The organism is Pseudomonas sp. CFBP 13710, from assembly GCF_014842235.1.
Taxonomy (GTDB): Bacteria; Pseudomonadota; Gammaproteobacteria; order Pseudomonadales; family Pseudomonadaceae; genus Aquipseudomonas; species Aquipseudomonas baltica.
In genome coordinates, this window is sequence record NZ_JACYVJ010000001.1 from 169,856 (window position 1) to 227,526 (window position 57,671).

General features: G+C 60.8%; 43 protein-coding genes and 1 other RNA gene (2 of these 44 running past the window's edge). 24 read left to right on the plus strand and 20 right to left on the minus strand.

Translation table 11 applies throughout. The features are described from left to right. Window positions 1-52, minus strand: the start of a protein-coding gene (locus tag IFT44_RS00780) for a peptidylprolyl isomerase (protein WP_043189034.1). It extends 224 nt beyond the left edge of the window; only the first 52 of its 276 coding nucleotides appear in the window; its start codon is at window positions 50-52; its stop codon lies off the left edge, out of view. Window positions 53-94: 42 nt separating this feature from the next. Continuing rightward, window positions 95-2,236, minus strand: a complete 2,142-nt coding sequence (locus IFT44_RS00785; RefSeq protein WP_192054444.1) for an ATP-binding protein — start codon at window positions 2,234-2,236, stop codon at window positions 95-97. A gap of 87 nt (window positions 2,237-2,323) precedes the next feature. Between IFT44_RS00785 and IFT44_RS00790 the strand changes: the two genes are divergently transcribed. Continuing rightward, window positions 2,324-3,487 carry a PilT/PilU family type 4a pilus ATPase gene (locus IFT44_RS00790; protein WP_122478440.1) on the plus strand — a complete coding sequence of 388 codons (1,164 nt, stop codon included), beginning with the start codon at window positions 2,324-2,326 and terminating at the stop codon, window positions 3,485-3,487. A 114-nt stretch (window positions 3,488-3,601) separates the two neighbouring features. Here the strand turns inward: IFT44_RS00790 and IFT44_RS00795 are convergent, their stop codons facing one another. From IFT44_RS00795 to xdhA, 11 genes are all read right to left on the minus strand, one after another. Then, a complete protein-coding gene (locus IFT44_RS00795) occupies window positions 3,602-4,396 on the minus strand; it encodes an endonuclease/exonuclease/phosphatase family protein (protein WP_122714227.1) in 795 nt (264 codons plus the stop codon). A gap of 70 nt (window positions 4,397-4,466) precedes the next feature. Further along, window positions 4,467-5,237 (minus strand): 3-hydroxybutyrate dehydrogenase, encoded by a 771-nt coding sequence (hbdH, locus tag IFT44_RS00800; RefSeq protein WP_192175497.1) that lies wholly within the window; start codon window positions 5,235-5,237, stop codon window positions 4,467-4,469. Between the two features lie 39 nt (window positions 5,238-5,276). Beyond that, entirely contained in the window at window positions 5,277-6,854 is a 1,578-nt protein-coding gene (locus IFT44_RS00805) for an ABC transporter ATP-binding protein (protein WP_192175498.1), read from the minus strand. Window positions 6,855-6,985: 131 nt separating this feature from the next. Next, window positions 6,986-8,008 carry an ABC transporter permease gene (locus IFT44_RS00810; protein ID WP_192175499.1) on the minus strand — a complete coding sequence of 341 codons (1,023 nt, stop codon included), beginning with the start codon at window positions 8,006-8,008 and terminating at the stop codon, window positions 6,986-6,988. Next, window positions 8,005-9,066, minus strand: a complete 1,062-nt coding sequence (locus tag IFT44_RS00815) for a microcin C ABC transporter permease YejB (RefSeq protein ID WP_122714193.1) — start codon at window positions 9,064-9,066, stop codon at window positions 8,005-8,007. The genes IFT44_RS00810 and IFT44_RS00815 overlap by 4 nt, the downstream gene beginning before the upstream one ends. Next, complete coding sequence (locus IFT44_RS00820) at window positions 9,066-10,913, minus strand: extracellular solute-binding protein (RefSeq protein ID WP_192175237.1); 1,848 nt, start codon at window positions 10,911-10,913, stop codon at window positions 9,066-9,068. The genes IFT44_RS00815 and IFT44_RS00820 overlap by 1 nt, the downstream gene beginning before the upstream one ends. 118 nt (window positions 10,914-11,031) lie before the next feature. After that, window positions 11,032-11,313, minus strand: coding sequence for a peptidylprolyl isomerase (locus IFT44_RS00825; RefSeq protein WP_043189047.1), 282 nt, complete (start codon window positions 11,311-11,313; stop codon window positions 11,032-11,034). A gap of 88 nt (window positions 11,314-11,401) precedes the next feature. Further along, window positions 11,402-12,709 carry a guanine deaminase gene (guaD, locus tag IFT44_RS00830; protein WP_192175238.1) on the minus strand — a complete coding sequence of 436 codons (1,308 nt, stop codon included), beginning with the start codon at window positions 12,707-12,709 and terminating at the stop codon, window positions 11,402-11,404. Continuing rightward, window positions 12,706-13,572: a xanthine dehydrogenase accessory protein XdhC gene (gene xdhC, locus IFT44_RS00835; RefSeq protein ID WP_192175239.1), complete on the minus strand. Its 867-nt coding sequence runs from the start codon at window positions 13,570-13,572 to the stop codon at window positions 12,706-12,708. The genes guaD and xdhC overlap by 4 nt, the downstream gene beginning before the upstream one ends. Then, a complete protein-coding gene (gene xdhB, locus IFT44_RS00840; protein ID WP_192175240.1) occupies window positions 13,565-15,940 on the minus strand; it encodes a xanthine dehydrogenase molybdopterin binding subunit in 2,376 nt (791 codons plus the stop codon). Before xdhB ends, xdhC begins: the two co-directional genes overlap by 8 nt. Further along, the gene (gene xdhA / locus IFT44_RS00845; protein WP_192175241.1) at window positions 15,933-17,387 is read right to left on the minus strand and encodes a xanthine dehydrogenase small subunit; all 1,455 of its coding nucleotides are present in this window, start codon (window positions 17,385-17,387) and stop codon (window positions 15,933-15,935) included. Before xdhA ends, xdhB begins: the two co-directional genes overlap by 8 nt. Before the next feature lie 246 nt (window positions 17,388-17,633). Between xdhA and IFT44_RS00850 the strand changes: the two genes are divergently transcribed. The 5 genes from IFT44_RS00850 (at window position 17,634) to IFT44_RS00870 (ending at window position 26,812) form a co-directional block, all read left to right on the plus strand. Next, window positions 17,634-18,293, plus strand: coding sequence for a GntR family transcriptional regulator (locus IFT44_RS00850; RefSeq protein WP_192057224.1), 660 nt, complete (start codon window positions 17,634-17,636; stop codon window positions 18,291-18,293). Between the two features lie 2 nt (window positions 18,294-18,295). Then, window positions 18,296-21,784 carry a chromosome segregation protein SMC gene (gene smc, locus IFT44_RS00855; protein ID WP_192175242.1) on the plus strand — a complete coding sequence of 1,163 codons (3,489 nt, stop codon included), beginning with the start codon at window positions 18,296-18,298 and terminating at the stop codon, window positions 21,782-21,784. A gap of 192 nt (window positions 21,785-21,976) precedes the next feature. After that, a complete protein-coding gene (zipA, locus tag IFT44_RS00860) occupies window positions 21,977-22,900 on the plus strand; it encodes a cell division protein ZipA (protein WP_192057222.1) in 924 nt (307 codons plus the stop codon). Window positions 22,901-23,027: 127 nt separating this feature from the next. Continuing rightward, window positions 23,028-25,370 carry an NAD-dependent DNA ligase LigA gene (gene ligA / locus IFT44_RS00865; RefSeq protein ID WP_192057221.1) on the plus strand — a complete coding sequence of 781 codons (2,343 nt, stop codon included), beginning with the start codon at window positions 23,028-23,030 and terminating at the stop codon, window positions 25,368-25,370. A 275-nt stretch (window positions 25,371-25,645) separates the two neighbouring features. Beyond that, on the plus strand, window positions 25,646-26,812 hold the full coding sequence (locus IFT44_RS00870; RefSeq protein WP_192057220.1) for a zinc-binding metallopeptidase family protein: 1,167 nt from the start codon (window positions 25,646-25,648) through the stop codon (window positions 26,810-26,812). A 168-nt stretch (window positions 26,813-26,980) separates the two neighbouring features. On the opposite strand, the gene IFT44_RS00875 is transcribed toward IFT44_RS00870, so the two are convergent. Continuing rightward, entirely contained in the window at window positions 26,981-27,463 is a 483-nt protein-coding gene (locus IFT44_RS00875) for a GNAT family N-acetyltransferase (protein ID WP_192102126.1), read from the minus strand. Between the two features lie 225 nt (window positions 27,464-27,688). Between IFT44_RS00875 and ffs the strand changes: the two genes are divergently transcribed. The 6 genes from ffs (at window position 27,689) to IFT44_RS00905 (ending at window position 34,339) form a co-directional block, all read left to right on the plus strand. Next, window positions 27,689-27,785, plus strand: an RNA gene (gene ffs / locus IFT44_RS00880) — signal recognition particle sRNA small type. A 203-nt stretch (window positions 27,786-27,988) separates the two neighbouring features. Next, entirely contained in the window at window positions 27,989-30,559 is a 2,571-nt protein-coding gene (gene dnaX, locus IFT44_RS00885; protein ID WP_192175243.1) for a DNA polymerase III subunit gamma/tau, read from the plus strand. 75 nt (window positions 30,560-30,634) lie between these two features. Next, the gene (locus IFT44_RS00890; protein ID WP_122478410.1) at window positions 30,635-30,961 is read left to right on the plus strand and encodes a YbaB/EbfC family nucleoid-associated protein; all 327 of its coding nucleotides are present in this window, start codon (window positions 30,635-30,637) and stop codon (window positions 30,959-30,961) included. 640 nt (window positions 30,962-31,601) lie between these two features. After that, entirely contained in the window at window positions 31,602-32,636 is a 1,035-nt protein-coding gene (locus IFT44_RS00895; protein WP_122800126.1) for an NADP-dependent oxidoreductase, read from the plus strand. A gap of 65 nt (window positions 32,637-32,701) precedes the next feature. Next, on the plus strand, window positions 32,702-33,304 hold the full coding sequence (recR, locus tag IFT44_RS00900) for a recombination mediator RecR (RefSeq protein WP_185793511.1): 603 nt from the start codon (window positions 32,702-32,704) through the stop codon (window positions 33,302-33,304). Between the two features lie 156 nt (window positions 33,305-33,460). Then, window positions 33,461-34,339, plus strand: a complete 879-nt coding sequence (locus IFT44_RS00905; RefSeq protein ID WP_192057218.1) for a PhzF family phenazine biosynthesis protein — start codon at window positions 33,461-33,463, stop codon at window positions 34,337-34,339. An 18-nt stretch (window positions 34,340-34,357) separates the two neighbouring features. On the opposite strand, the gene IFT44_RS00910 is transcribed toward IFT44_RS00905, so the two are convergent. Next, complete coding sequence (locus tag IFT44_RS00910; protein ID WP_122478402.1) at window positions 34,358-34,687, minus strand: YceK/YidQ family lipoprotein; 330 nt, start codon at window positions 34,685-34,687, stop codon at window positions 34,358-34,360. 372 nt (window positions 34,688-35,059) lie between these two features. On the opposite strand from IFT44_RS00910, the gene rfbB reads away from it, so the two are divergent. From rfbB to IFT44_RS00965, 11 genes are all read left to right on the plus strand, one after another. Beyond that, complete coding sequence (gene rfbB / locus IFT44_RS00915) at window positions 35,060-36,130, plus strand: dTDP-glucose 4,6-dehydratase (protein WP_192056179.1); 1,071 nt, start codon at window positions 35,060-35,062, stop codon at window positions 36,128-36,130. Then, entirely contained in the window at window positions 36,127-37,026 is a 900-nt protein-coding gene (rfbD, locus tag IFT44_RS00920; RefSeq protein WP_192175244.1) for a dTDP-4-dehydrorhamnose reductase, read from the plus strand. The genes rfbB and rfbD overlap by 4 nt, the downstream gene beginning before the upstream one ends. Window positions 37,027-37,282: 256 nt before the next feature. After that, the gene (locus IFT44_RS00925) at window positions 37,283-38,728 is read left to right on the plus strand and encodes a mannose-1-phosphate guanylyltransferase/mannose-6-phosphate isomerase (RefSeq protein WP_122478398.1); all 1,446 of its coding nucleotides are present in this window, start codon (window positions 37,283-37,285) and stop codon (window positions 38,726-38,728) included. A 141-nt stretch (window positions 38,729-38,869) separates the two neighbouring features. Continuing rightward, entirely contained in the window at window positions 38,870-40,231 is a 1,362-nt protein-coding gene (locus tag IFT44_RS00930; protein ID WP_192175245.1) for a phosphomannomutase, read from the plus strand. 2 nt (window positions 40,232-40,233) lie between these two features. Further along, a complete protein-coding gene (locus IFT44_RS00935; protein ID WP_122478394.1) occupies window positions 40,234-41,028 on the plus strand; it encodes an ABC transporter permease in 795 nt (264 codons plus the stop codon). Then, a complete protein-coding gene (locus IFT44_RS00940; protein WP_192175246.1) occupies window positions 41,025-42,239 on the plus strand; it encodes an ABC transporter ATP-binding protein in 1,215 nt (404 codons plus the stop codon). The genes IFT44_RS00935 and IFT44_RS00940 overlap by 4 nt, the downstream gene beginning before the upstream one ends. Continuing rightward, window positions 42,239-43,702 carry a class I SAM-dependent methyltransferase gene (locus tag IFT44_RS00945; protein ID WP_192175247.1) on the plus strand — a complete coding sequence of 488 codons (1,464 nt, stop codon included), beginning with the start codon at window positions 42,239-42,241 and terminating at the stop codon, window positions 43,700-43,702. The genes IFT44_RS00940 and IFT44_RS00945 overlap by 1 nt, the downstream gene beginning before the upstream one ends. Continuing rightward, window positions 43,703-46,234 (plus strand): glycosyltransferase family 4 protein, encoded by a 2,532-nt coding sequence (locus tag IFT44_RS00950; RefSeq protein WP_192175248.1) that lies wholly within the window; start codon window positions 43,703-43,705, stop codon window positions 46,232-46,234. A 285-nt stretch (window positions 46,235-46,519) separates the two neighbouring features. Further along, window positions 46,520-47,518, plus strand: a complete 999-nt coding sequence (locus IFT44_RS00955; protein WP_122478386.1) for a glycosyltransferase family 2 protein — start codon at window positions 46,520-46,522, stop codon at window positions 47,516-47,518. Further along, window positions 47,515-47,850, plus strand: coding sequence for a 4-amino-4-deoxy-L-arabinose-phospho-UDP flippase (locus IFT44_RS00960; protein ID WP_192152894.1), 336 nt, complete (start codon window positions 47,515-47,517; stop codon window positions 47,848-47,850). The genes IFT44_RS00955 and IFT44_RS00960 overlap by 4 nt, the downstream gene beginning before the upstream one ends. Before the next feature lie 53 nt (window positions 47,851-47,903). Continuing rightward, window positions 47,904-49,568 carry a hypothetical protein gene (locus tag IFT44_RS00965; protein ID WP_192175249.1) on the plus strand — a complete coding sequence of 555 codons (1,665 nt, stop codon included), beginning with the start codon at window positions 47,904-47,906 and terminating at the stop codon, window positions 49,566-49,568. Between the two features lie 85 nt (window positions 49,569-49,653). Here the strand turns inward: IFT44_RS00965 and IFT44_RS00970 are convergent, their stop codons facing one another. Continuing rightward, window positions 49,654-50,742, minus strand: coding sequence for an acyltransferase family protein (locus IFT44_RS00970; protein ID WP_192175250.1), 1,089 nt, complete (start codon window positions 50,740-50,742; stop codon window positions 49,654-49,656). 521 nt (window positions 50,743-51,263) lie between these two features. Between IFT44_RS00970 and IFT44_RS00975 the strand changes: the two genes are divergently transcribed. Continuing rightward, entirely contained in the window at window positions 51,264-51,806 is a 543-nt protein-coding gene (locus IFT44_RS00975; protein WP_192175251.1) for a hypothetical protein, read from the plus strand. A gap of 178 nt (window positions 51,807-51,984) precedes the next feature. Here the strand turns inward: IFT44_RS00975 and IFT44_RS00980 are convergent, their stop codons facing one another. From IFT44_RS00980 to IFT44_RS00995, 4 genes are all read right to left on the minus strand, one after another. After that, window positions 51,985-53,079, minus strand: coding sequence for an FkbM family methyltransferase (locus IFT44_RS00980; protein WP_192175252.1), 1,095 nt, complete (start codon window positions 53,077-53,079; stop codon window positions 51,985-51,987). 1,382 nt (window positions 53,080-54,461) lie between these two features. Next, complete coding sequence (locus IFT44_RS00985; RefSeq protein ID WP_192175253.1) at window positions 54,462-55,112, minus strand: hypothetical protein; 651 nt, start codon at window positions 55,110-55,112, stop codon at window positions 54,462-54,464. A 134-nt stretch (window positions 55,113-55,246) separates the two neighbouring features. Then, a complete protein-coding gene (locus IFT44_RS00990; protein WP_192175254.1) occupies window positions 55,247-56,440 on the minus strand; it encodes a polysaccharide pyruvyl transferase family protein in 1,194 nt (397 codons plus the stop codon). A 343-nt stretch (window positions 56,441-56,783) separates the two neighbouring features. Further along, window positions 56,784-57,671: the final stretch of a glycosyltransferase gene (locus IFT44_RS00995; RefSeq protein ID WP_192175255.1), read on the minus strand. It continues 1,761 nt past the right edge of the window; the window shows 888 of its 2,649 coding nt (coding positions 1,762-2,649); its start codon lies beyond the right edge, outside the window; the stop codon is at window positions 56,784-56,786.

The following is a 57,671-nucleotide window of genomic DNA, read 5'->3' on the forward strand; positions in this document are numbered from 1 at the left end:
CCTCCGCCTCCTCGGCGGTTTTGACCAGAATGTGCCTAGCTTGTGCCTTCATTGCCCGATGCTCGCTGGAAAAAGCCGCTGATTATGCCGCAAATCACGCCAGGTTGATCATGTCGCGGATCTTGCTGCCCAGGCGCTCGATGGAAAACGGCTTGGTGATCATGTCCATGCCCTCGGCAAGAAAGCCATAGCGTTCCGCTGCTTTCTCGGCATACCCGGTGATGAACAGCACCTTCAGGCCTGGCCGCTGCTGCCGCGCGATCTCCGCCAACTGCCGGCCGTTGAGCCCGGGCAGGCCTACGTCAGTCACCAGCAGATCGATGTCCAATCCCGCGTCGAGCAAGGCCAGCGCCGCCGTGGCCTCGCCGGCGGAATGCGCGGCGTAGCCCAGTTCGTCGAGCACATCGAGCACCAGCATCCGCACCGCTGGATCGTCCTCGACCACCAGCACGCTTTCACCGTCCCGGGCCATGGGCAACACGGCCGGAGCGCGCTGCTCGGCCAGCGCATCGGACGGTTCGCTGTGCCGCGGCAGGTACAGGCGCACGCAGGTGCCCTCGCCGGGACGGCTCTGCAGCGTTACTTGTCCGCCCGACTGCTGGGCGAAGCCGTAGATCATCGACAGGCCCAGGCCGGTGCCCTGACCGATGGGCTTGGTGGTGAAGAACGGATCGAATGCCTTGGCCAGCACCGGGGCACTCATGCCGCTGCCGTTGTCGCTGACCCGGAACATCACGTAGGCACCCGGCTTGACCGGCTCCAGCGTAGCGCCTTCAGGGGTGGCGTCGAGCTCGCAGTTGGCGGTTTCGATGGTCAGCACACCACTGTCGGGCATAGCGTCGCGGGCATTGATCACCAGATTGAGCAGGGCGTTCTCCAGCTGGCTGGCATCGGTGTTCACCGGCCAGACGTCGGGCGCCAGTTGCAGCTGCAACTGCAGATGTTCGCCGAGCGTGCGGCTGAACAGCTCTTCGAGCGAATGCACCAGCGCGTTGGGGGCCAGCCGCTTGCGGTCCAGCGACTGCCGTCGCGAAAACGCCAGCAAGCGATGGGTAAGACCGGCGGCGCGATGGGCCGAGCTGACCGCGGCCTCGCTGAAGCGCTTGATTTCGCTGCTGCGCCCGGCGTCGATGTAGCGCTGCATCAGGTCGAGGCTGCCGATGATGCCGGTGAGCATGTTGTTGAAGTCGTGGGCGATGCCACCGGTCAACTGGCCCAGCGCTTCCATCTTCTGCGCGTGGCGCAAAGCCTCTTCGGCGCGTTCGCGCTCCTGCATTTCGTTCTGCAGGCGCAGGTTGACCTCGGCCAGGGCCTGGGTCCGTTCGCTGACGCGGGTTTCCAGATGCTCGTTGAGCTCGCGCAGCGCCTGCTCCACCTGACGCCGATTCTGCACGTCTTCGGTCATGCCGAACCATTGCCGGATCACGCCGTCGGCATCCAGCTGAGGCAGCGCCCTAGCGTGCATCCAGTGGTAGCTGCCATCGGCCATGCGCAAACGGTACTCGGCATCGTAGGGGCGGCCAGTGCTCACCGCCAGATGCCAGGCGTCGAGGGTCGGCAGGTGGTCATCCGGATGCACCAGCTGCGCCCAGTCGTCGTCCGGTCGCAGGCTGCGCATGCCGGTCAGCTGGCGCCAGCGCTCGGTCTGGCTTTCGCCGTCGGTGCGGCCGTTGGCGTCGGCGGTCCAGTGCACCGCCGGGGACAGCTCGATGGCCATGCGGAAATGCGCCTCGCTGTCGCGCAACTCCTGCTCGGTGCGTTTGCCCACCGCGCTCACTTCACGGCGCTCGTTGGCCTCGATGGCCGTGACCAGAATGCCGGCGACGCGCTCGTTTTCGTCGCGAATCGGGCTGTAGGTGAGGTCCAGCCAGACCCGCGCCGAATGCCCTTCGCGCGGCAGATTGAAGCCCTTCTCGGTGAAGGCACGCACTTCGCCGCGCATCACCGCGGCGTAGATGGGATCGGAAAACGGCTTGAGCTCGGGCCAGATGCGGTCCACCGGCTGGCCCAGGGCGCGGGGGTGGTTGCTGCCCACCAGCAAGGCAAAGGCGTCGTTGTACAGCTGGCACAGTTGCGTGCCCCACAGCAGCAGCATCGGCATGGGCGAGTGGGTGACGATGTCCACGGCCGTGCGCAGGCTCTGTGGCCAGGCATCGGGGCCGGGCAGGGGGCTGTCGGTCCAGTCCATGCTGGCGATCAATGTCGCGACCTTGCCGCCCACAGGTGAGGCATTCATTGCGTTATCCTTTGATTTACCGCGGCTGCTTATCCAGCCAAGCTATAGCGTACTTTCTATCGACCGCCTTTACAGGACCCCAAGCCTATGGAAATCCAGGCATTGCTCAAGCTCCTGGCCAGTCAGGACGGCTCCGACCTCTACCTGTCCACTGGCGCGCCACCCTGCGCCAAGTTCAACGGCGTGCTCAAGCCGCTCAGCGCCGAAGCCTTGAAACCAGGCGACATTGCCGCGATCGCGGCCAGCATCATGGACGCCGAGCAGCGTATCGACTTCGAGCGTGAGCTGGAAATGAATCTGGCGTTGTCGATCCACGGGGTAGGGCGCTTTCGCGTCAATATCTTCAAGCAGCGCAACGAAGTGTCCATTGTCGCACGCAACATCAAGCTCGACATTCCCAGCTTCGAAGACCTCAAGCTGCCGCGCAAGCTGCTCGACGTGATCATGGAAAAGCGCGGCCTGGTGCTGTTCGTCGGCGCGACCGGTTCCGGCAAGTCGACGTCGCTGGCCGCATTGATCGACTACCGCAACCGCAACAGCAGCGGGCACATCATCACCATCGAGGACCCGGTGGAGTTCATCCACCGGCACAAGAAGTCGATCATCAATCAGCGTGAAGTGGGGGTCGACACGCGCAGCTTCCAGGCCGCCCTGAAGAACACCCTGCGCCAGGCGCCGGACGTGATCCTGATCGGCGAGATCCGCGACCGCGAAACCATGGAACACGCACTGGCATTCGCCGACACCGGCCACCTGGCGATTTCCACCTTGCACGCCAACAACGCCAACCAGGCGCTGGACCGTATCATCAATTTCTTCCCCGAAGACCGCCGCCCGCAGTTGCTCAACGATCTGGGCAACAACCTGCAGGCGTTCGTCTCGCAGCGGCTGGTACGCACCACCGACGGCAAGCGCCGCGCCGCGGTCGAGGTGATGCTGGGCACGCCGACGATTCGCGACTTCATTCACCGCAACGAGTTTTCCGAGCTCAAGGGCATCATGGAGAAATCCGTGAACCTGGGTATGCAGACGTTCGACCATGCTTTGTACGAGCTGGCCATCGAGGGGGCGATCAGCGAGGAAGAAGCGTTGAAGAATGCCGATTCGGTGAACAACCTGCGACTGCGCTTGAAGCTGCATGGCGAGGAGGGCGTGCAGCACACCTCGGCGCCCGCCCCGCCCACGCCTGCATCCGACCGCAAAAGCGCAGATTGGGGCCTGGTGAGCGACGACCCCGAAAGCCAGCAGTGACCCGCCAATGATCCTTGTAGCAGCGGCGCGAGCCGCGTCCGGCCTCATCGCTGTTTTACAGATACACCGCAGCGCACCCGGACGCGGCTCGCGCCGCTGCTACAAGGGTCTGCGCTACAGATGAATCTCAACCGCCAACGGCAAATGGTCCGACAGGTGCGTCCACGGCTTGTTGCCCAGAATGATCGGCCCGTGGCTGGTCGCGTTCCTGACATAGATCCGGTCCAGGCGCAGCAGCGGAAAGCGCGCCGGGTAGGTCTTGGCCAACTGCCCGTTGTGCCGTTCGAACGCCTCGTGCAGATCCTTGCGCTTGGCCAGCGTAGCGTTGCCGCGCAACTGCCAGTCGTTGAAATCGCCGGCAATGATCACCGGCGCATCCTCGGGCAACGAATCGAGCAGCTGGCTCAACAGCGCCAATTGCTGTTGGCGGTGGCTTTCCAGCAGCGACAAGTGCACACAGATCGCATGCACCTCGTCGTGCCCCGGTACCTGCAACACGCAATGCAGCAAGCCGCGGCGCTCGGGCCCGGTGATCGAGATGTCGAGGTTGCTGTAGCGCAGAATCGGGTACTTGGACAGCACCGCGTTGCCATGGTGGCCGTCCGGGTACACCGCATTGCGCCCGTAGGCGAAATCGCTCCACATGCTGTCGGCGAGAAACTCGTACTGTGACATCTGCGGCCAGTTGGAGAACTTCGACGCATGGCCGTCGTGGCCGCCCAGCACTTCCTGCAGGAACACCAGGTCGGCGCTGGTGCTGCGCACCGCCTCACGCAATTCGGGCAGGATGAAACGGCGGTTGAATGCGGTAAAACCCTTGTGTGTATTCACCGTCAGCACCCGCAGGCGATGCACTTCACGGGTCTGGTCCGGCGCTTGCGGGCCGAGCGGTTCGCTGGGGGGAGCGATGGTCACAGAAGCTCCTTGCACATGGTAATGTCCTTACTCCGACTTTGCCGGCACGGGGCGGTTCCCCGCGTCATTGCGCCAGCCAGCCACCGTCGATGTTCCACGCCGCACCGCGCACCTGGCTGCCGGCCTCGCTGCACAGAAACATCACCAGTTCGCCCAGATGCTCGGGCGTGACGAATTCCAGCGAGGGCTGTTTTTCCGCAAGCAGTTCGCGCTGGGCGTCGGCCGGGTCACCACCCTTGGCTGCACGATCATCGATCTGCTTCTGCACCAGCGGAGTCAGCACGAAGCCGGGGCAGATGGCGTTGCAGGTGATCTGCGTGGTCGCGGTTTCCAGGCCGACCACCTTGGTCAGGCCGATCACGCCATGCTTGGCGGCGACGTAGGCGGCCTTGCCGACCGAGCCGACCTGGCCGTGCACCGAAGCGATATTGACGATCCGCCCCCAGCCTTTCTCACGCATGCCCGGCAGCGCCAGGCGAGTGCCGTGAAACACCGATGAAAGGTTGATCGCGATGATCGCATCCCAGCGCTCCACGGGAAATGCCTCGACCGCCGCCACGTGCTGGATGCCGGCGTTGTTGACCAGGATATCGACACCGCCGAACGTCGCTTGCACGTACTCGAACAGCTCGGCCAGCTGCGTCGGGTCGCTCACGTCGGCACCGTGGTGGGCGACCTGGGTGCCGTGCCGGCGCACTTCCGCGAGGGCCGCCTCCGGATCGCCGAAACCGTTGAGCACCACGTTGGCGCCGTGGCGGGCCAGCACCGAGGCAATGCCCAGGCCGATGCCGCTGGTGGAGCCGGTAACCAAAGCCGTCTTGCCGTCGAGTGCCATATGCATTGCCTCTGGGGTTGTCCTGCAATCTATACCACGCTACACCAGCGCCGCCTGCAGTAATTCCTGGGTGTAGGGATGCCGAGGGTCGGTGAACAGTCGGTCGGTAGGGCCGTGCTCCACCACCTGGCCGTCCTTGACCACGATCACATCATGGGCCAGCGCCCGCACCACCGCCAGGTCATGGCTGATGAACAGGTAGGTCAGGCCGTGGCGCTCCTGCAACTGACGCAGCAGTTGCACCACCTGCTTCTGCACCGTGCGGTCGAGGGCCGAGGTCGGCTCGTCCAGCAGAATCAGCGCCGGGCGCAGCACCAGTGCCCGCGCGATGGCGATACGCTGACGCTGGCCACCGGAAAATTCATGGGGGTAGCGGTGCCGCGCCGCGGGGTCCAGGCCGACTTCGCGCAGCACCTGGACGACCTGCTCGTCGCACGCCCGGGCGTTGGCGCCGCTGTGCACTTCCAGACCTTCGCTGATGATCTGCGCCACCGACATGCGCGGGCTGAGGCTGCCGAAGGGGTCCTGGAAGACCACCTGCATCTGCTTGCGCCACGGCCGCATCTGCTTCTGATCCAGACCATCGAGTGCCTGGCCCTGGAAGCGAATGCCGCCCTGGGAGTCGAGCAGGCGCAGGATCGCCTGGCCGAGGGTCGACTTGCCCGAACCGGACTCGCCGACGATGCCCAGGGTCTTGCCCTGCTGCACGCTCAGGCTGATGCCGTCCACTGCCTTGACGAACTCGCGCGGCTTGCGAAACAGACCGCCGTCCAGGGGGTACCAGACCTTCAGTCCGTCGACCTGCAACAGTTCCGGCCGATTCTCCTGGCACAGCACCGCGCCGGCCGGTTCAGCGTCCAGCAACAGTTGGCTGTAGGGGTGCTGCGGTGCACTGAACAGCTGCTCGCAAGCGGCCTGCTCGACGATTTCGCCGGCACGCATCACGCAGACATGCTGGGCAATGCTGCGCACCAGGTTGAGGTCGTGGCTGATCAGCAGCAGCGACATGCCCAGGCGCTTCTGCAATGACTGCAGCAACAGCAGGATGCGCCGTTGCACCGTCACGTCGAGGGCGGTGGTGGGTTCGTCGGCGATCAACAGCTGTGGCTCGCAGGCCAATGCCATGGCGATCATCACGCGCTGGCGCTGGCCACCGGACAACTGGTGCGGGTAGGCCTTGAGGCGTTTGCGCGGGTTCTGGATGCCGACCATCTCGAGCAATTCCAGGATGCGTGCCTCGGCCTGCTTGCCACCCATGCCCTTGTGCACCAGCAGGGTTTCACCGATCTGCTTGTGCACGGTGTGCAAGGGATTGAGCGAGGTCATGGGCTCCTGGAAAATCATGGCGATGCGGTCACCGCGCATGCGACGTAGGGTCGCTGCATCGGCGCCCATCAGTTCCTGCCCCTGGTAGCGCACGCTGCCGCTGCTGGTGCAAGCGGTGCCGGGCAACAGTTGCAGGATGGAATGGGCCGTCACCGACTTGCCCGAACCCGACTCCCCGACCAGGGCCACGCACTGGCCGACGGGAATGTCGAAGCTCACGTCCTTGACCACCGCCTGGCCATTGAACGCCACGCTGAGGTGACGGATTTCGATGAGGTTTTCAGCGGTCATGGGCAGGGCCTTCTGCGGGTACTGGGATACCGCGTTCGCGGCCACTGGCCGCTCCTACAGGGATTGGTGAAGTGCCTGCATCCACTGTAGGAGCGGTCAGCGGCCGCGAATGAACCCCCACAAATCCCCAGTCAAGCACGCGGATCGAACGCATCGCGCAGCCCCTCTCCAATGAACACCAGCAGCGACAGTATCAGCGCCAGCGTGAAAAACGCGGTAAACCCCAACCAGGGTGCCTGCAGGTTCTGCTTGCCCTGGGCAATCAATTCCCCCAGCGAAGCGCTGCCGGCCGGCATGCCGAAACCGAGGAAATCCAACGCCGTCAGCGTGGAAATCGCCCCGGTCAGAATGAACGGCAGAAAGCTCAGGGTCGCGTTCATGGCGTTGGGCAGAATGTGCCGCAGAATGATCTTGCGGTCCGACAACCCCAGCGCTCGCGCTGCCTTGACGTATTCCAGATTGCGCCCGCGCAGGAACTCGGCGCGCACCACGTCCACCAGCGCCAACCAGGAAAACAGCGCCATGATCCCCAGCAACCACCAGAAATTGGGTTCGACGAAGCCCGACAGGATGATCAGCAGGTAAAGCACCGGCAGCCCCGACCAGACCTCCAGCAGACGCTGGCCGAACAGGTCCACCCAACCGCCGTAGTAGCCCTGCAGAGCACCGGCGCCGATGCCGATCAGTGAGCTGATCAAGGTCAGCGCCAGGGCGAACAGGATCGACACTCGCGCACCGAAGATGACCCGCGCCAGCACATCGCGCGACTGGTCGTCGGTGCCCAGCCAGTTGGTGGTCGACGGCGGGCTGGGCGCCGGTTGGCTCAGGTCGTAGTTGGGCGTGTCGGCGCTGAACGGAATCGGCGGAAACAGCATCCAGCCGCCGCGCCCCTCGATCAGCTGCCGCACATAGTCGCTGCGGTAGTCGGCCTGGAACGGCAGCTGGCCGCCGAACTCCTGCTCGGTATGGCGTTTGAACACCGGGAAATACAGCTCGCCGTCGTACTTGAGCACCAGCGGTTTGTCATTGGCGACCAGCTCGCCGCCCAGCGTCAGGGCGAACAGGGCCAGGAACAGCCACAGCGACCACCAGCCGCGACGGTTCTGCTTGAAGCGGTCCAGGCGACGACGGGCCAGGGGCGACAGGCGCATCAGGCATTCCTCGCGCTGAAGTCGATGCGGGGATCGACCAGGGTGTAGCACAGGTCGCCGATCAGTTTGATCAGCAGCCCCAGCAGGGTAAAGATGAACAGCGAGCCGAACACCACCGGATAATCCCGCGCCACGGCGGCCTCATAGCTCAGGCGACCGAGCCCGTCGAGGGAGAAGATCACCTCGATCAGCAACGAACCGGCGAAGAACACGCTGATGAACGCCTGTGGCAGGCCGGCCACCACCAGCAGCATGGCGTTGCGGAACACGTGACCGTACAGCACTCGTCGCTCGCTCAGGCCCTTGGCCCGCGCCGTCACCACGTATTGCCGGGTGACCTCGTTGAGGAAGGAATTCTTGGTAAGAATGGTCAAGGTAGCGAAACCACCGATCACCAGCGAGGTGACCGGCAGCACCAGGTGCCAGAAGTAGTCGGCGACCTTGCCCAGCAGGCTGAGCTCGGCGAAATTGTCCGAGACCAGCCCGCGCACCGGAAACCAGTTCAACGAGGTGCCGCCGGCGAACACCACGATCAGCAGCATGGCGAACAGGAACGCCGGCATGGCATAGCCGATGATGATCAGGCTGCTGCTCCAGATGTCGAAGCGGCTGCCATGGTGCACCGCCTTGCGGATGCCCAGCGGGATCGACACCAGGTAGGTGATCAAGGTGGCCCAGAAGCCCAGCGAGAGGGTCACCGGCATCTTGTCCAGGATCAGGTCGGTGACCTTGGCGCCGCGAAAGAAGCTGCTGCCGAAATCCAGCACCGCGTAGCTCTTGATCATCAGCCACAGGCGCTCGTGGGCCGGTTTGTCGAAACCGTACTGGCGCTCGATGTCCTTGATCAGTTTCGGGTCCAGGCCACGGCTGGCCCGCGAGCCGCCCTGCAGCGTGTCGCCGCCGCCACCGGTGACGCTGGCGCCGCCTACGCCCTGCAGGCGCGCGATGGCTTGCTCGACCGGGCCGCCCGGCGCGGCCTGGACGATGGCGAAATTGACCAGCAGGATCGCCAGCAAGGTCGGCACGATCAGCAGCAGGCGACGTAGCGTGTAACCCAGCATCAGTGAGTCTTCCCTGTCAGGCGGTCACGCATCTGTTCGGTGGTCAGCGCCGTCGCGCTGACCTCCCACCAGGTTTCGATGGCCGGGTCATTGGGCGCTGGCGAGGCGGGCATGCCGAAGCGGTTCCACCACACCGTGGAGGTGCCCGGCGGGTAATAGTTGGGCACCCAGTAGTAGTTCCACTGCAGCACTCGGTCGAGGGCGTGCGCGTAGTCGCGCATCTGCGGTTGCGTGCTGGCCGCGCCGAGGCCATTGATCAACTGGTCCACGGCCGGGTCCTTGAGCACCATCAGGTTGTTCGAGCCGGGGTCGGTGGCCACGCTCGAGCCGAAGAAGTTGTACAGCTCGATGCCCGGCGTCGGGGTCACCGGGTAGCCGCTGATGATCATGTCGTAGTCGCGCGCCATCAAGCGGTTGACGTACTGCGAGGAATCGATGCGACGAATCTCCATGGTGATGCCGATCTGCGCCAGGTTGCGTTTCCAAGGCAGCAGCAAGCGCTCCAGACCGTTCTGGGTATTGAGAAAGGTGAAGCTCAGCGGCTGGCCTTCGGCGTTCACCAGACGGTCGCCGTCGGCGTGCCAGCCGGCCAGCTGCAGCAGGCGCAAGGCTTGCAACTGCTTGTCGCGGATCAAGCCCGAGCCGTCGCTGACGGGCGCATGAAAGACTTTGCTGAACACTTCATCCGGCACCTGGCCACGCAGTTTTTCCAGAATCTGCAATTCGCCGTCGCTGGGCAATTCACGGGCGGCCAGCGGGCTGTTGGAGAAGAAGCTCTGCTGCCGGATGTACATGCCGCGCATCATCTGCCGGTTGCTCCATTCGAAGTCCCAGAGCATGGCCAGCGCCTGGCGCACGCGGCGGTCCTGGAACACCGGTCGCTGCAGATTGAAAATGAAGCCCTGGGCCGATTGCAGGCCCTGCTTGGCCAGGTGAGCGCGTTGCAGGCGACCATCGTCGAGCGCCGGGCCGTTGTAGCCGATGGTATAGGCGGTGGCGGAGAACTCGCGGTTGTAGTCGTAACCGCCGCCGCGCAGCACCTGGCGAGCCACATCGGTGTCGCCGAAGTACTCGATGCTGAAGCGGTCGAAGTTGTACATGCCGCGTGCTTCGGGCAGGTCCTTGCCCCACCAGTCGGGGTTGCGCTGGAAGGTGATGCTACGGCCGTTGTCGATCTTGTCGATACGGTACGGGCCGCTGCCCAGCGGCGCCTCGAAGCCGCCGCCGTTGGCGAAGTCGCGGGTTTTCCACCAGTGTTCGGGCAGCACCGGCAGTGTCGCCAGGTCCAGCGGCAGGGTGCGGCTTTCGGCGTTCTTGAAGTTGAAGCGCATCTGGCGTGGGCCCTCGACCTGCACGTCCGCGACATTGGCGAACTGCGTGCGGTAGCCTAGGCTGCCTTCGCGCATCAACAGCTCGAAGGTGTAGCGCACGTCCTGCGCGGTGATCGGCTGGCCGTCGGCGAACACCGCCTTGGGGTTGAGGTAGAAGCGCAGCCACAGGCCGTCTTCACTGCGCTCCATGCGCTCGGCCACCAGCCCGTACACGGTGTACGGCTCGTCCAGCGAGCGCACCGCCAGAGGGGCGTAGAGCAGGCCGTCCACCTGGCTGACGCCGATGCCCTTGTCGATGTACGGCAGAATGTGGTCGTACTGGCCGATCTCCACCGCCGAGCGACGCAGGCTGCCGCCCTTGGGCGCATCGGGATTCACATAGTCGAAATGCTGGAAGTCGGCAGGGTAGCGGGGCGCTTCGCCGTAGACGGTCAATGCGTGCTGCGGCGCAGCCTGGGCATTGCTCGCGGTGGTGAACAGGGCACAAAGAACGAATGAGAGGAAAGCTGCGCGCATTGTCTGCCTGAGTCGAAGAGCGAAGGGTGCAGCCTAACATCATGGCCCGGTGGCATTGCAAATGCAGAACGGCCCGCGATAGACGGGCCGTTCGGGTGTAACGCAGACCGCGGACTGATCAGTCCTGGCGGCTGGTGACTTCCAGCAGGTGGTAACCGAACTGGGTCTTCACCGGGCCCTGCACGACGTTGATCGGCGCGCTGAACACGACGGTGTCGAATTCCTTGACCATCTGGCCTGGGCCGAACGAACCCAGATCGCCACCTTGGCGGCTGGACGGGCAGGTGGAGTTGGCCTTGGCGATCTCCGCGAAATCGGCGCCGCCTTCGATCTGGGCCTTGAGGTCGTTGCACTTGGCTTCGTCGGCAACCAGGATGTGGCGGGCAGTGGCTTTAGCCATGGTGATTCTCCTTTCTGAAAAAGTGGGCAGGGTACCCGATTGAGGGGGCATTTTCCTGCAAAAGTTCCATACGAATGTGTAGGGACGCTCAGTCGCGGCAATGCACCTGGCGCCCTGCGGCGTAGGTTTGCAGCACCGCGCGGTCGTCGCCCAGGGTCATCAGCACGAACAGCACTTCCTCGAAGGTCTTGGCCTGGCCGATGCGATAGCTCAGCAGCGGCGTGGCATGGTAGTCGAGCACCACGAAGTCGGCGTCGGTGCCTGGTTGCAGCGTACCGATACGGTCTTCCAGGCGCAGTGCGCGAGCGCCGCCCAGGGTCGCCAGGTACAGCGACTTGAACGGGTTGAGCTTTTCGCCCTGCAACTGCATGACCTTGTACGCCTCGTTCAGGGTCTGCAACAGCGAGAAGCTGGTGCCACCACCGACATCGGTGCCCAGGCCGACATTGACCTTGAAGCGCTCGGCCTGGGGCAGGTTGAACAGGCCGCTGCCTAGGAACAGGTTCGAGGTGGGGCAGAAGGCGATGGCCGAGCCGGTTTCGGCCAGCCGCTGGCATTCCTCGTCGCACAGGTGCACGCCGTGGGCCAGCACCGAGCGCTCGCCGAGCAATTGGTAGTGGTCGTACACGTCCAGGTAGTTGCGCCGCTCGGGGAACAGCGCCTTGACCCACTCGATTTCCTTGAGGTTCTCGCTGATGTGGGTCTGCAGGTAGACGTCCGGGTGTTCGCGCAGCAACTGCCCGGCCAAGGTCAACTGCGCCTCGCTGCTGGTCGGCGCGAAGCGTGGCGTCACCGCGTAGTGCAGACGGCCCTTGCCGTGCCAGCGCTCGATCAGCGCCTTGCTCTGGGCATAGCTGCTCTCGGCAGTGTCGGTCAGATAGTCCGGGGCGTTGCGGTCCATCATTACCTTGCCGGCGATCAGCCGCAGGTCGAGGGCCTCGGCGGCTTCGAACAGGGCGTCGACCGATTCGGGGTGAACGCTGCCGAACACCAGCGCGGTGGTGGTGCCGTTGCGCAGCAGTTCCTTGAGGAAGATATCCGCCACTTGGTCGGCATGGGCCTTGTCGCTGAACTGGCCTTCGCACGGGAAGGTGTACTCGTTCAGCCAGTCCAGCAGTTGCTCGCCATAGGAACCGACCATGCCGGTCTGTGGAAAATGAATGTGGGTGTCGATGAAACCGGGGGTGATCAAGGCATCCGGGTAGTGAGTGACCTCGACGGTGGCCGGCAGGGTCGGCAGCACCTCGTCGGCCGCGCCCAGCGCCAGGATGCGACCGTCCTCCACCACCAGCACGCCATCGGCGAAGTATTGGTAGGAGGCCTGGACACCGACCAGGGCAGGGTCGTCGAGGCTGTGCAGGATCGCGGCGCGATAGGCTTTGCGGGTAAGGCTCATGGTGCATCTCTCAAGGTAACGGGGCTGCGGCGCGAGCGCGGCAGCAGTTGGGCGACCTCCGGCGAGCTGGCTGTCCCCGGCTCAGCGCGGGCGCCAAAGTGCGCATTGTAGGTGGCGATGATCTCGGCGGCGATGGAAACGGCGATTTCCATCGGCAGCTTGCCTTTCACTGCCGCCAGGCCCATGGGGCAGCGCATGCGCTGCACTACACTGGGCGCGATGCCGCGGTCGCGCAGGCGATGCTCGAAGCGGGCGCGCTTGGTGGCCGAGCCGATCAGGCCGAACCAGGTGAAATCGTTGCGTTCGAGAATGGCCCGGGTCAACTCCAGATCGAGCGAGTGGTCGTGGGTCATGACGATGCAGTAGCTGCCCGCCGGCAGACTCGCCACTTCATCCACCGGCTCGTCGGTGATCACCTGGCAGACCCCGTCGGGCAGGCTTGGCGGAAACTCGTCGGCCCGCGAATCGACCCAGCGCACCCGGCACGGCAGGCTCGCCAGCAGGGGCACCAGCGCGCGGCCGACGTGGCCGGCGCCGAACACCACCACCTGGGCCTGCGCCTGCAGCATGGGCTCGAACAGCAGCACCGTGGTGCCGCCGCAGCATTGGCCCAGGCTGGCGCCCAGGCTGAAGCGTTCCAGACGCGTGGCGCGGGTGCCTTCGGCGAGCATCTGTCGAGCGATGTGCAGGCACTTGTACTCCAGATGACCGCCGCCGATGGTGTCGTACAGGGCGGTGGCACTGACCACCATCTTGGCCCCGGCGTTGCGCGGCGTAGAGCCCTTTTCTTCGATGATGGTCACCAGCACGCAGGCTTCGCCGCGGGCCTGATGCTCGGCCAGCGCGCCGATCCAGTCAGTCATGGTCCGTACTCCCCTCGGTCGCCTTGCGCATCTGTTCGCAGCCCCAGAGCACTCGTTCCGGGGTGGCGGGGGCGTCGATGTTCGGTTGCAGGCGGTAATCACCCAGGCTCGCCACGGCGTCCTTGATCGCGCACCAGGCGGCGATTCCCAGCATGAACGGCGGCTCGCCCACGGCCTTGGAATGGAACACCGTGTCTTCCGGGTTCTTGCGGTTCTCAACCAGGTGCACGCGCAGATCCTGTGGCATGTCGGCCACCGCCGGAATCTTGTACGAGGCCGGCCCGCTGGTCAGCAGCTTGCCTTGGTCGCTCCACACCAGTTCCTCGCACGTCAGCCAGCCCACCCCCTGCAGGAAGCCGCCTTCAACCTGGCCGAGGTCGATGGCCGGGTTCAACGAGGCGCCGACGTCATGCAGGATATCGGTGCGCAACAGCTTGTACTCGCCGGTCAGGGTGTCGATCAGCACTTCGCAGCACGCCGCGCCGTAGGCGAAATAGTAGAACGGTCGGCCGCGCGCCAGGCTGCGGTCGTAGTGGATCTTCGGCGTCTTGTAATAACCCGTGCTGGACAGCGACACCTGGCCCATCCACGCCTGCTGCACCAGGCTCTGGAACGTCAGCAACTGGTCGCGTACGCGCACGTGCCCGTTGCTGAACGCCACGTCTTCTTCACTGACCCGATAATGCCGGGCGGCGAACTCCACCAGCCGATGCTTGAGGATCAGCGCCGCGTTCTGCGCCGCCTTGCCGTTCAGGTCGGCGCCACTGGAAGCCGCGGTGGGGGAGGTGTTGGGCACCTTGTCGGTATTGGTCGCGGTGATCTGGATGCGGCCGATGTCGACCTGGAACACCTCGGCCACCACCTGCGCGACCTTGACGTTCAAGCCCTGGCCCATTTCGGTGCCGCCGTGGTTCAGGTGAATGCTGCCGTCGGTGTAGATATGGATCAGCGCCCCGGCCTGGTTGAGGAAGCTGGCGGTGAACGAGATACCGAACTTCACCGGCGTCAGTGCCAGGCCTTTCTTCAATACCGGGCTGTCGGCGTTGAACGCGCGGATCGCCTCGCGGCGCGGGCCATAGTCGCAGCTGGCTTCGAGCTCGGCGGTGATCTCTTCGAGCAGGTTGTGCTCCACCGTCTGATAGTAGTGGGTGACGTTGCGCTCGGTCTTGCCGTAGTAGTTGGCCTTGCGCACCTCCAGCGGGTCGAGGGCCAGGTGGCGGGCGATGCGGTCCATCACTTCCTCGATGGCGACCATGCCCTGGGGGCCGCCGAAGCCACGGTAGGCGGTGTTCGACGCGGTGTGGGTCTTGCAGCGGTGGCCATTGATGGTGGCGTCGCCCAGGTAATAGGCGTTGTCGGCATGGAACATCGCCCGGTCGACGATGGATGCCGACAGGTCGGGTGAGTAGCCACAGTTGCCGGCCAAATCCAGATTGATCCCGTGCAGGCGCCCGCTGTCGTCGAAACCGACGTCGTACTCGATGTAGAAGGGGTGGCGTTTGCCGGTCATGAGCATGTCCTCGACCCGCGGCAGGCGCATCTTGGTCGGCTGCCCGGTCAGGTGCGCCACCACCGCGCACAGACAGGCCGGGCTGGCCGCCTGGGTTTCCTTGCCGCCGAAGCCGCCACCCATGCGGCGCATGTCCACCACCACCTGGCTCATCGACACGCCCAGCACTTCGGCCACCAGCTTCTGCACCTCGGTGGGGTTCTGCGTCGAGCAGTAGACGATCATGCCGCCGTCCTCGGTGGGCATCACCGAGCTGATCTGCGTCTCCAGGTAGAAATGCTCCTGGCCACCGATGTGCAGGCTGCCCTGCAGGCGATGGGTGGCGCTGGCCAGGGCGGTTGCCGAATCGCCGCGCTGGTGGGTGTGGCTGTCGAGCACGAAATGCTTCTGCCGCAGCGCCTCGACCACGTCCAGCACCGGCGGCAGATCTTCGTACTCGATCACGGCGGCCATCGCCCCGCGGCGGGCGCTGTCGAGGTCGCGCGCCGCCACGGCCAGCACCGGCTGGCCAACGAACTCGACCTTGTCGATCGCCAGCAGCGGGTCGCCCGGCAGCAGCGGGCCGATGTCCTTGAGGCCGGGAATGTCCTCGTGGGTGATCGCCAGGCGCACGCCGGGAATGGTGTAGCAGGCCGACGTGTCGATGCGCACGATGCGCGCGTGGGCACGGTCGGAAAGCCGGGCGTACACGTGCAGCTGGTTGGGGAATTCCAGGCGGTCGTCGATGTACACCGCCTCACCGGTGACGTGCTTGTCGGCGCTGTCGTGCTTGACGCCCCGGCCAACGCCGGTGGTCAGGCCCTGGGCGAACAGTTCAGCCATGCGTGCCTGGCTGTCGGGCGCTGGATGCTCAGACATGGGCGCTCACCCGCGTTTGAATGTGTGGCGACTGCAGCTCGATGAAACACTTGCGCAGCAGGTTCTGTGCGGTCAGCAGGCGGTACTGCTTGCTCGCGCGAAAATCCGACAGCGGTGTGAAGTCCTCGGCCAGGGCGGCGCAGGCGGCCTCGACGCTGGCCTTGTTCCAGGGCTTGCCGAGCAGTGCCGATTCGCAGGCCGCAGCGCGTTTGGGGATTGCCGCCATGCCGCCAAAGGCGGCGCGCACCTCGTGCACCACACCGTCTTCGATCAACAGGTCGAACGCGGCGCAAACCGCGGAAATGTCATCGTCCAGTCGTTTCGACACCTTGTAGGCGCGGAAAGCCCGGCGCGGGTCGGCGCGCGGCACGATGACCTTCTCGATGAACTCGCCGTCTTCGCGAGCGGTGATGCGGTAGTCGATGAAATAGTCCTGCAGGGGCAGGGTGCGGCTGCGCGAGCCTTTGCGCAGTACCACCTGCGCGCCCAGGGCCAGCAGCAGCGGCGGGGTATCACCGATCGGCGACGCATTGCCGATGTTGCCGCCCAGAGTGGCCTGGTTGCGGATCTGCAACGAGGCGAAGCGGTGCAGCAGGTGGCCAAAATCCGCGTATTCGTTCGCCAGTGCCTGGTAGCAGTCGGTCAGCGGCGTGGCCGCGCCGATCTCCAGGCGGTCTTCGAACGTTTCGATGCGCTTCATCTCGGCTACGTGGCCCACGTAGATTATCACCGGCAGCACCCGGTGCGCCTGGGTGACCTCCAGCGCCAGGTCGGTGCCGCCGGCCAGCAGTCGTGCTTCGGGCTGCTCGCTGTACAGCTCGGCCAGATCGGCCACGGTCAAGGGCACCAGGCAGCGGTTGTTGCCACCGTGGAGTTCGTCGGTGTGCGCCGGTGCAATGGTTTTCAGCCTGGCGATGGTCTGCGCCTGCTGGCTGTCGAACTGATCGGGCAGCGTGGGTCCGCCGCAGGCCTGGGCCGCGGCGTCGAGGATCGGCCGGTAGCCGGTGCAGCGACACAGGTTGCCGGCCAGTGCTTCGCAGGCCTGCTCGCGGCTGGCCTGGGGTTGGTTCTTCTGCAGGGCAAACAGCGACATGACGAAACCGGGGGTGCAGAACCCGCACTGCGAGCCATGGCAATCGACCATGGCCTGCTGCACGCTGTGCAGACGGCCCTGATGCTTGAGGTCTTCGACACTGAGCAGCTGCTTGCCGTGCAGGCTGGCGACGAAGGTCAGGCACGCGTTGCTGCTGCGATAGCGGATATGCGTCTGCGCACCGTCTTCCACCAGTTCGCCGATCACTACCGTGCACGCACCGCAATCGCCGCTGGCGCACCCCTCTTTGGTGCCTGGCCGCGCCAGATCGGTGCGCAGGTAGTCGAGCACGGTCAGGTTCGGGTCCAGGGCGTGCTCGGTATGCAGCTGTTGATTCAAGAGAAACTGGATCACGGATGGCCTCACGACACCTGATTCTTGGGTCTGCCTTGAGCAGAATCTATGCGGCGGCCGGGAAGCGGTCAACGATTAGCTGACCTGCGGGTCAGGAAGTTTCGCGAACCCGTTGCCTGCACCCCGGCAGTCATGCCTTTGCCAAGCCACATCCGTGCCAACTGCCGCCTTTGCCGTTCAATTGGAGTACACTGCGCCGCATGCTTTGATCACAGCTTGCCGATTACCGATTGTCGAAGGAAACCCATGACGTTCAAGGCGCCGGACAGCCTCGCCGAGCAAATTGCCCATCATCTGGCCGAGCGCATCATCAGCGGTGAGCTCAAGCCGGCCGAGCGCATTCAGGAACTCAAGGTCACCCAGGCGCTGAACGTCAGCCGCGGCTCGGTGCGCGAAGCCCTGTTGATTCTCGAGCGCCGCCACCTGGTCGAGATCCTGCCGCGGCGCGGCGCCCAGGTCAGCGAACTCACCGAGCACAAGGTGCGCAGCCTCTGTGCCCTGATGGGCGAGATGTATATCATGCTCGGCGACGCCGTGGCCCAGCGCTGGCAGACCGAGGCCGACCTCGCACCGTTCCTGGTCATCCAGCAACGCCTGCAGACCAGCTACGAGCGCCAGGACATCACCGCCTTCGTCGAGGACAGCTTCAACGTCATGCGCGCCGCCTATCCGTTCGCCAACAACCCGTACCTGCAAGAAACCATCGAGAACCTCCAGCCGGCCATGAACCGCACCTACTACCTGGCCCTGGAGCAGCGCAAGGCCTCGATGAGCGAATACCTGGCCTTGTTCGGGCGGCTGCTGCAGGCGGTTTCCGCGCGCGATCCGCAGCTCATCCGCAAGGTTCTCGGCGAATACTGCCAGCGCAGCTGTGAACTGGTGCTCAGCGCCCTGGCGGCGCGCTGAGCATGCGCCTCAAGTGTATTCGCCTGTCCGGGTTCAAGTCGTTCGTCGACCCGACCACGGTCAACTTCCCCAGCAATATGGCTGCCGTGGTCGGGCCCAACGGTTGCGGCAAGTCCAACATCATCGACGCCGTGCGCTGGGTCATGGGCGAGAGCTCGGCGAAGAACCTGCGCGGCGAGTCGATGACCGACGTCATCTTCAACGGCTCCACCAGCCGCAAGCCGGTCAGCCAGGCCAGCATCGAGCTGGTGTTCGACAACAGCGACAGCACGCTGGTGGGCGAGTACGCGGCCTACGCGGAAATCTCGATCCGGCGCAAGGTCACCCGCGAAAGCCAGAACACCTATTACCTGAACGGCACCAAGTGTCGGCGCCGCGACATCACCGACATCTTTCTCGGCACCGGCCTGGGCCCGCGCAGCTACTCGATCATCGAACAGGGGATGATCTCCAAGCTGATCGAGGCCAAGCCCGAAGACCTGCGCAACTTCATCGAGGAAGCCGCCGGCATCTCCAAGTACAAGGAGCGCCGCCGCGAGACCGAAAGTCGCATTCGCCGTACCCACGAGAACCTGGCGCGCCTGACCGACCTGCGCGAAGAGCTGGAACGCCAGCTCGAACGCCTGCACCGCCAGGCCCAGGCGGCCGAGAAATACCAGCAGTACAAAGCCGAGGAACGCCAGCTCAAGGCGCAGCTGTCGGCCTTGCGTTGGCAAACCCTGAACGAGCAGGTGGGCCAGCGCGAAGCGGTCATCGCCGATCAGGAGGTGGCCTTCGAAGCGCTGGTGGCAGAACAGCGCAACGCCGATGCGGGCATCGAGCGCCTGCGCGATGGCCATCACGAGCTGTCCGAACGCTTCAATACCGTGCAGGCGCGCTTCTATTCCGTGGGCGGTGACATCGCCCGGGTCGAGCAGAACATCCAGCACGGCCAGCAGCGCCTGCGCCAACTGCAGGACGATTTCAAGGAAGCCGAACGCGCTCGCCTGGAAACCGAATCGCACCTGGGCCACGACCAGACCCTGCTGGCGACCCTGGGCGAAGAGCTGGACATGCTCGAGCCGGAGCAGGCGACCAGCAGCGCCGCCGCCGAAGAAGCGGCGGCGGCGCTGGAAGAAGCGGAAACCCGCATGCACGGTTGGCAGGAGCAGTGGGACCGGTTCAACACTGACTCGGCCGAGCCACGGCGCCTGGCCGAAGTTCAGCAGGCGCGCATCGCCCAGCTCGAACTGTCGATGCAGCGCCTGGCCGAGCGGCAGCGGCGGCATAGCGAAGAGCGCGAACTGCTGGCGGCCGACCCGGAAGACGCCGCCATCCTGGAATTGGCTGAACAGCTGGCCAGCAGCGAAATGCTCATCGAAGAGTGGACCGCCGAGGAACGGCAACAGGCCGAACAGCTGGACGCTACCCGTCAGCAACTGCAACAGGCGACCCAGGCCCAGCAACAGGCCCAGGGCGAGCTGCAGCGGCTCAACGGCCGCCTGGCTTCCCTCGAGGCTTTGCAGCAGGCCGCGCTGGATCCGGGCACGGGCACCGCGCAGTGGCTGGATCAACAGGGGCTGGCCGGCCATCCGCGCCTGGCCGAAGGGCTGCGCGTCGAGCCCGGCTGGGAGCTGGCGGTGGAAACCGTGTTGGGCGCCGATCTGCAGGCAGTGCTGGTCGATGATCTGCAAGGCCTCGACCTGGCCGGCTTCGATCAGGGCGAACTGCGCCTGATCAGCGCGGCTGCGGGCGCCGTAGCTTTGCCAGACAGTCTGCTGCACAAGGTCCACAGCCAGGTCGACCTGAGCCCCTGGCTCGCGGGGGTGCGAACGGTCGCCGACCTCGACACCGCGCTGGCCCAGCGCAGCCAACTGGCCGCGGGCGAAAGCCTGGTCAGCCAGGACGGCTATTGGCTGGGTCGGCACTTTCTGCGCGTCAGCCGTGGCAACGACGCCAGCCGCGGAGTTCTGGCCCGCGGGCAGGAGCTGCAGGCCCTGCAGTTGGACGTCGAGTCGCGCGAAGCGACCCTTGCACAACTGCAGGAACAGCTTGCGGCCTGCCGTGAACAGCAGGGTGCCCAGGAACAGCTGCGCGAACAGCTGCGCCGCCGCATCCAGAATGAAAACCGTCAGCAGGGCGAGCTCAAGGCCACGCTCTCGGCGAGCCGGGCCAGGGCCGAGCAGCTGGCGCTGCGTCGTCGGCGCCTCGACGAAGAACTCGGCGAACTGGCCGAACAGCGCGCCCTGGAACACGAGCAGCTCGGTGAGTCGCGCCTGCAGTTGCAGGACGCGCTCGACGCCATGGCCATCGACACCGAACAGCGCGAACAGCTCATGGCGCAGCGCGACAGCCTGCGCGAAGGCCTGGAGCGCATTCGCCAGGACGCCCGCCAGCACAAGGATCGCGCGCATCAGTTGGCGGTTCGCCTGGGCTCGCTGCGCGCCCAGCACGACTCCACTGGCCAGGCGCTGGAACGCCTGCAATTGCAGGCCGAGCGTTTGGGCGAGAAACGCGAACAATTGAGTTTGAACCTGGAGGAGGGCGAGGCCCCGCTCGAAGAACTGCGCCTGGACCTCGAAGGCCTGCTCGGACAGCGCATGGCCGTCGACGAAGAAATGCGCCACGCGCGGCTGGCACTGGACGATGCCGATCGCGAGCTGCGCGAGGTCGAAAAACGTCGCACCCAGGCCGAGCAGCAGAGCCAGCTGTTGCGCGGCCAGCTGGAACAGCACCGCCTGGAGTGGCAGGGGCTCAGCGTGCGGCGCAAGACTCTGCAGGAGCAGCTGCAGGCCGACGGCTACGACCTGCACGGCGTGCTCGCCACCCTCGACGTGTTGGCCAGCGAGCAGGAGGCCGAGGAAGAACTGCACCGTATCGACGGGCGCATCCAGCGCCTGGGCGCGATCAACCTCGCGGCCATCGACGAATACCAGCAGCAATCCGAGCGCAAGCGCTATCTGGATGCGCAAAACGCCGATCTGGCCGAAGCGCTGGACACCCTGGAAAACGTCATTCGCAAGATCGACAAGGAAACCCGCAGCCGCTTCAAGGACACCTTTGACCAGATCAATGCCGGTTTGCAGGCACTTTTTCCAAAAGTTTTCGGTGGTGGCAGTGCTTATCTGGAACTGACGGGCGAAGATTTACTCGATACAGGGGTGACGATCATGGCGCGTCCGCCCGGCAAGAAGAACAGCACCATTCATTTGCTCTCCGGTGGAGAGAAAGCCTTGACCGCACTGGCCCTGGTTTTCGCTATCTTCAAACTGAATCCGGCGCCGTTCTGCATGCTCGACGAAGTCGATGCACCGTTGGACGACGCCAACGTCGGTCGTTACGCCCGGTTGGTGAAAGAGATGTCGCAGACGGTGCAGTTCATCTATATCACCCACAACAAGATCGCCATGGAGATGGCCGATCAGTTGATGGGGGTGACCATGCACGAACCCGGTTGCTCGCGACTGGTGGCCGTGGACGTGGAAGAGGCATTGGCCATGGTCGAGGCCTGAAAAACCCTTATCATGGCGTTAAAATCGAGCCAAATGCGACAGACGGTGTAAAGTTGTTTCTGGTCGTGCTAGTTTTACCAAAGTCTTGTTTACGCGTGGGAAAACGCCTGTCAGAACATACAGTTGGCGCCACGTCTTAAAGAGGGTTCACACCCTTTATTTTTCAGCATTTTTATAGAGGCACGGGATTACATGGAAATCGGTCTGCGCGAGTGGCTGATCCTCATCGGCATCATTGTCATTGCCGGTATTCTTTTCGACGGCTGGCGCCGGATGCGTGGCGGCAAGGGCAAGCTCAAGTTTCGCCTGGATCGCAACATCAACAACCTTCCCGAGGAAGACACGGGCGCCGAAGTGCTCGGTCCGCCTCGCGTACTCGATGCTCATAAAGAGCCGCAACTGGATGAGCATGACCTGCCGTCCATGAGCGCCCAGCGCGACGGCGGCAACCAGCGCGCCAAGCGCGAGCCGTCGGCCGACCACGCTGATCTCAACCTGGCCGTGGAGCTGGACGAGATCAAGGAGCCCCGCGAGGCCCGGCCGACCAAGCCTGCACGCGAGCCCAAGCCGGCCAAACCGCAGCCTGCGATGAAAGCGGCGCGTGACGCCCACGACGATTTCGCCAGCGAGGGCAAGGGTTTTTCCAGCAGCGGTGCCCCGGCCGTGGAGAAAGACCTGCCACCGGTCGAAGAGGTGCTGGTGATCAGCGTCATCTCGCGCAGCGAGAGCGGCTTCCGCGGCCCTGCGCTGCTGCAGAACATCCTCGAAAGCGGCCTGCGCTTCGGCGAAATGGACATTTTCCATCGTCACGAAAGCATGGCTGGCAATGGCGAAGTGCTGTTCTCCATGGCCAATGCGGTCAAGCCGGGCATCTTCGATCTGGATGATATCGACCATTTCAGTACCCGTGCCGTGAGCTTCTTCCTCGGTCTGCCCGGCCCGCGTCATCCCAAGCAGGCCTTCGACGTGATGGTGGCCGCGGCGCGCAAGCTGGCCCATGAACTGGACGGCGAGTTGAAGGACGACCAGCGCAGCGTATTGACCGCGCAGACCATCGAGCACTACCGCCAGCGCATCGTCGAATTCGAACGCCGCGCCATGACTCACAAGCGGTAAGTCCGATACTGCCGCAGCCCGTGCCCTTGTAGGAGCGGGCAGTGCCCGCGAACGGAGCGCCGCCGAACCCCCAGATCCAACCCAAGAGCAGCCCAGGCTGCTCTTTTGCTTCAAGCGAGAACCGATCATGACCGACGCCACCCGTATCCTCGAACTGCGTGCCGAACTCGACCAGCACAATTACCGTTACCACGTGCTCGACGAACCCAGCATCCCCGACGCCGAATACGACCGTCTGTTCCATGAACTGAAAGCGCTCGAAGCCGCCCATCCCGAGCTGGTCACGCCCGACTCGCCCACGCAGCGCGTCGGCAACGCTGCATTGACCGCGTTCTCCCAGGTGCGCCACGAAATCCCCATGCTCAGCCTGGGCAACGCCTTCGAAGAAGTCGACCTGCGTGAATTCGACCGCCGCGTCACCGAAGGCCTCGACCTGCCCACCGGTGATCTGTTCGGCAGCGGCGCGGCCATCCACTACAGCTGCGAACCCAAGCTCGACGGCCTGGCTGTCTCCCTGCTGTATCAGGACGGCGCCCTGGTTCGCGGCGCCACCCGCGGCGATGGCACCACCGGCGAAGACATCAGTGTCAACGTGCGCACCATCCGCAACATCCCGCTCAAGCTGCACGGCAGTGGCTGGCCACCGGTGCTGGAAGTGCGCGGCGAGGTTTACATGTCCAAGGCCGGCTTCGAGCGGCTCAACGCCAGCCAGATGGAAGTCGGCGGCAAGACCTTCGCCAACCCGCGCAACGCTGCGGCCGGCAGCCTGCGTCAGCTCGACTCGAAGATCACCGCTAGCCGTCCCCTGGAATTCTGCTGCTACGGCATCGGCCAAGTTACCGAAGACATCGCCACCACCCACACCGGCAACCTCGAACAGCTCAAGAAATGGGGCATGCCGATCAGTCGCGAGCTCAAGGTCGCGGAAAACATCGAGCAGTGCCTGGAGTACTACCACGACATCGGCGCCCGCCGAACCCAGCTGCCCTATGAAATCGACGGTGTGGTGTTCAAGGTCAACAGCGTGGCCTCTCAGCGCGAGCTGGGCTTTCGCGCGCGCGAGCCGCGCTGGGCCATTGCCCATAAATTCCCCGCCATGGAAGAGCTCACCGAACTGCTCGACGTGGAATTTCAGGTGGGCCGCACCGGCGCCGTTACACCCGTGGCGCGGCTCAAGCCGGTCAAGGTGGCCGGCGTCACGGTGGCCAACGCTACCCTGCACAACATGGACGAAGTGGCGCGTCTGGGCTTGATGATTGGCGATACCGTGATCATCCGTCGCGCCGGTGACGTCATTCCCCAGGTCATGCAGGTGGTGGTCGAGCGTCGGCCGGACAACGCCCGTGCGGTTCAGGTGCCGGAAACCTGCCCGGTGTGCGGCTCCCATGTCGAGCGAACCCAGCTGGTCAAGCGCAGCAAGGGCAAGCAGACCGTCAGCGAAGGAGCGGTCTATCGCTGTGTCGGGCGATTGGCCTGTGGTGCGCAACTCAAACAGGCGATCATACATTTCGTCTCGCGGCGGGCGATGGACATCGACGGGCTCGGTGAAAAAAGCGTCGAGCAGTTGGTCGACGAAGGCCTGGTCAGTTCGCCCGCCGACCTCTACACGCTGCAGTTCGACGACGTGGTCAAGCTGGACGGCTTCGCCGAGGTGTCCAGCAACAACCTGCTCAAGGCCATCGCCGACAGCAAGCAGCCGAGCCTGGCGCGGTTCATCTATGCCTTGGGTATTCCTGATGTGGGCGAGGAGACTGCCAAGGTGCTGGCGCGCTCCTTGGGCTCGCTGCAGCGCGTCAGCGAAGCGCTGCCGCAGGTGCTGACTTATCTGCCGGACGTCGGCCTGGAAGTGGCCTTCGAGATCCACAGCTTCTTCGAAGATCCGCACAACCGCAGCGTCATCCAGCAATTGCTCGAGCGCGGCCTGCAGTTGCAGGAGGAGGGCGACGTACACCCCGAGTACGCCGCCAGCACCACCCTGGCCGGCATGATCGCCAAGCTGGAGATCAATTCGGTAGGGCCGACTGGCGCCGAGAAGCTGGTGGCCAAGCTGGGCAGCCTGGACCAGATCATCGCCGCCGACGGCATCGACCTGCGCCAGGCGCTCAACGCCCGGCAGGCGGAGGCGGTGCGCGAGTACTTCAAGGAGCCGCGCAACGCCGAGACGGCCAAGGCCGTGGAAGCGCAGTTGCAAACCTTCGGCATGCACTGGGCGAGCGAGAAAAAAGTCGTCGAAGGCCTGCCCCTGGCGGGACAGACCTGGGTACTGACTGGCTCCCTGGAGCAGATGAGCCGCGACGAAGCCAAGCAGAAGCTCGAAGCCCTTGGGGCCAAGGTCTCCGGCTCGGTTTCTGCCAAAACCCACACCGTCGTGGCAGGCCCCGGCGCCGGCTCCAAATTGGCCAAGGCCAGCGAACTGGGCATAAAGGTCCTCGACGAAGAGCAGTTCCTGAAGTTTCTCACCAACATGTAACATCATGACATTACGCACCCCAAGTTTCCCCCAAACTGCGGTGCACCTCAGCAATCAGAGCCCAGGGCCACCCCCCCCCCCTGTAGCAGCGGCGCAAGCCGCGTCCGGTTCTACCGCGTTCATTCAGACTGGCTGCGGCCACCGTCGACGCGGCTCGCGCCGCTGCTACATGACCTTCTTCAACCTCCCATCCGCATTTCCGCCCAACCTCTGCCGCAAATGAAACCTTTCCCACGCCGGCAAGCTCTAGTCATGGCAGGCCACCGGAGATCGCCATGTATCGTTTTTTCGAACAACTCAGCACCCGAATCACCGCACCATTCGCCAAACCGGAAAACCGTCACAGCAAGGTATGGGAATGCACCTGCGGGCAGTCGATCTTCTTCCGCAACAGCCAGTGCCTGGCATGCAATGCCTTGCTCGGTTTCTGGTCGGCCAAGAACGTGCTGTCCACGCTCGACGCCGGCCCCGAAGCAGGCAGCTGGCGCCTGCATGCCGCCCCCGACGCAGGCCTGTTCCGCCGCTGCGCCAACCTCGATACCCCCGCAGCCTGCAACTGGCTGGTACCGGCAGAGAAGGGGCCCGCAGCCCTGTGCACCGCCTGCAACCTGAACCGGACCATCCCCGACCTGAGCATTCCGGAAAACCCCGAACACTGGCGCAAGGTTGAAACAGCCAAGCGCCGTCTGATCGCGCAACTGATCAACCTCGGCCTGCCGGTCATCGCCAAGACCGAAGACGAAGCCACCGGCCTGGCGTTCGACTTCATCGGCACCGACCTCAATGGCAACGCGCCCACCACTGGCCACGCCAATGGCCTGGTTACCCTGGATATCAAGGAAGCCGACGACGCCCACCGGGAAAAGGTCCGCGTGCAGATGCGCGAACCGTACCGCACGCTGCTCGGACACTTCCGGCACGAAGTAGGGCACTACTACTGGGACCGGCTGATCGCCGACACTCACTGGGTGGCCGACTACCGCCGCCTGTTCGGCGATGAAAGCCAAAGCTACGCCGACGCGCTGCAGCGCCATTACGACCAGGGTGCCCCGGCCGATTGGCAACAGAACTTCGTCAGTGCCTACGCCACCATGCACCCATGGGAAGACTGGGCGGAAACCTGGGCTCACTACCTGCACATGATGGACGCGGTGGACACCGCGTTGGGCTTCGGCATGAGCGCCAAGGAAATGGACCTCGACTACACGCCGTTCCCCTTGGCCACCCTTTACGACCCGGATCACACCAGCGGCCCTGCATTCCTCGCGTTCGTCAACGCCTGGATCGAACTGGCCGGCATGCTCAACGAACTTTCCCGCGCCATGGGCCAGCCCGACTTCTACCCCTTCGTGCTGCCACCGGCCGTGATCGCCAAGCTGCACTTCATCCACGTCGTCGTCCAGGAAGCCGGCGGCCGCGCCGACGACGTCCTGCAGGTGTGACACACCGGCCGATGCCCGCCCCCCCCTGTGGGAGCGGGCTCTGCCCGCGAATAGGCCCGCACATTCACCGCCTGATCCGAAATGTGCACCGCCCATTCATACGCCTTCGCGGGCAGAGCCCGCTCCCACGAAGGCGGGGTAGCGCTGCTGCAAAGAGAGCTGCTGTCTCTAGAGCGCAAGCACGAACCTGCGCTCATAACCAATCCGTCCACGGTACGCTTCACCGCGATCCACCCACCCCAGCGCCTTGTACAACCCAATGCCCGCCACATTGTCAGCATCCACCGACAACTCCAGCTGTTGCACCCCAGGCCACGCACCGCGCGCTGCATCAGGCAGGCCTTGCAGACAAGCCCGCCCCAGCCCACGGCCCTGCATGCGCCGATCCACCTGCAATGCATGCAAGGTCGCCGCCTGCGGATGCGCCCATTCCGGCACGAATCGTCCATGCTTGAGCAGCAGAAATCCTTTCGGCACCTCATCCACCAGCAGCGCGAAACCTTGGATCTCACCATCGGTGCAGCCCAGCAAGGTATACAGCGCCATGTCCACATCCCCGGAATACTGCTTCTGCTCCGGGCGAATCTCGATATCCATCAATTGCTGCAGCTGTGTAGGCGACAAGTCGGGGTAGGGCGTCAGAACATTCATCGCAAGCACCAGGCAGGGGACATGTCGCGACGTTACCAATTCACATCACGGCTGTCGCTTGTCTTGCGCGCAAGCAATCCGCACCTACGCTGTACCGTACAAAGCAGCCCACGCCAAGTCCCTGACAGCCCTACAAATTTTATCTCGCGCAACGGGTTGTAACTTCTGTCAGGACCGGTACAATGGCCCCCGCTCGCTACCAAGCGAGTGTCGTTATGGTGACCCTGCCGGTCCCCCCGCAACGATTACCCGTGAACCTGGTCAGATCCGGAAGGAAGCAGCCACAGCGGGAACATTGTGTGCCGGGGTGTGGCTGGTAGGGTTGCCACCTCTTCCAGAATTCGTCTTCGCACGGATTCATCGCATCACCCATCCCAAACCGATACCCAGGCGAAAACTCGCCATCGCTGATCCTTGCCGATGTTTTTTCAGGCGAACTCAGCAATAGAGCAGGGCACGGATGCAATTTCGGTCCTGCTCCATTAGCATTGGCGGTCTTCCGCTTTCATGTCGCGACGGTTTTCGATGAGTTATCAGGTTCTTGCACGTAAATGGCGTCCGCGCTCGTTCCGCGAAATGGTCGGCCAGACCCATGTGCTCAAGGCATTGATCAATGCGCTGGACAACCAGCGGCTGCATCACGCCTACCTGTTTACCGGCACTCGGGGCGTGGGCAAGACCACCATCGCGCGGATCATCGCCAAGTGCCTCAACTGCGAGACCGGCATCACATCAACGCCGTGCGGTGAATGCTCGGTCTGCCGCGAGATCGACGAGGGTCGCTTCGTCGATCTGATCGAGATCGATGCCGCCAGCCGCACCAAGGTCGAAGACACCCGCGAGCTGCTCGACAACGTGCAGTACGCACCCAGCCGTGGGCGCTTCAAGGTTTACCTGATCGACGAAGTGCACATGCTGTCCACGCACTCGTTCAACGCGTTGCTGAAGACGCTGGAAGAGCCGCCGCCCTACGTCAAATTCATTCTGGCCACCACCGATCCGCAGAAGTTGCCGGCGACCATTCTGTCGCGCTGCCTGCAGTTCTCTTTGAAGAACATGACGCCGGAGCGGGTGGTCGAGCACTTGAGCCATGTGCTGGGTGTCGAGAACGTACCCTTCGAGGACGACGCGCTGTGGTTGCTTGGCCGCGCCGCCGATGGCTCCATGCGCGACGCCATGAGCCTGACCGACCAGGCCATTGCCTTTGGCGAGGGCAAGGTGCTCGCAGCCGATGTTCGGGCGATGCTGGGTACGCTGGACCACGGCCAGGTTTACGGCGTGTTGGAGGCATTGCTCGAAGGTGACGCCCGCGGTGTGCTCGAGGCCGTGCGCCATCTGGCGGAGCAGGGGCCGGACTGGAATGGCGTGCTGGCTGAAATTCTCAACGTGCTGCACCGCGTGGCCATCGCCCAGGCGCTGCCCGAGGCGGTAGACAATGGCCAGGGTGATCGCGAACGGGTGCTGGCGCTGGCGCAGGCGCTGCCGGCCGAAGACGTGCAGTTCTATTATCAGATGGGCTTGATCGGCCGTCGCGACCTGCCACTGGCCCCGGAGCTGCGTGGCGGTTTCGAAATGGTGCTGCTGCGCATGCTCGCGTTCCGCCCCGCAGGCAGCAGCGATGGGCCCAGTCAACCGCTAAAGACAGTGGGGATCAGCGCGGCCACAGTTGATTCCACCCACTCCGTGGCAGCTCCAACCCCCGTAGGAGCGGTCAGCGGCCGCGAAGGCCCTGTTGCGGATGCCCAGGCAGACCGCGTCACGCCGTTCGCGGCCACGGACCGCTCCTACGAGATGCCCGCACCCTCGAATCCCCCCGTAGGAACGGTCACCGGCCGCGAAGGCCCTGTTGCGGATACCCAGGCAGACCGCGTCGCGCCCTTCGCGGCCACGGACCGCTCCGACGAGATGCCCGCCCCCTCGAATCCCCCCGTAGGAGCGGTCACCGGCCGCGAAGGCCCCACTGCAGATACCCAGACATACCGCGTCGCGCCGTTCGCGGCCACGGACCGCTCCTACGAGATGCCCGCGCCCTCGAATCCCCCCGTAGGAGCGGTCAGCGGCCGCGAAGGCCCTGTTGCGGATACCCAGGCAGACCGCGTCGCGCCGTTCGCGGCCACGGACCGCTCCTACGAGATGCCCGCACCCTCGAATCCCCCCGTAGGAGCGGTCAGCGGCCGCGAAGGCCCTGTTGCGGATACCCAGGCAGACCGCGTCGCGCCTTTCGCGGCCACGGACCGCTCCTACGAGATGCCCGCGCCCTCGAATCCCCCCGTAGGAGCGGTCAGCGGGCGCGAAGAATCCCCCGCGCATTCCCAGGCAGCCCCTGATCCCGTTATCGATCTGCCCTGGAACGACCCGGTAGAGCCCGCAGCTGCGCCCACCCAGGAACCGATCCTGGATGTCGTCGCCGAGCAGCCCGCATTGACTCCAATGCCGGCGCCCACGCCTGCCAGTGCCGTACCGGACGCCCCGGAAACCCAGACAGCCCCGCCTGCCGACGATGCCGAGCCCGCCGATTACACACCAGCCGGCATGGACCGCGACGACGAGCCGCCGCTGGACGAAGATTACTACGCCCCGGAAACCGATGGCGCCGCCTACAGCTACCTCGACGAGCTGGCCAGTGAAACCGTCCACGACACGCCTGTCGAAGCCGAGCCCGAAGTGCTGCCTGCCGCACAGCCAGCGAGCGGTCTGGCTCTGCAATGGCTCGAGCTGTTTCCGAAACTGCCGATCTCGGGGATGACTGGCAGCATCGCCGCCAACTGTACCCTGATCGCCGTGGAGGGCGACGACTGGCTGCTGCACCTGGACCCGGCGCACAGCGCGCTGTTCAACAGCACCCAGCAGCGGCGCTTGAACGATGCGCTGAACCAGTATCATCAGCGCACGCTCAATCTGACCATCGAGCTGATCCGCCCGGAACAGGAAACCCCGGCGCAGGCCGCCGCGCGCTGGCGTGCGAATCGCCAGGCCGATGCCGAACAGTCGATTCAACAAGACCCGTACGTTCAACAAATGCTGCAACAGTTCGGTGCCATCATTCGCGACGATACGATTGAACCAGTCGAGGCGGTGGCCGGCCCAACGCGTTAAGTGCTCCTACCCAAGCCCGCGCAGGACGCCTTCGGCACTGCGCGGTCATACCCATTGACCTTTGAGGTGAACCCCATGATGAAAGGTGGCATGGCCGGCCTGATGAAGCAGGCCCAGCAGATGCAGGAAAAAATGGCCGAGATGCAGGAAGAGTTGGCCAAGGCGGAAGTGACCGGCCAATCGGGCGCAGGCCTGGTGAGCGTGGTAATGACCGGTCGTCACGACGTCAAGCGCGTGAGCCTGGACGACAGCCTGATGCAGGAAGACAAGGACGTGCTCGAGGATCTGATTGCCGCCGCCGTCAACGACGCCGTGCGCAAGATCGAAGCCAACAGCAAGGACAAGATGTCCGGCATGACCTCCGGCATGCAACTGCCGCCCGGCTTCAAGATGCCGTTCTGACCCAAAAATGCCAGGCCCCAAGCCTGGCATTTTTGTATCTGAGTGACCGAAGTGGAAGCGCCCCCCCGTAGGAGCGGTCATCGGCCGCGAAAGCTACACCGCGGTCTACCAGACACATCGTGTGCCCCCTTCGCCGCCACAGACCGCTGCTACAAGGTGCGCGCGCAATCCAATCCCCCCGTAGGAGCGGTCATCGGCCGCGAAAGCTACACTGCGGTCTACCAGACACATGGTGTGCCCCCTTCGCGGCCACAGACCGCTCCTACAGGATACGCGCGTAATCCAATCCCCCCGTAGGAGCGGTCATCGGCCGCGAAAGTTATACTGCGGTCTACCAGACACATCGTGTGCCCCCTTCGCGGCCAAAGACCGCTCCTACAGGATACGCGCGCAATCCAATCCCCCCGTAGGAGCGGTCATCGGCCGCGAAAGCTATACTGCGGTCTACCAGACACATGGTGTGCCCCCTTCGCGGCCACAGACCGCTCCTACAGGATACGCGCGTAATCCAATCCCCCCGTAGGAGCGGTCATCGGCCGCGAAAGCCACGCCGCCGGCTGTTTGCCAAGCACCCAGTTGAACATCCCGCCACCCGATGCTGTCCTTTTCCTATAGCCATTTGCTGAAGGAATACCCCGCAATGTCCCAAGACCTGACCCTCAACCAGCGCTTCGTTCTTGCTTCCCGTCCAACCGGGGCGCCGACGCCGGAGAATTTCCGTCTGGAGCGCGAAGCCTTGCCGGATCTCGAAGACGGCCAAGTCCTGCTGCGCACCCTGTACCTGTCCCTGGACCCCTACATGCGCGGCCGCATGAGCGACGCACCGTCCTACGCCGCACCGGTCGAAATCGACGAGGTCATGACCGGCGGCACCGTCAGCCGCGTGGAAACTTCCAAGCACCCCAAGTTCCGCGAAGGTGACCTGGTCGTCGGCATGACCGGCTGGCAGACCCACTGCATCTCCGACGGCAGCAATCTCACGCCGCTGCCCGCCGGCATCCCCAGCCCGTCAATGGCACTGGGCGTTCTGGGCATGCCCGGCATGACCGCCTACATGGGCCTGACCCACATCGGCCAGCCCAAGGAAGGCGAAACCCTGGTGGTCGCAGCTGCCTCCGGCGCAGTCGGATCGGTAGTGGGGCAGGTGGGCAAGATCAAAGGCCTCAAAGTCGTCGGCATTGCCGGCGGGCCGGAAAAATGCCGCTACGTCGTTGAAGAACTGGGCTTCGATGCCTGTGTCGACCACAAAAGCGAAACCTTCGCCGACGACCTGGCCAAAGCCTGCGACCAGGGCATCGACATCTACTTCGAAAACGTTGGCGGCAAAGTCTTCGACGCCGTCATGCCGTTGCTCAATGCTCGCGCGCGCATTCCGGTGTGCGGCCTGATCGCCGGCTACAACGCCACCGACCTGCCAGAAGGTCCGGACCGCTTCGCGCTGTTGCCGCGCACCCTGCTCACCAAGCGCATCCGCATGCAGGGCTTCATCGTGTTCGACGACTTTGGCGATCGCCATGCAGAATTCTTCTCTGCCATGGTGCCGTGGGTTCGTGACGGCAAGATCAAGTTCCGCGAGGACGTGGTCGACGGTTTGGAGCGAGCGCCGGAGGCATTCATTGGCCTGCTGCAAGGGCATAACTTCGGCAAGCTGGTGGTCAAGGTTTCCGACGCCTGAGCATTTGACGTGACCCGGAGGCGCGGGTATAAACCGCGTCTCGTCGTTACGTCAGGCCGCCTTCCATGAGTTTCAGCCCACTGATCCGTCAACTGATCGACAGCCTGCGCACCTTGCCCGGCGTTGGCCAGAAATCTGCCCAGCGCATGGCCCTGCAGCTGCTCGAACGCGACCGCAGCGGCGGCAGTCGCCTGGCCCAGGCGTTGAGCCAGGCCATGGAAGGCGTAGGCCATTGCCGCCAGTGCCGCACCCTCACCGAAGAAGAACTTTGCCCGCAATGCGGTGATCCACGTCGCGACGATACGCTGCTGTGCGTGGTGGAAGGGCCGATGGACGTCTATGCTGTTGAGCAGACCGGCTACCGCGGCCGCTACTTCGTGCTCAAGGGGCACCTGTCGCCCCTCGACGGCCTGGGCCCGGAGGCGATCGGCATCCCGCAACTGATGAGCCGTATAGACGAGCAGGGCACCTTCGCCGAAGTCATTCTGGCCACCAACCCGACTGTCGAAGGCGAAGCCACAGCTCATTACATCGCCCAGCTGTTGGCGAAGAAAGGCCTTGTGGCTTCACGCATCGCCCACGGTGTGCCCTTGGGTGGCGAGTTGGAACTGGTCGACGGCGGTACCTTGGCCCATTCCTTCGCCGGCCGCAGACCCATCACCCTTTAACCAACCCACACCCCTGTAGCAGCGGCGCAAGCCGCGTCGGCGGCACACGCGGTAGGTCGGAAGAATCACGGTGCTGCCGGACGCGGCTCGCGCCGCTGCTACGGAAAACGTGCGAACCTGTGCTACGTCTCCACACCTCCATTTCCAGGGCCGACCATGCACCGTCTAGCGTTCAAGCAAGTCGATGTCTTCACCACCCAGCGCTTCAAGGGCAACCCGCTGGCGGTCATCCTGCAGGCCGAAAGCCTGACGCGCGAACAGATGCAAGAAATCGCCCACTGGAACAACCTCTCCGAAACCACCTTCGTGTTGCCCGCCACTCGCCCTGAAGCGGACTACCGCGTACGCATCTTTACCCCGAACTCCGAGCTACCCTTCGCCGGCCACGCCACCCTCGGCAGCGCCCACGCCCTGATGGAAGCCGGCCTGATCGAGCCGCGCAACGGCCGTCTGGTGCAGGAGTGTGCATTGGGTCTGATCGACCTTGATGTGGTCCGCCAGCCCGATGGCTCGCAGCTGATCACTTTCGAATTGCCGCCCGCAACGATCCAGCCAGTCAACGACAGCGATCATCGCGAGCTGCAGGCCGTGCTGGGGGTAAGCGTGGTGCGCGACCGCAGGCCGTGCTTCGTGACCGTTGGCCCGCGCTGGCTGGTGGTGCAACTGCGCGACGCACAAACCGTGCTGGCGGTCATCCCTGACCTGGCGCGCATGGCCATCAACGACCACCGCACCAGCACCACCGGCGTGGTGATCTTCGGCCCGCACCCCGAAGGCAGCAACGAGCACATAGAAGTCCGCACCTTCGCGCCCACCTGCGGCATCACAGAAGATGCAGCCTGCGGCAGCGGCGGCGGGGCGGTCGCCGCGTTCATTCGTGCCACCGGGCAGACCGCCTCGCTGGGCTCCCAGCTGCGAGTCGCCCAGGGCGCTGCGTTGGGTCGCGCTGGCAAGATGCAGCTGTCGATCACCGACCAGTCGATCAAGGTCACCGGTGCCTCTGTCACCTGCCTCGACGGCTTCCTCAATCCCTAGGCCTCCCCAGGGCAGCGGTCAGCGACCCACCACCTCGATGCCGCCATCGTTGTGTTGCCGATACAGCGTATAGGGCAGCATCAGCGTGTCGAGGATTGCCGAGACGCCGATGTCCAGCGCGACGAAACTCATCTGCGGTCCGCTGCGCGAGTGGCCGGGCTTGGGCGCCTGGCCATGCAGCAGGCAGAAGTCATAGACCACGCCGCTGTACACCCGAGGTACAGCGCCGCAGAACGACTCGGCTTCCTTCAAGTTGTCGCTGGTCACCACATCATCGCGAAACACCGTATTGATCGTGCCGCAACCCGCCAGCAGTCCCGCGACAACGACGCCTATCAACGCTTTCATTCCTGCCACTCCTTGTGTGAGATCGGCACTATAACCGTTTCCATCAACCGGTTTCGCCAAGGCCGTGTTGCGCCTTTCGTCAGATGAAGGGAACTGTCATTTACGAAAAGACGAAATGCGTTGTCCATTGCCTCGCAAATCGAACAGGCCCGGTATCCATACGCCAAATGTGAAAGATCGGTTACCTCTCGTAACAACTTTTTTGGCAGTGTGTTTAACCGGTGTTACAAACCTCGCTGTCGGCCCGTATGTGCCGTGGGGACAGGCCTTGGGTGGTTTGGTATCATCCGGCCTTTGAAAATCATGCATGCGTCAGACGCGCCCTGAATCGATCCAGCGCGTCTCATTTTTAACTTGATGGTGTCGTTTAACGTGAAAATCCTCGTAACCGGTGGTGCAGGCTTCATTGGCTCGGCAGTCATTCGCCATATCCTGGCAAATACCGACGACGCCGTGGTCAATGTCGACAAATTGACCTACGCCGGTAATCTGGATTCGCTCATGGGCAGCGAGCGCACGCCGCGTTACGCCTTCGAGCACGTCGACATCTGCGACCGCGCGCAAATGGATCGAGTGTTCGCCGAACACCGGCCGGATCTGGTCATGCACCTGGCTGCCGAATCCCATGTCGATCGCTCGATCACCGGGCCTGCCGCGTTCGTCGAAACCAACGTGATCGGTACCTACACCTTGCTCGAAGCCGCGCGCCAATACTGGTCGCAACTCGACGCCGAGGCCCAGGCCGCCTTCCGCTTCCACCACATCTCCACCGATGAAGTGTATGGCGACCTCGAAGGCCCGGAAGACCTCTTCACCGAAACAACGCCTTACCAGCCCAGCTCGCCGTATTCCGCGAGCAAGGCCAGCTCCGATCACCTGGTCCGCGCCTGGCAGCGCACCTACGGGCTGCCGACGTTGATCACCAACTGTTCGAACAACTACGGGCCGTGCCATTTCCCGGAAAAACTCATTCCGTTGATCATCCTCAATGCCCTGGAAGGCAAGGCTTTGCCCATTTATGGCAAAGGTAATCAAATTCGCGACTGGCTTTATGTCGAAGACCATGCACGTGCGCTGTATCAAGTAGTGACCGAAGGTGAGGTAGGGGAGACCTACAATATCGGCGGCCACAACGAGAAACAGAACATCGAAGTCGTGCACACGGTCTGCGCCTTGCTCGACGAGCTCTGCCCGCAGTCACCCCATCGTCCTCATGCGCATTTGATCACCCACGTACAAGATCGCCCCGGCCATGACGTTCGCTACGCCATCGACGCCAGCAAGATCCAGCGCGAGCTGGGCTGGACGCCGGTAGAAACGTTCGAGTCCGGTATTCGCAAGACCGTGCAGTGGTATCTGGATAATCCCGAATGGGTCAACCGCGTGAAGAGCGGCGCCTACCAGCAATGGATCGATACGAATTATCAAGGGCGTGAACTGTGAAAATATTGCTCCTGGGCAAGAACGGTCAGGTGGGTTGGGAGCTGCAGCGTGCCTTGGCGCCGCTGGGCAAGGTAGTCGCACTGGGCAGGAACATCGATGAAGCCGGTCTCTGCGGAGACCTGGCATCGCTTCAAGGGCTGGCCGAAACGGTGCGGCGCATCGCGCCGAACGTTATCGTCAACGCTGCCGCCTATACCGCCGTGGACAAGGCCGAGAGCGAAAAGGACACCGCCGACCTGATCAATCACCGGGCCAGCGCCTTGCTTGCCCGTGAAGCGCTCGATCTGGACGCCTGGCTGGTGCATTACTCCACCGACTACGTGTTCGATGGCACGGGCGAGAAGCCCTGGCAGGAGAGCGACACCACGGTCCCCGTCAACTACTACGGCGCGAGCAAGCTGGCCGGCGAAGAAGCCATTCGCAAGTCCGGCTGCAAGCATCTGATTTTCCGCACCAGCTGGGTCTACGCAGCCCGTGGCAACAATTTTGCCAAGACCATGCTGCGCCTGGCCAAGGACCGCAAGAGCCTGAGCGTCATCAGCGATCAGATCGGCGCACCCACCGGCGCCGAGCTGCTGGCCGACGTCGTCGCCCATGCCATTCCCATGGCCGTGGCGAACCCTGACCTGGCCGGCACCTACCACCTCGCCGCCACGGGCGAAACGTCCTGGCACGCCTTTGCCAAGCTGGTCATCGAAAACGCCCGCCGCCAAGGCACCAAGCTGGCCGTGGAAACGGTCGAGGCCATCCCCACCAGTGCCTACCCGACACCCGCCTTGCGCCCGCTGAATTCGCGCCTTGACACCACCAAGCTGACCGAGCGTTTCGGCCTGACGCTGCCGCATTGGGAAGTGGGTGTGAAGCGAATGCTGGCCGAGATCAGCACCAAGCAATGATCGCTGAACTACTGGGCCAGGCCGGGTGTCCAAGCGCGAACGATTTGCGCTTGGCCCCGGGTTTCCTGATATTCTAGCCGCCACTTCCTTGACTCATCAGCAGCGAGCGGCTTCAGGGTTTGACGTATATGTTGTCTGCGGCGCAGGGAGCCGCCAGATCTTCGATGCGCAGCGGTGGTTTCCACCCCATGTACAGCTGGTCTACAGATCGATTTTCACAGTGCCGCTACACCGGCAAACAAAGGATCCAATACGCATGAACCTGATCCCCGTTATTCTTTCCGGCGGCGTTGGCAGCCGGTTGTGGCCCGTTTCGCGCGAGGCCCATCCCAAGCCATTCATGGCACTGCCTGACGGCCAGAACCTGATCCAGAAGACCTTCCTGCGCGCCTCCAAGCTCGAGGGCGTGTCCGAAGTGCTGACCGTCACCAACCGCGAACTGCTGTTCAAGACCGAAGACGAATACCGCACCGTCAACAAGACCGGCCACGCCCAGGGCTTCATCCTCGAGCCGTTCGGCCGCAACACCGCCGCCGCCGTCGCCATGGCCGCGCTGCAGCTCAACGATTCCCACGGTCCGGACGCGCACATGCTGGTGCTGGCGGCCGACCACCTGATCCAGAACGAAGCCGCGTTCTCCGCCGCCGTCGCCAAGGCCGTCAAGCTGTCGGCCGAAGGCTGGCTGGTCACGTTCGGCATTCAGCCGCAGTACCCTGAAACCGGCTTTGGCTACATCGAGGCCGGCGTCGGCACCGGCCTGGAAGGTACCCTGAAAGTCGCCCGCTTCGTCGAGAAGCCAGACCTGGAAACCGCCAAGGGCTACGTTGCCGCCGGCAACTACTTCTGGAACTCGGGCATGTTCTGCTTCCAGGTCCGCAGCGTCCTCGAAGAACTGAAAAAACACGCGCCGGACGTTCTTGCCGCCGCCGTCGCCGTCAAGGAAGCCTCGCGCCTGACCGAAGCACCGAACTACCGCTGCCTGGCACTGGACGCCGACGCGTTCGCCCAGGTCCCGGATATTTCGGTCGACTACGCCCTGATGGAGCGCTCGGACAAAGTCGCCACCGTGCCGTGCGACATCGGCTGGAGCGACATCGGTTCGTGGAACGCCGTCAGTGAGCTGACCGGCGCCGACGAAAACGGCAACCGTTTCGAAGGCGAAGTGCTCTCGCACAATGCCCGCAACAACTTCGTCCACAGCGAAGACCGCCTGACCGCACTGGTCGGCGTCGAAGACCTGCTGGTCATCGACACCCCGGATGCCCTGATGATCAGCCACAAGGATCACGGCCAGGACGTCAAGCACATCGTCGGCCAGCTCAAGGCCAGCGGCCACCACCTGCACAAGCTGCACCGCACCGTGCACCGTCCGTGGGGCACCTACACCACCCTGGAAGAGGGTGAGCGCTTCAAGATCAAGCGCATCGTGGTCAAGCCCCAGGCGTCGCTGTCGCTGCAGATGCACCATCACCGCAGCGAACACTGGATCGTGGTCAGCGGCATGGCCGTGGTCGTCAACGACGACCGCGAGCTGATGCTCAACACCAACGAGTCGACCTTCATTCGTGCCGGCCACCAGCATCGCCTGAAGAACCCGGGCGTGATCGACCTGGTGCTGATCGAAGTGCAAAGCGGCGACTACCTCGGTGAGGACGACATCGTCCGTTTCGAAGACGTCTACGGCCGCGTTGACAAGGCCTGACCGATAAACCCCGCTTCGGCCTCTGCGCGTGCCTCCAATGCATGCGCAGGGGCCGAACTGCGCTGGTCGTTCGTCAGCGACCGTCCAATCTACCGACGTCCGCGCTCATCGCGCGTCGGCCACATAGAGCGAGCGATTGCCATGTATCCCCCTCTCCAGACCCGTTGCTTCAAGGCCTACGACATTCGTGGCCAAGTCCCTGCCGACCTCAATGACGACATCGCCTACCGTATCGGTCGCGCGCTGGTGTCCGAACTGCACGGCAAAGCCTATGTCGTCGGGCGCGACATGCGCCTGGAAAGCCCAGGCCTGGCCGCCGCCCTCATCAAGGGCCTGACCGAGGCCGGCGCCGACGTGCTCGACCTGGGCCTGTGCGGCACCGAAGAAGTCTACTTCGCCACCAGCCACCTCAAGGCCGATGGCGGCATCATGATCACCGCCAGCCATAACCCCAAGGGTTACAACGGCATGAAGCTGGTGCGCGAGCATTCCAAGCCGATCAGCGGCGACACCGGCCTCGACGCCATTCGTGCCCGCGTTGAAGCCGGCAACTTCGACGACAAGGCCGCCACCGCTGGCCACGTGCGCGAAGTGTTCGACAAGAGCGCCTACATCGAGCACCTGCTGACCTACATCGACGTCAAGTCGCTCAAGCCCCTCAAGGTGCTGGCCGACCCCGGCAACGGCGCCGTCGGCCCGACCATCGAACTGCTCAAAGCCAAGCTGCCGCTGGAACTGATCGTCATCAACGGCGAACCAGACGGCAACTTCCCCAACGGCGTGCCCAACCCGCTGCTCCCGGAAAACCGCGAGCTGACCCGCAAGGCCTTGCTGGAAAACGGCGCCGACATGGGTATCGCCTGGGACGGCGACTTCGACCGCTGCTTCTTCTTCGACGACAAGGGCCGCTTCATCGAGGGCTACTACCTGGTCGGCCTGCTGGCTGAAATGCTGCTGAAGAAGCACCCCGGCAGCAAGATCATCCACGACCCGCGCCTGACCTGGAACACCATCGAACAGGTCGAAGCCGCAGGTGGCGTCGCCATCCAGAGCAAGACCGGCCACGCCTTCATCAAGGAGCGCATGCGCGCCGAAGACGCCGTCTACGGCGGCGAGATGAGCGCTCACCACTATTTCCGCGACTTCGCCTACTGCGACAGCGGCAATATCCCGTGGCTGCTGGTCGCCGAGCTGATGAGCGTCACCGACAAGACCCTGGCCCAACTGGTGGACGAACGCATCCAGGCGTTCCCGTGCAGCGGCGAGATCAACTACGAAGTCGCCGACGTCAAAGGCTCGATCGAGAAGATCCTCGCGTTCTACACCGCACAGAACCCCAGCGTCGACCGCACCGACGGCATCAGCGTCGAGTTCGCCGACTGGCGCTTCAGCCTGCGAGGCTCGAACACCGAGCCACTGCTGCGCCTGAACGTGGAAAGCCGCGGCAGCGAAGAATTGGTGGCTCAGCGTGTTGCTGAGATAGAGCGTTTGATCAAAGGATAATTATGTTTGGCATGTTGAGAGGCATCTGGGACTACAGAGGCTTCATTGTAACTTCCATCAAGAACGAGTTCGTTGCGCGCTTTGCGCGCAGCAAACTGGGTGGCCTCTGGATGATCATTCATCCGCTGGCCCAGGTCGCCATCTACGCGCTCATCCTGTCCAACGTGCTCGGCGCCCGCTTGCCGGGCATCGACAACAAGTACGCCTACGCGCTGTACCTGATTGCCGGCATCCTGGCCTGGAACCTGTTCGCGGAAATCGTCGGGCGCTGCCTGACGGTGTTCATCGAGCAGGGCAACCTGATGAAGAAGATGCGCTTTCCGCGCATTGCGTTGCCGGTCATCGTGGTGGGCTCGTGCCTGCTGAACAACCTGCTGCTGTTCGTGGCCGTGCTGATCATCTTCACGGTGCTAGGCCACTCGCCCAACATTCAAATGCTCTGGCTCATCCCCCTGACCCTGGCCGTGGTCGCCCTGGCGGTCGGTATCGGCCTGGTGCTGGGTGTGCTGAACGTATTCCTGCGCGACATCGGCCAAGTGGTGCCGATCATCCTGCAGGTGTGGTTCTGGTTCACCCCCATCGTCTATTCGGTCAACATCGTGCCTGACTACCTCAAAGGTACGCTGGACATCAACCCGATGTACCCCATCGTCACCGCCTATCACAACGTGCTGGTCTACAAAGTCTCGCCTGACCTGCAACAGATCGGCGTGACGTTCCTGATCGCTGTCGGCCTGATGCTGCTGGGGCTGTTCCTGTTCCGCCGGGCATCCGCAGAAATGGTGGACTCGCTATGACCCTTCTTGCCGTCACCAACGTTGGCAAGGCCTACCGCGCCTACCGCTCGGAATGGCAGCGCATGGCGCGCTGGTTCTACTTGCCGGTTAAGGCCAGCCAGGAACACTGGGTACTCAAGCACATCAGCTTCAACATCGAGGCGGGTGAGGCGATCGGTATCGTCGGCCAGAACGGTGCGGGTAAATCCACGCTGCTGAAGATGATCACCGGCACCCTGCAGCCCACCGAAGGCACGGTTCAGGTCAACGGGCGCATCGCGGCGATTCTGGAACTGGGCATGGGCTTCAACGCCGAACTCACCGGTCGCCAGAACGTCTACCACGCCGCCGGCCTGATGGGTTTCAACACGGCCCAGATCGACGGCGTGATCGGCGACATCGAGGCCTTCGCCGAGATTGGCGAATACTTCGACCAGGCCGTGCGCATGTACTCCAGCGGCATGCAGATGCGCGTGGCTTTCTCCGTCGCCACTGCCTTCCGCCCCGAGATCCTGATCATCGACGAAGCGCTGTCGGTAGGCGACAGCTACTTCCAGCACAAGAGCTTCGGTCGCATCAAGGAATTCCAGAAAGCCGGCACGACGCTGCTGATCGTCTCGCACGATCGCGGCGCCATCCAGGCGCTGTGCAACCGCGCAATCCTTCTGGAGGGCGGCACCGTCATCAAGGACGGCTCGCCGGAGGAGGTGATGGACTACTACAACGCCATCATCGCCCAGAAGGAAAACTCGACGGTCGAAGTGCACACGCTTGCCGATGGTGGGGTACAGACGCGTTCGGGTAGTGGCAAGGCCGTTATCGACAGCGTGGCGCTGTACAACACCGACGGCGTTCCCGTCGAGTACGTCGCAGTGGGCGACGATGTCTGCCTGACCATCAACGTCAAGGTCAACGCCGAGTTGCCGGAGTTGGTGGTTGGATACGTCATCAAGGACCGCCTTGGCCAAGACGTATTCGGTACCAACACGCACCATCTCGAATGCGTCCGGACCGGTCTGCACGAGGGCGACATGCTCTCGTACACGTTCCGCTTCAACGCCAGCCTGGGTGTGGGCTCCTACTCGGTGGCCGTTGCCCTGCACGCGACCGACAGCCACATCGCCGACAACTACGAGTGGCGCGATCTGGCCTTGGTGTTCAACGTAGTCAATATGTCGAAAAGTACTTTTGTAGGTCTGGCCTGGATGCCGCCGACTGTGGAGTGCAAGTAATGGATGACGGTTTCTACCGTGCGTTCGAAGACCGCTATCGTGGTTCGCGTGAACTGATCACAGAGCGCCTCAAAGCCTATCTGCCGTTTCTATCCCCGCTCAAAGCTTTGTATCAGGACTATCCCGTCCTGGACCTGGGCTGCGGCCGGGGAGAGTGGCTGGAACTGCTGACCGCAGAAGGCTATGCGCCAACAGGTGTGGATCTGGACGAAGGCATGCTTGAGGCCTGCCAGGCGCTGAACTTGCCTGCGCGCAAGGCGGATGCCTTGAGCGCCTTGAAAGAGCTGGCGGACAACAGCTTGATTGCCGTGACCGGCTTTCACATTGCCGAACACATTCCATTTCCAGTGTTGCAGGAACTAGTCGCCGAAGCTCTGCGCGTACTGCGCCCGGCCGGTTTGCTGATTCTGGAAACACCCAATGCCGAAAGTCTGGTGGTGGGTACCAACTCCTTCTACCTGGACCCGACTCACGAGCGGCCGTTGCCCAACTTGCTGATGTCGTTCCTGGCCGAACACGCTGGGTTTGCCAAGTCGAAGATCGTCCGGCTGCAAGAGCGCCCGGAGCTACGCGAAGAAAGCACCAGCCTCGGCTTGTGGGAGGTTCTGGCCGGTACCAGTCCGGACTACGCGGTCGTAGGCCAGAAGCAGGCCGCGGCTGAGCAGCTTGAAGACTTTGCACCTGTATTCGACGCCGCCTACGGCGTCTCGCTGGACCAATTGGCAGTTCGTTACGACCAAGCGCTGGAGCGTCGATTGAAGGGTATAGAAGGGGAGCTGGTTGCGGCTCGGGATGAATTCGTTACACGCGATGGGCTGCAAGCGCTCATGGACCGACTTCATGCGCAGCAGACGGACCAGCTGGTCTTGCTCCAGGATCGGTTCAGCCAGGACGTAGACGCGCAACAGCAGCGCTTCAATCAAAGCATTCTAAGTCTGCAACAGCACTGCTCAGGTCTGCAGACCAGCCTGACCAACGTGCAGAAAAGTCATGGCGAGGCCATTGCCCAAACCGAACACGTTCGCCAGGAACTCAATGCATCGTTGGGCAACGCGCATCATTGGTACCTGCGCGCAGTAGCCTACGAACAGCAGCTGCAAGCGGTGCACGCCAGCACTTCATGGCGTCTCACCGCGCCTTTGCGTGTAGTCATGCGTGCCATTTACTGGCCGTTCCGGTCAGGTAAATCTTCTGTGGGCCGTACCTTGCGCAGGATCGTGCCGCATGCGCGCCTATGGGTCGGCCGTCGGCCTGCCATCCAGCGACCGCTCATGGCGGTGCTCAATCGCAACCCATGGCTTGCTGCCAAACTGCGTCAGTTGCACCAAAGCGCCGTCCACGCCGATGCGGCCAGCAACGCCAGCGACCCACAACATGGCGTGATCGATCATGCGCCGCTGACCGAGCGGGGCCGCGATATCGAGCGCGCCTTGATGCAAGCTATGACGAAGGACCAGAACTGAATGCGTATCGTAATCGACATGCAGGGTGCGCAAACTGAAAGTCGTTTCAGAGGTATTGGACGTTACAGTCTGTCACTCGCGCAGGGCATAGCCCGTAATCGCGGCGAGCACGAAGTGTTTCTGGTGCTCAACGGCATGCTCAGCGAGAGCATCGAGAACATCCGCGCTGCCTTCATCGGGCTGTTACCGCAGAGTCACATCCGCGTCTGGTATGCAGAAGGTCCAGTGAGCGATCGCGATCCCGCCAATACCCCGCGGCGTCAGGTGGCGGAGTTGGTTCGCCAGGCGTGCATCGACGACCTGCGCCCCGATGTGGTGCATGTCACCAGCGCCGTTGAAGGCTATATCGACGATGCCGCGATTGGCAGCCCGTTGCTGGACAAGAACGCGTTGGTCAGCGCAACGCTGTACGATCTTATTCCTCTGGTCAGTGCCAAGCAGTATCTGGATCCGAATCCGGGCTACAAGAAGCACTATCTGGAAAAAGTCGAAGCCTTCAAGAACTATGACCTGCTGCTATCGATTTCGGAGTTCGCCCGAGACGAAGCACTGTCGTTCCTTCCGCTTGAAGCCGCGAATATCGCCAACGTCTCCACCGCAGCCGATGATGTGTTCCGCCCCATCTCCCTCAGCCTCGAAGAACGGTCTGTGGTCGAGAAGAAGTTCGGCCTGCACGACAAGTTCGTGCTCTATTCGGGCGGCGCCGACGACCGCAAGAATCTGCTGCAACTGATCAAGGCGTTTGCCAATATCAAGGCCGAGTTGGGTGACATACAGCTGGTCTTCGCCGGCAAAATGCCGGAATACCACATCAACAGCTACAAGACCCTGGCACGCGCTCAGGGGCTGGGTAACTCGGACCTGGTGTTCACCGGCTACATCACCGACGAAGAGCTGGTCGCGCTGTACAGCCTGTGCCGGCTCTATGTATTCCCGTCCTGGCACGAAGGCTTCGGTCTGCCGCCCCTGGAGGCGATGAAGTGTGGAGCGCCGGTTATCGGCGCCAACACGTCCAGCGTGCCGGAGGTGATCGGTTGGGACGAGGCAATGTTCGACCCGTTCGACATCTCGGCCATTGCCAAGAAGATGCGCCAGGCACTGGTGAATGACGACTTCCGGGCCGAGCTTGCTGCGCACGGCCTGACACGCGCCGAGGAGTTCTCGTGGGACCGCACCGGCAAAGCCGCTGTAGCAGCGTTCGAAACCGCTTTGTCCAAGCGAGACTCGTTGCCATCCGCCTGGGCTTACCCAGACCTTGACCAAACCCAGTCGCTCATCGATGCCTTGGCCGCTACCGGACACTTGAGCAGCGGTGCGGTAGATGTTTCGCGCCTGGCCAAAGCCATCGATTATTCGATTCAAGGCGATGTCGGCAAGCCGACACTGTTCGTCGATATCTCCGAGCTGTGCAAGCACGACGGCAAAAGCGGTATTCAGCGCGTGGTGCGCAGCATTCTGCTGGAATGGCTGACCAACGCCCCGGCAGGTTACGTCGTCAAGCCGGTGTACACGAAGGCGGGTGAGCCGTTCTATCGCTATGCCGCCAAGTTCACGACAATGTTCCTGGGCAAAGAAGCAAGCGAAGCGGACGTCGACGAGGCAATAAGCTACCGCGCGGGCGATGTCTACATCTGCCTCGATCTGCTGATGGATGTGCTTCCTCACAAGCAGTCGTACCTCAATACCTTGCGTTCGCACGGTGTCAGTATCTTCTTCGTTGTGTACGACCTGCTAATCCTGCAACTGCCGCACTGCTTCGTGGAAAGTCTGCAGGCGCACTACATCAAGTGGATCAACGCCGTGGCGCACTACGATGGCGCGATGTGCATTTCCCATGCGGTGGCGGACGAGCTACGCGAATGGCTGGTGAAGAATGCACCAGAGCGCAGTCGACCGTTCCACATTGGCGCCTTCCACCTGGGGGCCGACATCGACCAGTCCATGCCATCCTCGGGCGTACCGGAAAGCCCTGGGCTGCGCATCGAATCGCTGAGTCCTGCGCCAAGCTTTCTGATGGTAGGCACGCTTGAGCCGCGTAAAGGCCACGCGCAGGCCCTCGACGCGTTTGAACTGCTATGGAAGGCGGGCCATGACGCCAACCTGATCATCGTCGGCAAGCACGGTTGGCTGGTGGACGAGCTGGCAGCGCGCCTGACCAGTCATGCCGAGTTGGGCAAGCGCTTGCTGTGGCTGGAAGGTGTGAGCGATGAATACCTCGAACACCTCTACAACGAGGCCGACTGCCTGGTGGCCGCGTCCTACGGTGAGGGTTTCGGATTACCCCTGATTGAGGCCGCTCAGTACAACCTGCCTATTTTCGCGCGGGATCTGCCGGTGTTTCGCGAAGTGGCAGGGGAGTATGCCTATTACTTCGAGGGTACTGAAACCCAGGAAATCGCAGGTCGACTGGCTGATTGGTTGGCGTTGTATGAGCAGAACCAGCACCCGCGCTCAGACGAAATGCCGTGGCTGACCTGGAAGGAAAGTGCGAAGCAGTTGATTGCCGAGTTGGATCGGGTCTGTGGTGCCTGAGTACGGCACCCGGCACAAGCAGAGTCGGCAGTGGCGCCTGGGATCATCCGGGTTTCATGCCGGCGCTGACACAAACTGGACGGATCAAGGTATTCTTGCGCGCTGCCCCGTACCTGATCCCGCGGCAGAGACCGCAGAGCAGTAAGTCGTTGGTCGGCGATAGCCCGGAACGACTCACGGCCGAATAGCTTGAGAAACCGGTGAATCATCCCGGTTTTCCTGAGGCGCGAAGTAACTTTCTCTACAAGCGAAAGTGATCGCCGATGACATTGAATGGAGCTGTAAATGCTAGTAAACGATGTGAAAGTAGCCGTAGTCATTCCGAGCTACAAAGTCAAAGCACACATCCTTGGTGTCATCGAAAGTATCGGGCCTGAAATCCAGACGATCTATGTGGTCGACGACTGCTGTCCCGAGGGCTCGGGAGACTTCGTCGAGCAGAACAACCAGGATCCGCGTGTGGTGGTCCTGCGCAACCCTGAAAACCAGGGGGTGGGCGGTGCGGTGATGACCGGTTACCAGGCCGCACTGAATGATGACGTGGATATCGTCGTCAAAATTGATGGCGACGGCCAGATGGATCCGACACTCATCGAAAGCTTCATTTCGCCTATCCTTCTCGGTCATGCCGACTACACAAAAGGCAATCGCTTCTACGATCTCGAAAAGATTTCGGCGATGCCGAAAATGCGTCTGTTCGGCAACGCTGTCTTGTCGTTCATGACCAAGCTGTCATCCGGGTACTGGGATCTGTTCGACCCTACCAACGGTTTCACCGCCATTCATACCGATGTTGTGCGCCATCTACCGTTCAACAGAATCAGCCGCCGCTATTTCTTTGAAACAGACATGCTGTTTCGTCTGAACACATTGCGGGCTGTCGTGATCGACATCCCGATGGATGCGAAATACGAAGACGAGGTCAGCAATCTCAAGATCTCGAAAGTGGTGGGTGAATTCCTGTTCAAACACATTCGCAACTTTGGCAAACGGGTTTTCTACAACTACTATTTGCGCGGAATGTCATTGGCCTCTCTGGAACTTCCGATCGCGCTGGTACTGCTGGTATGGGGTGGCATCTTCGGCGTTTCGCACTGGATCGACTCGCTGAACACGGACATTCCGACACCGGCTGGAACCGTCATGCTCTCGGCCTTGCCCGTGATCATAGGGGTACAGCTGCTGCTCGCGTTCATCGGCCATGATATTGCATCCAGCCCTCGACACCCGTTCCATCGAACCCGTAAAAAGGTCAAGGTCAAAGCGCGGGACAACGTTCAATGATCTACTTCGTGGCTGTACTGTGTGTTCTGGGCATCGCCGGTGGGCAGATACTCTTCAAATTGAGCGCGGCATCGCTGCAGCGCGCGGGTATCTTCGACCCTCAGACACTGATCACGTTGTTCACCGCCTTCGCGCTCTACGGTATCACCACAATTGCGTGGGTATGGGTGCTGCAGAAAATCGAATTGGGTAAGGCCTATCCGTTGATGGCAATGGCCTTCGTACTGGTCCCGATTGGCAGTCACTTCGTGTTCGGGGAGCGATTCAGCGTGCAGTACTTTGTTGGCGTAGCACTCATCATGAGTGGGATCGTAGTGGCTTTGAAAGCCTGACAGTCCGAGTTCTTCGCCTTCATTCCTCCAGCCGAGCAGTGGACCAACACTTCATGGAAGTTCAAAAGCATCAATCTTTACAGCCATTCCGATCGGCAGGAAAAGTACTGTTCCTGCTGTTTGCGATGTGTTTTTTCCTCTACATCCAGTTCAGGGTGCAGATCAATAACGGTTTTTCCGTTCTCTATGGCGACAGCTACGATGCCGCCATTGTCGTGGCCATTCTCGAACATTGGTTGAATGTGTTTCGCGGCGATTCGCCATGGTCGCAGCTGTATTACTTTTATCCCTATAAAAATACGCTCGCGCAAACAGACGGCTATTTTCTGATTGCGGTGATCTATTCAGTCATTCGGCAATTTGGTCCCGATTCCTTTCTGGCTTCCGAATTGAGCAACATCGTCGTCAGAGCCATTGGTTTCCTTGGCTTCTACTGGATGATGCGCAAGGTCTTCCGAGTGTCCTACGGATGGGCCGTTCTGTCGGCAGGGCTGTTCCTGATCGCCAACAACCTCACGGTGCACGGCACACGGGTTCAACTGGCGACATTGGCATTTGCCCCCATCGTCACGGTCCTGCTGCATCAGGCGTACGTGGCGTTGCTCGCCGGCGACAGGGTCAGGTTGGGCGTCAGGGGCGGCTCGGCGGGCATCGCGCTGGGTGCGTGGGCACTGACCTGTTTCTATATCACCTGGTTCTTCATTTTCTTCACGGTGATCCTGGCTTTCGTCTTGCTCTGTGTCGCGGATCAACAGCAGCGTCGGGCGCTATGGCAGGCCACGCTGCGCCATTGGTGGGTGGTTGCCAGCGTAGGTTTGATAGCCATCATTGCAATGATTCCGTTGCTCAGTGTCTACCTGCCCAAGGCAGCCGAGTCTGGGGTGCGGTCGTACGAGTCCGCCCTGAAGTACGTGGTGGAACTGCCTGGCATTCTGCAGGTGGGCGAAACCAACATACTGTTCGGCAGCATCTACAACAACGCTATAAAAGTGATATTTCCCGGCTACACCTGGGAGGGCGAGTACTACAACACAGGCATCGCGCCCATCATCTTCGTCCTGTTCTGCTTTGCAACCGTTGCCATTTTTCGTCAGCGCAAGCACCACCCAATCACACAGTTTACCTGGGCAGTGAGCCTGGCCGTGTTGATCACATGGGCCTGCGTCATCAAGGTGAACGAAAGAAGCCTTTGGTTCTTCGTATACACCTTGTTCCCAGGTGCGAAAGCGTTGAACGTGGTGAGTGCCTACCAGATTTTCCTGATGTTCCCGCTGACTGTCGTCGTGACCGTCTACCTAGCGCGATTGCTTCCGCGGTTGCCAGTGTCGATTCTCTGCATTTTGGGCACAATGCTGATTGTCGAAGAAATGAACCGAGCCTACATCCATCTTGATCGGAAAGTAGAACTGGCCAAAGTCGCAAATCTGACTCCAGCACCGGCCACCTGCAAGGTGTTCTACGTCAGTGGATGGCCACGACAGGAATCAGTGATCGACAATATCTACGCTCACAACGTCAGCGCGATGCTGATAGCGGAGCTCTTGAGAATGCCCACGATCAATGGTTTCGCCTCGTTCAATCCGCCGGACTGGAACCTGGCGTATCCGAATAACAACGACTACGATCAGCGCGTCCGGACATACCTGCAAAACCACGCGATTACCGATGTGTGCAAGCTCGATCTGGCTACCAAACAATGGTCACCCGTGCCGCAGTGACCCGCTAATGGCTCTCTCACCGCGGCCCAGGCCCCGGTGAGATGCCTGTAACGCCATCAATACTTCTCAAGCTGTCTTCGCCCCGTCAGGGCAGGGGCCTTGCTTCACGTGCTCTCAAGAACCGCTGCGCAGGTCGTTCCAGGAATCTGTGGCTCAGCATGCTCAGTACGATCAGCACAGCGAAGAACAGCAGCATGACCCAGCCTTGATAGAACACAGCGCGCGCAAAACCCAGCTTGTCTGCCGTCAGAGCGAACACAATCTGCAGCGGAAAGTGAATCAGATAGGACGCATAGCTGATATCTCCAAGTACTGCGCCTGAGCGAAGCAGGTTGGGCCAGTAGCGCCCGATACCTGCAAGGGCTGCGATCAAGAGTGGGAAGCCGACGCACATGACGAAATACGTGTTCACGTTATCGCTAAAGCCTAGCTGATACACCCAAGCAGCAGCGCATGCCGCTGATACCAACGCCGTGCTCCGCCCCGGTCCAGCGTGACGTTCCAACCATTGCAAGCTGATGTAGGTCAGCCCGCCTACATAGAAACACAGCAGACCGCTGCCTTGCTTGTAGTAGTCAGGGTACAGATAGGCGCCAAGCGCACACATGAGCACTGCCAAGGGCAGCAAAAACCGCCCAGTCAGGCAGATCAGGAAGAAGGTGGCATACAGCAGCACCTCTACCGACACGGACCAGATTGGCGCGTTGAAGGACCAGCCCTTTTCAAAGCCCCAGGCGGGGGCGAGGAAAACGTTCAGGATCGCGTGATAGGCATCGTTGGCCTGATAGACGAACGAGCTCGAGTGCATCGAGCCGTAGATCACCTGAAGGGCAGCTACGACCACGAAGGTCACGATATGAAGCGGGTAGAGCCGGCTGAACCGGTCCAGAGCAAAACGATTTGCCGTAATGGACCTTTCCGAGATTTTTCTAGCGAACAGCCAGAAAAAAACGAATCCCGAGATCGAGAAAAACAGCTGAACCGCCAAGCCTCCATGACCATAAAGCCCTTTGAAGGTGGCAAAAAAAGGCTGTTGTGCGGCAACGAATGCAGAGGGATCATCGGCGACATAGAAGAAATGCTGCCAATGCCAGAACACGACACACAGCGCGGCGAGGCCTCGGAGGGTGTCTAGAGTGTAAAGACGGGCGGCTGAAGGGGGACTGGCGGTCATGGAAGCGTCGACTGTTGGGTGGGAATAATAAGGATAGGCTCGGCAGCCAACTTTACGACCTGATAAACACTCGCACGTGGCGAGGTTGCAAAGTAATCTGCCAAGAGGCGAATGCTAACAGATCTAATAAGAGGCTGCCGCGTTTCGTTGCTATAGCAGCACAGATAGGGTATAAGGCCCAACTTAGACCAACTTAGAGATGAAAAATGGGGATTTTGAGACTGATATTGGCCATGCTTGTGGTACTTGGCCATATGGATATCAATTTCCTGGGGCTGCACCTTGCCGTCAGTGCTGTTGTAGTATTCTACATATTGGCAGGGCATGTCGTCGCCAAGTTGTGGAGCCGACAAGATAATCTAGTATTGACTGAGCGTGCCAGTTGGTTCTATCGAGATTGATTTTTGAGGATCTATCCCCTTTATCTAGCAGCGCTGACCATGTCAGTAGTTCTATGGTGGCTAGGGGCAAAATCTATTTTTCTGGCCGTGAACCCATCGCTTTGAGCATGGCTTTCAAATATGTTGATCGTGCCTTTGAATTTTTACATGTTCACAGGGGGGAACGATTTCATGCTGGTTCCTCCGGCATGGTCATTAGGGGCCGAGTTACAGTTCTATATTCTATTGCCATTCTTGCTCAGCAGTCGCTATGCCGCGTGGGCATTCAGCCTCGCAACCTTCGGCTGCTACCTAGGTGCTCAGTTAGGGCTGTTGAATGCCGATTTTTATGGGTATCGCTTGCTGGCTGGGGTTGGCTTCATATTCATGCTAGGCGTGCTCGCGCACCGGGAAGATCCGGTTTCCCGGACAGGTGTAGGCCTGGCGTGGGCCGGTAGCGCTGGATGTGAGTTTTTTAGCCCTGACTGGTCATTCGGCAGCATTCAATCTGGACGTTGCGCTTGGCATAACCGTTGGACTGCCTTTGCTTCTGCTGTTCCTAAAATTTCCGAAGTTTGGAACGTTAGGGGCAGTTCAACGGTACGCGGGGGGGATGTCTTATGGTGTATTTTTATTCCATTTTCCTGTGATCTGGTTATTGCAGATGTTGGGTCTCTATTCTAAGTCCAATGCATGGTTGGTCATTCTCATTTCGGCCGCAATAGCGTGGGGCTGTCATGTTGCTATTGAGCGGCCTATATGGAGAAGGCTGCGTCCGATTGCACAAAAATAAACCTGGATCAAAACTACATCCGGTCCGGAATTGCCGAGTAGTCTCTTCAGCTGGTTCAGCCACCCGTTGCTATTTGTTAAAACAGCTTTTGACCCATCGCAAAGGCGCGGTCAAACGCCAACTGGTCGACTGGTAGACGGCGTCTAGGCTGGTTTGGTGATGCGACTTGAGCCGCTCCAGCTCGGGTGAGGGCGGCAACGCGGATGCGGAGTTGCCAAAGCGTGTGTTGATCCAGACTTGAGTGCCATCCAAGTAGGTGAGAGCGCTTAAGTCAATGTCGCTACCTGGCCGAAATTTGCACGGTTTTTCATAGAGAAGCTTCCAACCATTATCGTGCAGCAGATCGATGATGCCGCCTTCAAGAGCCCTACTGTGAGTCGCCACTAGCAGCACTTTGACCTTGCGTTGCAGTGCATCCAGGGAAGCACGTATGGATCTGAGTTCGAACCCTTGGATATCCATATGCATGAAATCGACCGACTCCAGCTCGGTCAGTACGGAATCAATCGTGTAGGTGTCAATCTCTTGGGCATCGACTGTTATCCCTCGGTAGTCTTTGCTACTCCCATCCTCTATAGGCGATGCACCCCAGTCGAAGACGCTCTGAGAACCAAAGGAAACCTTTCCTACGGTGTCGGATATGGCGCCGTGGATGCACCGCACGTCTACGTAGCTATCTTGATCGCCTGCCGCTCCCGCAGAAACCTCATCAGGAAGGGGAAGACCATTGTCCGCAAGGTTCGTATGCAGCAGCGTGTGACGCTGCAGGTCAGCCTCCACAGCTAAAAGACAGATCTTCCTGATGCCATGCCGCAAGGCAGCCTTTGCACCAAAAACAAGCCAGGGCCCGTAGCCAGCTCCCAGTTCCACGATGGTGAACGAATCCTTCGCTCGTTCCAAAGCGTAGATAACTGCCAGGTACTCGATAGCCTCGGCATGCAGGGCATCGTCTGGAAACGGTATAGCCCCCAGTGCATGTTCGGCCGGATGGCTCTCGATCCCGAAATAGGAAAGGCGTGTGCGAACGCCGGAAAAGTCGGTGTAGAAGCCTGCGCAAGGGACAGCGTCAGGGCTACGATATTTTTCAAACGCTTGCAGGTCACTCAGTGGCACGCCCAGGTAGACCTGATTGTCCGAGATAGCGTCGCGTAAAGATTTTTCCATGTGAAGTCCGCCTGTAATGAATGATCCTATTCATCCACTCGCATTGACGCGAGAAAGCTGGCCCAGGGATTCTGTTGTTAAGTGGATAGAAGGTCAATCGTTTTTGCAGGCGGCCATCCTTCTTTGGTCGAGCGCGACTAGTCTAAAATAACAAGTATGGCGAGAAATCCTCAAGGTCGGTACCCTAAGTACTTGTGTCGAACACGTGTAGAAGGGGCGTGATGCCCCCATTAGTAGAAACAAAAGCAAAGAAATATTAATTTGGCTCCTGTTCCCTTTTGTAGGCTGTTAAGAGAGTCCACCTAAAAGATAGGACATCCACTCTTTTTAAGCTATGGAATAGCCACTGGGGTATTTTATAGCTAACAGCAACGATAAATGTGGCGAGCTGCTCAGCCGAGAATGACGACACAGCTGGAGTACCGACCAGAAGCTGCCTATGGTAGGCTAGAGCCTGGAACCGGCATAAAGCGTGTCCGTGACGGCGCAGCAAAACGATTCCAACGCGAACCAGCTGTTTTTATGGCGCGAGCTGTACCAAGACAAAAGTGTAGGCGGTGGGTGCTAGCAAAACAGTGATGCGAACATCATAGCTAAGCGATACGCCCATGTAGATACGCGGATTGCAGCGGATGTTCGGCAAGAATGCGTTAGAAGCTGAATTATTTAACAAAGCCGTGAAAATTCCTCGATCGCCAAAATAGATTATCTACTGGCCATTCTTGCTGGGGGAGGACCGGTGAATGTCTAATTGTCTCTCGCTCGCAGCTAGCGGTTCGACTTAAGTACTCGGTATAGCCTAGAGTGGAGCGACGCCAGTCCGTGACCGATACGGAGTTGGTGAGGATAAGAGACAAGTAGACGTGTTGGCAGGTTATGGCTACCGTCGCGATTTGGGGTTGCTCCGCCGTAAGAGCGAAATTCATTCACTGGCTCCAACAAATGTGCAGCGGCTTTACAACGTAATGCGCAATAAAAATCTAGGGCCTAACAACGCATTGAGCAACCCGGCATCCAGCCCCGGTAAGAAGCTAGAATTGTCGTCGCTATCAGTAACATACGGTAGGGTTCAGATGCTTTTGAGTTTCGCTACGAAGGCGGTGCTAAGTTGAGCGTGATCTTGCGCTGGACTGCTGTGATCGCGAATCTATGGCCAGACTTGTCAGCCAGAAAGGCTATAGCGTTTAGGAGAGTGGAGGCTTGGTCTGGAAAGCGTAGAAAAGCGTTTTGGCGATCCACTACCGGGTATTCCGGCGCAATGGCTGAGTGATAACTGCTCGGCCCCGTATCGCTGAGTAAGCATGTTTCTTTGCCTTCCAGATCGGCTCGCAACTGTTGACTATCCCGGCGCGCAACGCTCAAAGTGAATTTTTCAGCTATGGCTAGGAGCTTCCTGCGGCGAAATCTTTGCCAATAAGTGCCAGCGCGCGTTGACAAATAACACTCCAAAGATCATAAGAGACATCGTCTGCCTTATCGTAAGGGGCAAACCGATCTATCGACGCGCAAATAATTCCGCTGTCATTTTTCCATACGGTTCCGGGATTCTGGTCTGTAAATGAGCTGACGAAAAGCAGTTCATTGTTTTCATTATAAGCCTTCATTTCGGCGAATATTTCTTTGACCAAGCTGTCTTGTAAATGATAATTGGTTTTGTAAACGAATATTTTGCTTGCGTCGTTTAATTGCTCAATTAGCTTTTGGCGCAAATATTTTATCTTTTCCTGTTCTTCTGCGTATATCGCAGTGCATTCGTCATTGCCCAATATATATTGACGCTTCCCATTTACTACATTTGATCGAAGATTAGTATGGAATCCAATTCCATATTCTTCGTCGCGCACCATGTCATCCCACACAGGGCTCAGAGAGGCGTATTGATAAAGTTTGCTGAAGCGGCTCTTAAGAGCCTTTATTAGTGATTCATGCGGAACTGTTGCCCATCGTAGTAATCCACCAGGTTCACACCCGTTATGGCGCTGAACGAAACCAAATTCACAGTTATCTCCGAGGCTTTCGAAATGTTCCAGCATCTAAAATCTTCCTGAATTGACGTTAAGTTTTTTATTGCACTAAATATTATGTCGGTCTGTATGTCCTCAAAGCAGGGTTGTAGTGTGAATACTACTAATCCACATGCTCAGCGGTAGGATACGCGATGAGGATGTCAACCGAGGCCCGCACTAATTAGCAAACTCCTAAAATGCATTTCAATTTTTTCATAGTGTTTTTTGGCTTCAGTGAAATCAAAGCTATCAATGAATTCGTTGATTTGTCCTGCCTGGTTTTTTGACTCTTGAAGAATGCTGGCTTCTAAACAAGGAAAGCCGGCATATCCTAACATTTCGCGCATACGGTCATCGATGTTTAAAAATAGGGCAGGTATGCCTGCTTGCATTGCTATTATTCCTCCATGAAATCTACGACCAATGAATACGTCATGCGTAGATGCAAACTCACGCCATTGGTCGGTCTCCCAGAATATGTGGTAGCTAGGTTGCTTTATTTCTAGCTCTTTAAATTCATATTTGGCAGTTCCTCTGATTAAACCGTTGTTCCATTCATAAAACAACTTATCGTTTGGTACGAAATCAAAACCATAAAAAAGATGATCATCTTGGAGGGCGTATGAAATATGAGAGGAAAACGAAGAAATAGCATTTATATCTTCGACAGTTCCAATTTGATTTCCCAGATACCCACTCATTAAGATATTAAGCTTTCGACTTGTGTCGATAGCTGATAGCGACATAAGTGCCTGCTTGATTTGCTCTGGGAATGCAAAAATGGATGGGCAACCAGCTTCATGTGCATTATTAACGTTTCTATCACGCAGGAAGTTTGCACTTTCGAAACCCCTGCAAAAGATAAAATCATTCTTTACTTTGAAAATGTCTAATAATTCTACTGTCGCAGGGGGCAGGTCTAAGTTGAATCTGTCTTGAATGCCAACGCTCATCATGACGGTGGGAAGATCTAGTTTCTTAACCATAAAAAGTTCGGTGTCGGCCGAATAGTCACCCCGAAGAAGATTTGCGGTAAATATCACAAGCTTTTCGTATTTCTTTCTAAATTCCTTAAGAAGTTCAGGGTTGTTTATAATAAAAACCACATGCCACGACGGGATGAAATCTACATCGCATCCAGATAGCGCCTGCATTCCTGCATCGCCAATAAGATAGTTTCCTGTATTTCCGTTGACCTCTGTAGCCTTTATCAGATCTTCCCAATCTGAAATGTCAGGGCGTGGTTGAATCGTGCCAATATCTTCAGGTCGAAGAATCCAGTTGGCGGACGGCGGATTTATGCCAGTGGCAAGAACCTTTGGTCTTTTGAAGTTTGTTGCAGTGTTGTTGTTCATTTTATATCCTTAATCACGTGAGCGTTGGCATCGAAGACCGGCCCGTAGCAGGTAGACCCTCATCCATACCTAATGTCTCGCCTCAGCTCAAACGTTCTCTTTAGCAGTGCCTGGTTCGGTGTGGGGGCTGGGTTTTATGAAGGATGTCCTCAATTCCCGCTCTCCATCCGCTCAATAGCGTAGGGCATTATGCAGTGCCGAGAGCGTCATGATCAAGGCGGCCAATTCACATGTCAACATATCGCTGACGCTTTGTAAGTATAGGTACTAGCAACCCGGAGGCAATGCCGACTTCACCTCCGGTCAAATTTGCTAGCGCCCACCCTTTAATTCCCTACTACAACTATTGTTCTAAAGCGTCGGCTTGGGAGTGGTTTAGCAAATATTTGCGGTCCAAGTGTTCAGCCAGCATTAGAGTAGATGCCTCCCAAGTCCTTGATTTCATAGCTAGTGATGCTTTTAGGCTTTTGGACTTGAGGTCTGCTCGATCTGTTACCAATGCAGCTAGTGCTGTCAATGCGTGTTTGACTCTATCCGATGTAGGGATAAGATAACCGTTGCCCATTTCGACCACTTCTGACACAGCTCCAACATCCGTTGCAACTGGCACTACACCCAATCTCATAGCTTCGAGAATAGTGAGGGGAAGACCTTCATAGTCTGAAAGAAGTAAGAGAACATCTGCCCATGCATACACATCAGTCAATGCGGTCGACTCAAAGACTGGCGGTTCGGGGAGTTGAGGGAACCTCAATTCTTCTACGGTAGTATCATTGAGGACTTGTTTTCCTACAATGCGCCATTCGATTTCTAATTTCAATGCATTAGCTTGTAGCATTAGCTCAGAAAGATGAGTTAAGCCCTTTTGCTTATCTAGTCGCCCTAAGAATAAAACTCGGAGTGGTCGATTATTTTTGAATGAAGCAGCTCTATCTTCCAGCACTGCTGCTAGTTTAGCATCTGCGATGTCGTATGCCGGTGCGTTGGGGATAGGGACGATTTTCTCGTACGGCACTCCCATTGAGTGACACCAGTCGGCAAGTAAATATGAACAGGGTGCGATAAAATCGTAGGCGTGCTCATATGCCAGGCCAAGGTACGTGTGGCCGACAGGCATGCCGGTGATAGACTTATCACTTAAATGAAGCGATGCGACAGTAGTTATTCCAAACCGCTTCAGCCTTCCCATCATTCCATGTAACCCGGCGCCGTGGCAGTTGATTACCGCGTC

What these genes read in the sequence shown, in the direction of transcription:
- IFT44_RS00785 (WP_192054444.1), bottom strand. Translation starts at nt 2,236, where the DNA reads ATGAATGCCTCACCTGTGGGCGGCAAGGTCGCGACATTGATCGCCAGC.
- IFT44_RS00790 (WP_122478440.1), top strand. Translation starts at nt 2,324, where the DNA reads ATGGAAATCCAGGCATTGCTCAAGCTCCTGGCCAGTCAGGACGGCTCC.
- hbdH (WP_192175497.1), bottom strand. Translation starts at nt 5,237, where the DNA reads ATGGCACTCGACGGCAAGACGGCTTTGGTTACCGGCTCCACCAGCGGC.
- IFT44_RS00805 (WP_192175498.1), bottom strand. Translation starts at nt 6,854, where the DNA reads ATGACCGCTGAAAACCTCATCGAAATCCGTCACCTCAGCGTGGCGTTC.
- IFT44_RS00815 (WP_122714193.1), bottom strand. Translation starts at nt 9,066, where the DNA reads ATGCTGGGTTACACGCTACGTCGCCTGCTGCTGATCGTGCCGACCTTG.
- IFT44_RS00820 (WP_192175237.1), bottom strand. Translation starts at nt 10,913, where the DNA reads ATGCGCGCAGCTTTCCTCTCATTCGTTCTTTGTGCCCTGTTCACCACC.
- IFT44_RS00825 (WP_043189047.1), bottom strand. Translation starts at nt 11,313, where the DNA reads ATGGCTAAAGCCACTGCCCGCCACATCCTGGTTGCCGACGAAGCCAAG.
- guaD (WP_192175238.1), bottom strand. Translation starts at nt 12,709, where the DNA reads ATGAGCCTTACCCGCAAAGCCTATCGCGCCGCGATCCTGCACAGCCTC.
- xdhC (WP_192175239.1), bottom strand. Translation starts at nt 13,572, where the DNA reads ATGACTGACTGGATCGGCGCGCTGGCCGAGCATCAGGCCCGCGGCGAA.
- xdhB (WP_192175240.1), bottom strand. Translation starts at nt 15,940, where the DNA reads ATGTCTGAGCATCCAGCGCCCGACAGCCAGGCACGCATGGCTGAACTG.
- IFT44_RS00850 (WP_192057224.1), top strand. Translation starts at nt 17,634, where the DNA reads ATGACGTTCAAGGCGCCGGACAGCCTCGCCGAGCAAATTGCCCATCAT.
- smc (WP_192175242.1), top strand. Translation starts at nt 18,296, where the DNA reads ATGCGCCTCAAGTGTATTCGCCTGTCCGGGTTCAAGTCGTTCGTCGAC.
- zipA (WP_192057222.1), top strand. Translation starts at nt 21,977, where the DNA reads ATGGAAATCGGTCTGCGCGAGTGGCTGATCCTCATCGGCATCATTGTC.
- ligA (WP_192057221.1), top strand. Translation starts at nt 23,028, where the DNA reads ATGACCGACGCCACCCGTATCCTCGAACTGCGTGCCGAACTCGACCAG.
- IFT44_RS00870 (WP_192057220.1), top strand. Translation starts at nt 25,646, where the DNA reads ATGTATCGTTTTTTCGAACAACTCAGCACCCGAATCACCGCACCATTC.
- IFT44_RS00875 (WP_192102126.1), bottom strand. Translation starts at nt 27,463, where the DNA reads ATGAATGTTCTGACGCCCTACCCCGACTTGTCGCCTACACAGCTGCAG.
- dnaX (WP_192175243.1), top strand. Translation starts at nt 27,989, where the DNA reads ATGAGTTATCAGGTTCTTGCACGTAAATGGCGTCCGCGCTCGTTCCGC.
- IFT44_RS00890 (WP_122478410.1), top strand. Translation starts at nt 30,635, where the DNA reads ATGATGAAAGGTGGCATGGCCGGCCTGATGAAGCAGGCCCAGCAGATG.
- IFT44_RS00895 (WP_122800126.1), top strand. Translation starts at nt 31,602, where the DNA reads ATGTCCCAAGACCTGACCCTCAACCAGCGCTTCGTTCTTGCTTCCCGT.
- recR (WP_185793511.1), top strand. Translation starts at nt 32,702, where the DNA reads ATGAGTTTCAGCCCACTGATCCGTCAACTGATCGACAGCCTGCGCACC.
- IFT44_RS00905 (WP_192057218.1), top strand. Translation starts at nt 33,461, where the DNA reads ATGCACCGTCTAGCGTTCAAGCAAGTCGATGTCTTCACCACCCAGCGC.
- IFT44_RS00910 (WP_122478402.1), bottom strand. Translation starts at nt 34,687, where the DNA reads ATGAAAGCGTTGATAGGCGTCGTTGTCGCGGGACTGCTGGCGGGTTGC.
- IFT44_RS00925 (WP_122478398.1), top strand. Translation starts at nt 37,283, where the DNA reads ATGAACCTGATCCCCGTTATTCTTTCCGGCGGCGTTGGCAGCCGGTTG.
- IFT44_RS00930 (WP_192175245.1), top strand. Translation starts at nt 38,870, where the DNA reads ATGTATCCCCCTCTCCAGACCCGTTGCTTCAAGGCCTACGACATTCGT.
- IFT44_RS00935 (WP_122478394.1), top strand. Translation starts at nt 40,234, where the DNA reads ATGTTTGGCATGTTGAGAGGCATCTGGGACTACAGAGGCTTCATTGTA.
- IFT44_RS00940 (WP_192175246.1), top strand. Translation starts at nt 41,025, where the DNA reads ATGACCCTTCTTGCCGTCACCAACGTTGGCAAGGCCTACCGCGCCTAC.
- IFT44_RS00945 (WP_192175247.1), top strand. Translation starts at nt 42,239, where the DNA reads ATGGATGACGGTTTCTACCGTGCGTTCGAAGACCGCTATCGTGGTTCG.
- IFT44_RS00950 (WP_192175248.1), top strand. Translation starts at nt 43,703, where the DNA reads ATGCGTATCGTAATCGACATGCAGGGTGCGCAAACTGAAAGTCGTTTC.
- IFT44_RS00955 (WP_122478386.1), top strand. Translation starts at nt 46,520, where the DNA reads ATGCTAGTAAACGATGTGAAAGTAGCCGTAGTCATTCCGAGCTACAAA.
- IFT44_RS00960 (WP_192152894.1), top strand. Translation starts at nt 47,515, where the DNA reads ATGATCTACTTCGTGGCTGTACTGTGTGTTCTGGGCATCGCCGGTGGG.
- IFT44_RS00965 (WP_192175249.1), top strand. Translation starts at nt 47,904, where the DNA reads ATGGAAGTTCAAAAGCATCAATCTTTACAGCCATTCCGATCGGCAGGA.
- IFT44_RS00970 (WP_192175250.1), bottom strand. Translation starts at nt 50,742, where the DNA reads ATGACCGCCAGTCCCCCTTCAGCCGCCCGTCTTTACACTCTAGACACC.
- IFT44_RS00975 (WP_192175251.1), top strand. Translation starts at nt 51,264, where the DNA reads ATGTTGATCGTGCCTTTGAATTTTTACATGTTCACAGGGGGGAACGAT.
- IFT44_RS00980 (WP_192175252.1), bottom strand. Translation starts at nt 53,079, where the DNA reads ATGGAAAAATCTTTACGCGACGCTATCTCGGACAATCAGGTCTACCTG.
- IFT44_RS00985 (WP_192175253.1), bottom strand. Translation starts at nt 55,112, where the DNA reads ATGCTGGAACATTTCGAAAGCCTCGGAGATAACTGTGAATTTGGTTTC.
- IFT44_RS00990 (WP_192175254.1), bottom strand. Translation starts at nt 56,440, where the DNA reads ATGAACAACAACACTGCAACAAACTTCAAAAGACCAAAGGTTCTTGCC.